Source organism: Vibrio orientalis CIP 102891 = ATCC 33934 (assembly GCF_000176235.1).
GTDB classification, from domain to species: domain Bacteria; phylum Pseudomonadota; class Gammaproteobacteria; order Enterobacterales; family Vibrionaceae; genus Vibrio; species Vibrio orientalis.
Genome location: NZ_ACZV01000002.1, coordinates 1 through 56,526, shown reverse-complemented (window position 1 = coordinate 56,526; position 56,526 = coordinate 1). Strand labels below are relative to the sequence as shown.

Here is a 56,526-nt window from a genome sequence, read left to right as displayed (position 1 = left end):
CGGCTCGTTGCACTTTAGCGACTCTATTGCCATCTAGTTCAGGGATAAATTCACTCTCTAGTAATTGCACCTGCTGGTACAAAGCCAGGAGTTTTTGTCCAACCGGCGTCGGTTTAGGCGGCTGTTCTCTGACTAAAACAGGCTGAGCCAAAAACTTCTCTAACTGCTTCACTCGTTGTGAAACCGCCGATTGAGACACGAATAAAGCTTCAGCTGCACGCTCGAAATTACCATAACTCACCACTGCTTCTAACGCTTCTATCCAACGATAATCTAAGCCTCGCATAACTCCCTCCCCCCTGGGTATTAGAGTTACTTATATAACATAAATAATATTAAATATACTTATATGGCTAGCTTGCTTATCTTTGTCGCCATCAACAAATAATATGGAGACTTAGCCATGAACCTCTGGCTTCTACTGCAAGGTTTCGGCCTTGGCGCGAGTATGATCATTCCTATTGGCGCACAGAACGCCTATGTTTTGAATCAAGGCATCAAACGCCAGCATCACTTAACGACCGCTACTATATGCAGCGTCCTCGACATTGTATTTATCTCACTGGGTATCTTTGGGGGTGGAGCTTTGCTGGCGCAAAATGACACCCTATTATTTCTGGTCACCCTAGGAGGGATCGCTTTCTTGTCCGTCTATGGTTTGCTCTCTCTCAAAAGTGCTTTCTATACACACAAAGACGAAGATGCAATCCAACATACGCAGCGAGGAAAAAGAGCCGTCATCCTTGGGGCACTGGCTGTTACTGTGCTTAACCCACACCTTTATCTTGATACTGTGGTGATTCTCGGCTCGATAGGTGGTCAATTTGAAGGAGAAGATCGCATGGCATTTGCTGTGGGGACGATGTTGGCTTCTCTGGTCTGGTTCTTTGCCCTTTCAATCGGAGCTGCAAAACTTGGCCCAGTGTTGTCACAACCGCGAGTGAAGCAAGGTATTGATATCGCTGTTGCCGTTATGATGTTTGTGATTGCAGCCATTTTGGCAAACGAGCTACTTAATCAATTCATCTAGGTGTCCCATGGATAAACTCGAAACGATTTACCAATTTAACAAAGGGTTACTACAAAGGTTGTCCATTGACTATCAAGAGTGGCAGCACGAACCGATTCTCGACTTTATCACTGACGAAAAAGTTGCCAAGCAGCTAGGTTGGACAGGTACACACAGTAAAAGCCTGTTCTTAAAGCTCAAAGGAGCAGGATACGCCCTGCTATTAACCGATAAAGACAGTCGACTAGACGCTAAGAGTATTAAGGCGATAACGGGCAAGCGACCGTCAATTGTCGATGATAATGAGATGACTAAAGCGATAGGCTGCATGCCGGGAGCGGTATGTCCATTTGGCTTACCAAGTCATATTCCAATCATCGTTGACCGTGGCCTACTTAGCGTAAAGGAGCTGCTATACACTCCAGGTAAGCCCGACGTCACGATTGGCTTACCAAGCTCACGTTTAATGGACATCCTACACGCATTGGAAAACCCTATTATTGAGATGTAAAAAAGCGAGGCTCTAGGGCCTCGCTTTTTAATCGTCAGTATCGCTTAAATTAAGCTTCTACTTTGTTCAAGTGAACATCCATTTGTGGGAATGGAATTTCAATACCAGCTTCATCAAGCGCTTCTTTAATTGCTTGAGTTGAGTCGAAGTATACATCCCAGTAGTCCGCAGTCTTACACCAAGGGCGAACAACAAAGTTCACTGAAGAGTCAGCAAGAGCCAGTACACCGATTTGGATATCTGGATCTTTCAGGATACGCTCATCTTTTTCTAGCGCTTCACGAATCACTTTCTTCGTTTGCTTAAGATCTGCACCGTATGAAACACCAATCACAAGGTCAACACGACGCGTTGCATGACGTGAGTAGTTAGTAATTGGGCTACCGATAACGCCTGAGTTTGGTACTACTACCATTTTGTTATCCGGTGTTTTCAGTACAGTTTGGAAAATCTGAATCGCTTCTACGCTACCTGCTACACCACCGATCTCAACATAGTCACCAGACTTAAATGGACGGAACGCAACAATCAGTACACCCGCTGCAAAGTTAGATAGTGAACCTTGTAGAGCAAGGCCAACAGCAAGACCAGCTGCACCGATTACCGCAACGACAGAAGCCGTTTGAACGCCAACACGACCTAAAGCTGCAATTAGAACGATAACGAACAGTAGGTAACGAACTAGACCATGAACAAACTCAACAACCGCTTTGTCCATGTCTTTCTTTTCTAATACTTTAGAAACACTGTTCGCTACTGCTTTTACGATAATGTTACCGATAAACAGGATCAGAACCGCTGAGATGATATTTACACCGTACTGAACCAGTAAATCAGAATTATTTGTTAGCCATTTTTCTGCGTGGCTTAAGCCATCAACTAGGGGAGTTTCAATTCCCGTAGATTCACCTGCCATATTTATATCCTCTAAAATCTATGAACCAAACTGCTTTCAATTACTAATTAACAACGACATCCCTATACATTCACTAAAGTAATGTCAGTTTTTTGGCACGATATCTCAGTTTTGACCATTCTCAAAGTCAAGTTTTTGCAAAGAGAGCAAAAACAAAGGTTTATCAGAAAACTCTGATATCGGCTTGTTACAGACTACGCAAAGCCATTACATTTCACCAGAGTTTTTGTTCGCATAGTCGCCTTAAAATCATGATGTATCAGATATAAAAAAGCCCGCTCCAATGAGCGGGCTTTTAAACAATCAGTTGAGACGAATTATAGAACGTCTACTGCATTTAGGTCAGCGAATGCTTTCTCAAGACGAGTAACCATAGAAGCTTGACCAGCACGTAGCCATACGCGTGGATCGTAGTACTTCTTGTTTGGCGCAGCTTCGCCAGTTGGGTTACCGATTTGGCCTTGTAGGTAATCAAAGTTTTCAGCAGAGTACTGACGGATACCGTCCCAAGTTGCCCACTGTGTATCAGTATCGATGTTCATTTTGATAACACCGTAGCCGATAGACTCTTGAATTTCTTCTTCAGAAGAACCTGAACCACCGTGGAACACGAAGTTTAGAGCGTTAGGTGCGATACCGAACTTCTCTGCACAGTATGCTTGAGAATCACGTAGGATAGTTGGAGTAAGTACAACGTTACCAGCTTGGTAAACACCGTGCACGTTACCGAAAGATGCCGCGATAGTGAAACGTGGGCTAACAGCCATTAGTTTCTCGTAAGCGTATGCAACGTCTTCTGGAGAAGTGTAAAGCTCAGATGCGTCCATATCAGAGTTATCTACGCCGTCTTCTTCACCACCAGTACAACCAAGTTCGATCTCGATTGTCATGTTCATTTTAGCCATGCGCTCTAGGTACTTAGCACATGTTTCGATGTTCTCTTCTAGAGACTCTTCAGAAAGGTCTAGCATGTGAGAAGAGAATAGAGGCTTACCAGTTTGAGCGAAGAACTCTTCACCAGCGTCTAGTAGACCGTCGATCCATGGAAGAAGTTTCTTAGCAGCGTGGTCAGTGTGTAGGATAACTGGAACACCGTAAGCTTCAGCTACAGCGTGAACGTATTTAGCACCAGCTACAGCACCAAGGATTTGAGCACCTTGACCTTCAAGTTTAACGCCTTTACCAGCGAAGAAAGCTGCACCGCCGTTAGAGAACTGAACAACAACAGGAGATTTAACTTTCGCTGCTGCTTCTAGTACTGCGTTTACAGAGTCAGTACCAACAACGTTTACTGCTGGAAGTGCAAATTTGTTCTCTTTTGCTACTTCAAATACTTTCTGTACGTCGTCGCCAGAGATAACACCTGGTTTTACGAAATCGAAGATCTTAGACATGGATTTAATCCTATTTATCTGTCGTTTTAAAAATAAAACTTGTTAAGTTTAAATTCTTGCAAACGTTTGCTCACAACTCAGGCTATTCTAGCAAAAAAGTGTGATGTGCAGCAAACAAGAAAGCGGGAGATTAACTCTCCCGCTTTCACTTAATTACTTAGCGCGCTCTTCAAGCATTGCTACAGCTGGAAGCACTTTACCTTCAACAAACTCAAGGAATGCACCACCACCAGTAGAGATGTAAGATACGTCAGCTTTAATACCGAACTTGTCGATAGCTGCTAGCGTGTCACCACCACCGGCTACAGAGAAACCTGCAGATTCAGCGATTGCTTTAGAGATACCCGCTGTACCCGCTTCGAAGTTCTTGAATTCGAATACGCCTACAGGGCCGTTCCAAAGGATAGTTTTCGCGTTACCGATGATTTCAGCTAGAGCTGCAGTTGAATCTGGACCTAGGTCGAAGATCATGTCGTCATCTTGAACTTCAGAAACATGTTTGATTTCCGCTTCTGCGTTTTCATCAAATGCTTTTGCACATGCAACGTCAGTTGCTACTGGGATTGAACACTCTTTCATTAGTTTCTGAGCAGTTTCAACTAGGTCTGCTTCGTATAGAGACTTACCTACGTTGTGGCCTTCAGCTGCGATGAACGTGTTAGCGATACCACCACCAACAACAAGTTGGTCAGCGATTTTAGATAGTGACTCTAGAACCGTTAGTTTAGTAGAAACTTTAGAACCACCAACGATAGCAACCAGTGGACGCTGTGGGTTGTCCATTGCTTTACCTAGCGCTTCAAGTTCAGCAGCCAGTAGAGGACCAGCACACGCAACAGGTGCGTTCATACCAACACCATGAGTAGACGCTTGTGCACGGTGAGCTGTACCGAATGCGTCCATTACGAAGATGTCACATAGCGCAGCGTACTTCTTAGAAAGCTCTTCTTCGTTCTTCTTCTCGCCTTTGTTAAAGCGAACGTTTTCAAGAACAACAAGCTCACCAGTGTTTAGCTCTAGGCCATCTAGGTAATCTTTTGCTAGTTTAACTTCGCAATCTAGTGCGTCGTTTAGGTAGTTAACTACAGGTTGTAGAGAGAACTCTTCTGCGTATTCACCTTCAGTCGGGCGACCTAGGTGAGAAGTAACCATAACTTTAGCGCCTGCTTCTAGACAGTGCTTGATCGTTGGTAGAGATGCTAGGATACGTGCATCAGAAGTCACTTTGCCTTCTTTTACTGGTACGTTTAGGTCCGCACGGATAAATACACGTTTACCTGCTAGTTCCAGGTCAGTCATCTTGATTACAGACATGATGTGTCCTCTCAAATATTCAATAAGTAAAGTTTTTCAGTAGCCCGGCAACCCTGCCAGACCTATAAATTCTTCAAACTGGTTTTGATATGGAGTCGTTGATTATTTATTTCAAGTACAAAAATAAATATTTCTCCACCGCTGCATTACGACTTATTTTGCAGCTTGCATTGCGAGCGCCGTATCCAGCATGCGGTTCGCAAAGCCCCATTCGTTGTCACACCAAACAAGCATTTTAACTAAGTGCCCATTACTCACTCGTGTCTGTGTACCATCGACAATCGCGCTATGGGGATCATGATTAAAGTCGATAGAAACGAGCGGCGCTTCAGTATAGTCAACAATGCCCTGTAATGTACACTGAGATGCGTTAACAATGGTTTGATTTACGTCATTAACTTTCACATTTGTATTAATTGTGACACTTAAATCCATCGCAGTGACGTTAACAGTCGGTACTCGTACTGAAATCGCCTCAAATTTGTTAGAAAATTTCGGGAAGATTCTTTCAATACCCTTATGCAACTTAGTGTCCACTGGGATAATGGATTGGCTCGCTGCGCGAGTACGTCTTAAGTCAGAATGGTAAGCGTCAATGACCTGTTGATCATTCATTGATGAGTGGATGGTGGTAATGGTGCCTGATTCGATTTCAAAAGCGTCATCAAGAGCTTTAATGATAGGGACAATACAGTTAGTGGTACACGAACCATTTGAAACCACGTTGTGTTCTGCTTTTAACGTGTCATGGTTAACACCATAGATGATGGTGTTATCTAAATCGCTCGCTCCAGGATGAGAGAACAACACCTTCTTTGCTCCAGCCTTAATATGTTCCTGACCGTCAGCCTGAGAGCCAAAGACCCCCGTACAATCTAGAACTAAGTCGACCTCAAGATCTCGCCATGGCAGAAGTTCGATATCACTCAGGTGCAGAATGCGGATTGAGTCAAACTCCCCCGTCCCCTCATAAGGTGCATCATGGTGAACATAGATATGCTCTTGGTCATTGGAAATCTTCTTACCAAAACGCCCATGACTGGTGTCATACTGAAGTAAATGAGCCATTGCATCTGGCTGGGCCAACTCATTGACCGCGACAACTTTGATCTGTTGGCTTTTGCCACTTTCATATACTGCACGCAGTACATTACGACCGATACGTCCAAATCCATTGATCGCAACTTTTAGCATGATTCCATCGCCCTACATGATTTTCGTGTCACAAATAGTAACCGATAGCCATCCAAAGCGCATTAAATTCGTGATATGTACCGAAGTGTTAATTTTATAAAACTTGATTGATATTCGAATGATATGCATCATGGAAAGATAGATAAGTTATTTTCTGTTGGCTGTTTCTTTTCTAGTTTCATCAACCAAAGGAAATGACTATGTCTGGTTACCCAGCTACCCACTTTTGTAAGCAATGTTCGCAAGAAACGCCTCATAGCGAAATCTTAGTGAGAAAAACGAGCAGCTACGACACTGATCGTTCGTTACTTGGAAGAGTTAAGCTGATGGCTCACACCTTTATCAATGGTGGACATTACTACGACATGGATCGATACGTGACGTGTAAAGTATGTGGTCGCAAAGAAAAAGATAACTGGGGTAATGAGTTTGAATAAACTTTAAACTCACTGAAGCCAATATAAAAAAACCGAGCCAAATGGCTCGGTTTTCTCATTTTATATTCAAAATAATTGAAGTTGCAGCTAGGCAACAAGTAAGTTCATCCCTATGAGCATAGAGGCTCTATGTGATTAGGGGGAACTTACGCTGTTAACAACGCTGCAGCTTCAAGTCTGAAGAATATTAAGCAAGCAATTCTTTCGCTGTGCCTACTACGTTTTCAGTTGTGAAACCAAACATCTTGAATAGCTCACCTGCTGGAGCAGATTCACCGAACGTTGTCATACCGATGATCTTGCCACCAAAGCCAACGTACTTGTACCAGAAGTCAGCGATACCCGCTTCAACTGCGATACGAGCCGTTACGTCAGATGGTAGAACTGCTTCGCGGTATTCTGCATCTTGCTTGTCGAACGCATCAGTTGCAGGCATAGAGACTACGCGCACTTTCTTACCTTCAGCCGTTAGTTCAGCAGCAGCGTTCACCGCTAGTTCAACTTCAGAACCTGTTGCGATAAGGATAAGCTCTGGCTTACCTACACAATCTTTCAGGATGTAACCACCCTTCGCGATGTTAGCTACTTGCTCTTCGCTACGTTCTTGCTGTGCAAGGTTTTGACGAGAGAAGATAAGAGAAGTAGGGCCATCTTTGCGCTCGATTGCTAGTTTCCAAGCCACTGCCGACTCAACTTGGTCACATGGACGCCATGTGCTCATGTTTGGTGTTAGACGTAGAGAAGCGATCTGCTCAACCGGTTGGTGAGTAGGGCCATCTTCGCCAAGACCGATAGAGTCGTGCGTGTAAACCTGAATGTTCTGAACTTTCATCAGTGCAGCCATACGCATTGCGTTACGAGCGTACTCCATGAACATTAGGAAAGTTGCACCGTATGGTACGAAACCACCGTGTAGTGCAATACCGTTCATGATTGCTGTCATACCGAATTCACGTACACCGTAATGGATGTAGTTACCCGATGCATCTTCAGCTGACACTGACTTAGAACCAGACCACATGGTTAGGTTAGAAGGTGCTAGGTCAGCAGAACCGCCTAGGAATTCAGGTAGCATCGCACCGAACGCTTCTAGTGCGTTTTGAGACGCTTTACGTGATGCAATGTTTGCTGGGTTCGCTTGAAGGTCAGCAATGATTGCGCTTGCTTTCTCTTCCCACTGTGCTGGTAGTTCACCGTTTAGACGACGCTTAAGTTCTGCCGCTTCTGCAGGGTAAGCTGCCGCGTATGCGTCAAACTTAGCATTCCACGCTGCTTCTTTTGCTGCGCCAGCTTCTTTTGCATCCCACTGTGCATATACATCAGCAGGAATTTCAAATGGACCGTGTTCCCAACCAAGTTGCTTACGAGTCGCTGCAATTTCTTCAGCGCCTAGTGGAGCACCGTGACAGTCGTGTGAACCAGACTTATTAGGTGAACCAAAACCGATGATAGTTTTAGTACAGATAAGCGTTGGGCGAGGATCTGCTTGCGCCGCGATAATTGCTGCATTAATTGCTTCAGAATCGTGACCGTCTACTGCAGGGATTACGTGCCAACCGTAAGCTTCAAAACGCTTAGGTGTGTCATCCGAGAACCAACCTTCAACTTCACCATCGATAGAGATACCGTTGTCATCCCAGAAAGCGATTAGCTTGCCAAGGCCTAATGTACCCGCTAGAGAACATGCTTCGTGAGAGATACCTTCCATCAGACAGCCATCACCCATAAATGCATAAGTGAAGTGGTCTACGATGTCATGACCTTCTTTATTGAACTGCGCAGCTAGAGTCTTCTCAGCTAACGCCATACCTACAGCGTTAGTGATACCCTGACCTAGAGGACCTGTTGTTGTTTCAACACCTGGTGCATAGCCGTACTCAGGGTGACCTGGAGTTTTAGAGTGAAGCTGACGGAAGTTTTTCAGATCGTCAATCGATAGCTCGTAACCTGCCAAATGCAGTAGAGAGTAAATCAGCATTGAACCATGGCCGTTAGACAAAACAAAACGGTCGCGGTCAGCCCACTCTGGGTTAGCTGGGTTGTGGTTTAGGTGAGAGCGCCAAAGAACTTCAGCGATGTCAGCCATACCCATAGGTGCACCTGGGTGACCAGAGTTAGCTTGTTGTACACCATCCATACTTAGAGCACGGATTGCGTTGGCGAGATGTTGACGAGAAGACATGTCAGCTCCTGAATGCATTAAGCGAATCAAATAAGTGTGTGAATAATAATTCTCTCAAAGCACTTGTGGCACTGCAAACGTTTTCCAAGCCAAAAGTTCACAATTTTCTGAGATTTCATTCCCTTTACCACCAAGTTATCTATATTTAAGCTCAGCCAAGCAAACGTTTAGTTATGATTTATTAGAAAAAAGAGCTTGTAATTCGAGCATTCAAAATTAGAATAGACGTCTAGATGTAGATACACCTACAGTTTTTAATATTATTTAATAGTGATGAGTTAATTAAACTGGTCACTCTCAATCGATAAAGTGGAGCTCACATGGCTAAGCACCTGTTCACTTCTGAGTCAGTATCAGAAGGCCATCCAGATAAAATTGCAGACCAAATTTCTGATGCAGTACTTGATGCGATTCTAGAACAAGACCCAAAGGCACGTGTTGCGTGTGAAACTTACGTAAAAACCGGCATGGTAATGGTTGGTGGTGAAGTCACAACGTCAGCATGGGTTGATATCGAAGAGATCACTCGTGAGACGGTACGTGAAATTGGTTACGTTCACTCTGACATGGGCTTTGATGCTAATTCTTGTGCAGTTCTAAACACTATCGGTAAGCAGTCTCCTGACATCAACCAAGGCGTTGACAAAGCAGACCCTAAAGATCAGGGTGCTGGCGACCAAGGCATCATGTTTGGTTACGCAACTAACGAAACTGAAATTCTAATGCCTGCACCAATTACTTACTCACACCGTCTTGTTGAAAAGCAAGCTGAAGTGCGTAAAAGCGGCAAGTTAGATTTCCTTCGTCCAGATGCTAAATCTCAGGTAACTTTCCAGTACGACCAAGGTAAGATTGTTGGTATCGATGCGGTTGTTCTTTCAACTCAGCACTGTGATTCAATCTCTACTCCAGATCTACGTGAAGCAGTAATGGAAGAGATCATCAAACCAGTACTGCCTTCAGAGTGGATTAACAAAGAGACTAACTTCTTCATCAACCCAACTGGCCGTTTCGTAATCGGTGGTCCAATGGGTGACTGTGGTCTTACAGGCCGTAAAATCATCGTAGATACCTACGGCGGCGCAGCTCGTCACGGCGGCGGCGCTTTCTCTGGTAAAGATCCATCAAAAGTAGACCGCTCTGCTGCATACGCAGCACGTTACGTAGCGAAAAACATCGTAGCAGCTGGTATGGCTGACCGTTGTGAAATCCAACTTTCTTACGCAATCGGTGTAGCTGATCCAACGTCTATCATGGTTGAAACGTTTGGTACTGAAAAAGTATCTCACGACATCATCGTAGAAGCTGTTCGCCAGAACTTCGACCTACGCCCATACGGTCTACAAGAAATGCTCAACCTGCTTCAGCCTATCTATAAGAAGACGGCAGCATACGGTCACTTCGGCCGCGAAGAGTTCCCATGGGAAGCAACAGACAAAGCAGCAATTCTTGCAGAGTTTGCTGGTCTTAAGTAATTAGAATTTAAGAAATAATAGAATTTAAGAGGGCTTTTGGGTAACCAAAGGCCCTTTTTCTTTAGGGATAAATTTATGGCGTAAAGTTGTATTTTTTTGCCATGGGGTCAATAGTTAAAAATATGTTAACGAGCAATTTCAGCGATTGAAACCTCGTTAGCGTTAACTGATGCGCCGCTTACATCCCAGACGTCGCCAAGCCGGGCATCGAGTTTCCAACGCTAAATTTGCCAACGAATTTAGTCTACGTAGAGAATCGATCAAGGAGGATGTATGCCTCGTACGGTGAATCCAGACGACTTTAAAGATAAACAGAAAGAAGTCCCAGACTCGGAATACGCTCGCACGATTCCGTGTAATCAACTCAGTATTTCAGCACCATTCCACTGGCTGTCTCTTGGCCTGCATGACTTTGTCAGAATGCCCTTAATCAGTGCCTTCTATGGGTTATGCTTTATGGCAGCAGCAATCGGTATTGTGCTCCTCGTTCAATGGCAAGGCACTCACCTTGTGGTGATGCCAAGTCTAGTGGTCTATATGCTCATTGGGCCTTTCCTTGCTTTGGGCTTATATGATGCTGCTTGGGAACGAGAAAAAGGCCATAGCGCTAGCTTGCTCCACTCAATGAAAGCCATTAGCCGCAACTCCACCTCCCAGTGGGCGTTTGCTGTGCTGTTAGCGGTGTGTATGATTTTCTGGATGCGTATTGCCGCGCTACTTCACGCCCTCTACCCTTCAGTACAAGGGGCGCCACTGACAGAATTTATGCCTTTCCTCGTCATAGGTTCATTGGTTGGCTTCGTCCTTGCCTGCGTGGTGTTTAGTATTTCGGCTTTCTCTATTCCAGCGATGATGGAACGCCGCGTCGATATGATGACTGCCGTGTTCACCAGCTTTAACGCGGTTAAGTCCAACATCCCTGCAATGATTGTTTGGGCTGCATTGATTTGTGGCGGTATTTTGGTTGGCTTTGCCACTTACGGTATTGGCATGCTATTTACTATGCCAATTCTTGGTTATGGTACTTGGCACGCTTACCACGAAACCATCAAGAAGAAACATCACCCTTAACAAGCTAAGCCATTTCGATCTATGATGCGCCCCAGCCATTTGAGCTGGGGCTTTTATTTAGGAGTGGTTGTGGATTCAGAACTCAATTATCGTGCACATAAAGTGATTGCTGATTGCATCCAGCAGGCTCAGCTCGCGTTCAAACGCACCTTCCCTCAACCAAAACTAAACTACAAGCTACGCGGTAAAGCAGCAGGTAAAGCTTATCTGCAGCTAAACGAAATTCGCTTGAACCCAACGCTATTTCAAGAAAACCAACAAGCTTTCCTTACTGACGTTATTCCTCATGAAGTTGCTCACCTGATTACCTATCAGGTCTATGGCCGTGTTAGGCCACATGGAAAAGAGTGGCAAGGCGTGATGGAAGCGGTCTTTAAGGTAGCCGCAAAAACAACTCATAGCTTTGAAGTTACTTCCGTACAAGGGAAAACGTTTGAATATCTTTGCGCCTGCACAAGCTATCCACTGTCTATTCGTCGCCATAATAAAGTAGTGCGAAACCAAGCCAGTTACCGCTGCCAACAGTGCCAACAGACGTTAAGCTTCACCGGCAAACAGCTTACTTAATTAAGAAAATTCTCAGCAATAATCCCCATAATTGCGTGTTAGACTGTAATTCATACTACTTTTCTAATGCGGAATTCCATGAAAAGAACCCTATTTTTCAGTCTATTATTTACATTTTTCACTATTGCTAGCCATGCTGCCCCGCCTTCCTCTTTCTCCAAAGCAAAAAAAGAAGCAGTAAAGATTTACGCCGATCACCCAACCAGTTTTTACTGCGGCTGCGATATAAAATGGCAAGGGCGCAAAGGAACACCTGACTTAGACTCGTGTGGTTACCAAGTCCGTAAGCAACAAAAACGCGCATCTCGTATTGAATGGGAACATGTCGTCCCAGCATGGCAATTTGGCCACCAGCGCCAATGTTGGCAGACTGGCGGACGCAAGAACTGCACTAAGAAGGATAAGACCTTCCGCCTGATGGAAGCAGATCTGCATAACCTAACCCCTGCAATTGGTGAAGTGAATGGCGATCGCTCTAACTACAACTTCAGCCAGTGGAACGGAGTGGATGGCGTCAGCTACGGACGCTGCGAAATGCAGGTTAACTTTAAGCAGCGCAAGGTTATGCCGCCCGATAGAGCAAAAGGCTCGATTGCGCGAACTTACCTTTACATGAGTCAAGAGTACGGCTTTAAATTGTCCAAGCAGCAAACCCAGTTAATGACAGCATGGAACACGCAGTTCCCAGTGGATAAGTGGGAATGCAAACGTGAAGAGCGTATCTTCAAAATCCAAGGTAATCACAATCCATTTGTTTACCAAGCTTGCCAGGCGCTCTAGCTCTCTCCGTGTAATGAAATTGAGAGTTTCCAGTAATTAATTGGAAACTCTCGCTGCCCCTTGTTTTTTCACCTAAAAGCATCCATGTTAGAGGTTATCTCAAAACCTCTTGCTGGAAATCGAAACACAATGCGAATCCCACGAATTTACCACCCAGAAGCCATTAATCAGTTAGGCTCTCTCATGCTAAGCGATGATGCTGCAGGCCACATTGGCCGTGTATTGCGCATGAAAGAGGGACAAGAAGTACTGCTGTTTGACGGCAGTGGCGCTGAGTTCCCAGCAGAGATCGCTAGCGTTTCAAAAAAGAACGTTGAAGTGAGCATTATCCAACGTGTCGAGCGCAGCTCAGAATCACCACTCGACCTTCACTTAGGCCAAGTTGTTTCTCGTGGCGATAAGATGGAATTTACCATCCAAAAATCGGTAGAACTCGGTGTAAACACCATTACTCCACTGATTTCAGAGCGTTGTGGCGTGAAACTCGATCAAAAACGTTTCGAGAAAAAACTCGCCCAATGGCAAAAAATCGCCATCAGTGCTTGTGAGCAATGTGGCCGTAACACGGTTCCAGAAATCCGCCCTATCATGCAATTAGAAGAGTGGTGTGGTGAGGAGTATGACGGCCTAAAACTCAACCTCCACCCACGCGCAAAATACTCGATCAACACCCTACCAACACCGGTAGAAAAAGTGCGTCTGTTGATTGGCCCTGAAGGTGGCTTATCAGCAGAAGAGATCGGCATGACGGAAAACTACAAATTTGAAGAGACGCTACTCGGCCCACGTGTACTACGTACCGAAACTGCGGCTCTGACTGCAATTACAGCCCTGCAAGTTCGTTTCGGCGATCTTGGTTAAACGGAGAACAATATGATCAAATTAGGTATCGTAATGGACCCTATCGCGTCCATTAACATCAAGAAAGACTCTAGCTTTGCCATGATGCTTGAAGCGCAGCGCCGCGGCTACCAAATCCACTACATGGAAATGGACGACCTTCATCTAGACCAAGGTGTTGCGGTTGCTGACACTAAAGTGGTTGAACTTAAAGAAGACCCAAATGGCTGGTATGAGTTCAAATCTGAGCAAACTATCGAGCTTTCACAGCTAGATGCAGTACTGATGCGTAAAGATCCTCCGTTTGATACTGAGTACATCTATGCAACTTACATCCTAGAGCGTGCTGAAGAACAAGGCACACTGATCGTCAACAAGCCACAAAGCCTACGTGATTGTAACGAGAAGCTGTTCACGGCTTGGTTCCCTGAACTCACACCGACCACGATCGTGACGCGTAAAGCCGAGAAAATTAAACAGTTCCGCGAAAAACATGGTGATGTCATCCTGAAACCTCTCGATGGCATGGGTGGCGCTTCTATTTTCCGCGTAAAAGAAGGCGATCCAAACGTATCTGTGATTATCGAGACCCTGACTAACCATGGTCAGAACTACGCAATGGCACAGACTTTTGTCCCTGATATCAGCAACGGTGACAAGCGTATCTTGGTTGTTGATGGTGAGCCAATGCCATATTGCCTTGCACGTATTCCAGCAAAAGGTGAAACACGTGGCAACCTTGCAGCCGGTGGTACGGGTGAAGCACGTCCACTTAGTGAAACAGATAAAAAGATCGCAGAGGCAGTAGCGCCTACACTTAAAGAAAAAGGGCTTATCTTTGTTGGTCTAGATGTGATTGGCGATAAGCTAACTGAGATCAACGTAACGAGCCCGACTTGTATTCGTGAAATCGAAGCAGCTTTTGATGTCTCTATTACTGGCAAACTTATGGACGCAATTGAGCGTCGCCTAGAAGAATCAAAATAATTTGCCATGCTAATCATAGGGCGGTCATTGATCGCCCAGTTTTGAGTTGGAGTGACTATGAACTTAACCAACCATTTTTTAGTGGCAATGCCGGGGATGAAAGACCCATACTTTCAGCGCAGCGTTATCTATGTCTGTGAGCATAATGAAGATGGTGCAATGGGATTGATGATCAATGCACCGATTGATATCACCATTGGTAAGATGCTTGAAAAAGTCGATGTTCAGGCCTCTCAGCCAAAACTGCAAACAGAGAGCTTAGACAAGCCGGTTCTCAATGGAGGGCCCGTTTCAGAAGATCGTGGCTTTATTCTCCACCAGCCGAAAGATAGCTATGAATCGAGTATAAGAATGAGCGATTACCTTTCGGTGACAACATCGAAAGACATCCTCAGTGTATTAGGTACCGAGGCAGAACCTAATCATTATCTTGTAGCACTGGGTTATTCAGGCTGGGAAGCAGGACAACTTGAGATCGAACTGTCAGAGAACTCCTGGTTAACCGTTGAAGCTGACCCTAACGTGATGTTTGATACCCCAATTAGCGAACGCTGGCAAAAAGCAGTGCAAATGTTGGGTATTGATGTGGCTCAGCTTTCAAGTGACATCGGCCACGCTTAACCTCATTCGTAAAGAGTAATTATGTCTAGAACTATTATGGCCTTTGATTTTGGCACCAAAAGTATCGGTAGTGCTATTGGCCAAGAGATTACTGGCACCGCTTCACCGCTCAAAGCGTTCAAAGCTAATGACGGCATTCCAAACTGGGATGATATCGAGAAACAAATTAAAGAGTGGCAGCCTGACTTAGTGGTGGTTGGACTGCCTACCGACCTGCATGGCCGCGATTTAGAGACCATTACCCCAAGAGCTAAAAAGTTTGCTAACCGACTTCATGGCCGTTTTGGTGTCGCTGTCGAACTGCACGATGAACGTCTGTCGACCACCGAAGCGCGAGCAGACCTATTTGCGATGGGTGGCTATAAAGCACTGAGCAAAGGTAATGTCGATTGCCAATCAGCGGTCGTGATTCTTGAAAGCTGGTTTGAAGCTCAATACGGCGACTAGCGAGCAGTGAAAATAACAAAAGGGTTGATGTGTAAGCATCAACCCTTTTTATTTCAAACCGTTAAACCGTCATCCTCAAGATGAGGAACGAACGAGTTGGGGATCTTTTACAGCAAGTAGAAAATCTTTAGAGATTCCCGACTCTCTCCTTCGTCGTTCTATGGAATGACGCAACACTTCCTGCGTCACTCCATGCAACAATACTGCGGATTTACAAGACATGCTCCGAACATGAAGAGGATATTAGTCCATATCGATCTTAACGTTAGCTAAATTGCCAGAGGAGGAACTGTCGCCTCGCTGCGTTTTCAGCATTAGGCGCAAATCATTAGCTGAATCAGCACTGTGCAATGCATCTTCTTCGTTGATTTTGTCATCCATAACCAACTGATATAGCGCTTGGTCGAAGGTCTGCATCCCCACTTGCTTTGACTTGGCCATCGTTGCTTTGAGCTCATGTAGGTCACCGCGACGAATTAGATCCGATACGCGTGGACTATTAAGCAGCACTTCAAATACCCCATGACGCCCTTGACCATTCTTGTCACGAATCAATTGCTGGGCAATCACACCACGTAAGTTCATCGACAAATCAAACAAGAACTGCTCTTTTTGATCTTTCGGTACTAGGTGCAATATACGTTCTAGCGCTTGGTTGGCGTTATTAGCGTGCAGGGTTGCCATACACAGATGACCTGTCTCTGCAAAGCTCATGGCATATTCCATGGTTTCACGCGAACGAATTTCGCCAATCAAAATCATATCTGGCGCTTGGCGCAATGAGTTCTTTAACGCAACCTCGTAGCTTTCGGTATCAAGCCCAACTTCTCGCTGAGTAACAATGCAGCGTTGATGCTCATGAACAAACTCAATCGGGTCTTCAACCGTCAAGATATGCCCCGTGCGATGGGTATTGCGATAGCCAGTCATCGCCGCCATAGTGGTCGACTTACCAGAGCCTGTCGCCCCCACGACTAGCACTAAGCCGCGTTTCGCAATCGAGAGATCTTGCAGTACATCGGGCAACTTAAGCTCTTCGAAGGTCGGAATCTTAGTTTCAATACGACGAATTACAGCACCAGGCATTTCGCGCTGGTAAAAGGCTGATACCCTAAATCGACCAAAGTGGCGCACAATCGCGAAGTTGGCTTCTTTACTCGCATGAAACTCATGCAGACGATCATGGTCCATCATAGTTTCAAGCAGTGAGGTCACCACCGCACGCGAAAGCTTTTCACCCTGTGCACGTAACTCACCATCAACGCGATAAAGAATCGGTGCACCGACGGTGATATAAAGATCAGAAGACTTCTGGTTAATCATCTCCTGCAAAAAAGCATCAATATCCATTATTCTGCTCCGCCTAATTAGAACATCGACGTTTCAAGTTCAATTTTCTTCGCTACCTCAGCTTGGTCAACCAAGCCTTGAGCAACCAACTGCTTAGCATTTTGCTCCATCGTTTGCATTCCATGAGCCGCACCGGTTTGAATCACCGAGGCCATTTGAGCCACCTTATCTTCACGAATTAGGTTTCGAATCGCTGGAGTCGCCATCATGATCTCATGGCAAGCAACACGGCCGCCTCCAATACGCTTTAACAGCTTTTGTGCGATAACCGAGCGTAATGACTCTGAAAGCATTGAGCGCACCATCTCTTTATCGCTACCTGGGAATACATCTATAATACGGTCGATGGTTTTCGCTGCGCTACTGGTGTGCAAGGTACCAAACACTAAGTGGCCGGTCTCCGCGGCGGTAAGGGCTAAACTTATGGTCTCTTGGTCACGCAACTCACCGACCAAGATCACGTCAGGATCTTCACGTAGTGCGCTGCGCAATGCATTTTTAAAACTATGAGTATCGCGGTGAACCTCACGCTGATTGATCAAGCATTTGTTATTGTCATGGACAAACTCGATCGGGTCCTCAATGGTCAAGATATGTTTGTTATGGTTACGGTTAATATGATCAACCATCGCCGCTAGCGTGGTCGACTTACCCGAACCTGTTGGGCCCGTTACTAGTACCAATCCTTTCTCCATATCGGAGATACTTTCAAAGATCTTCGGCGCGGATAACTGTTCTAAAGTTGGGATCTCAGTTGGGATGGTGCGAAATACCGCCGCGCAGCCACGAGTTTGGTTAAAAGCATTGACACGAAAGCGACCAACGTTGGGCAGTTCAAATGAAAAATCGACTTCTAAGCGCTCTTCGAACTCACTGCGCTGGGCATCATTCATGATTTCAAACACTAATCGATGTACATCAGCATGGCTAAAAGCTGGGACACCAAGCTTTCTTACTTCACCATCAATCCTTACCATTGGAGATACTCCAGCAGAAAGATGTAGATCTGACGCATTATGCTTTACACTAAAATCCAGTAATTCAGCGATATCCATTTAAAATCCTTAAGTAAAATTGGCTATGACTAGTATTCAACAAAATATTGAACAGATCACCTCACAGATTGAGGCTGCACAACAAAAGTGTGGACGCAGTCGAGAGACAGTGCAACTTCTCGCAGTGAGTAAAACCAAGCCTAACGAAGCAATTCTCGAGGCGGCGCGAGCGGGGCAACTCGCCTTCGGGGAAAACTATGTGCAAGAAGGTGCTGACAAAGTAGCACATTTTTCAGAACACCATCCAGAACTCGCTCTAGAGTGGCACTTTATTGGTCCTATTCAATCGAATAAGTCTCGCCACGTCGCGGAGAACTTTGCTTGGGTACACACCATTGACCGCGCCAAGATCGCTCAACGTCTTAACGATCAAAGACCAGCGGGTTCTGCTCCGATTCAAGTGCTGATGCAGGTAAACACCAGTGGCGAACAATCTAAGTCAGGGCTCAATGATGACGAAATCTTTGAGCTTGCAGAGTTGATTTCTTCACTTCCAAACCTCACTTTAAGAGGGTTGATGTCAATTCCTGCTAACGTTACTGACTATGCTTCTCAGCTCGGCGCCTTCACTCAGTTGGCTGAACTAAAAGATAAGTTGGCACAACGTTATCCAGAGCAAAAAATTGACACCCTTTCAATGGGTATGAGTGGTGATATGGAAGCCGCAGTTGAAGCAGGAAGTACCATGGTGCGCATCGGCACCGCCATTTTTGGTGCACGTGATTACAGCAATAAAGCTTAAATCTTTAAAGGATCAAATAACCAATGGAACACAAGAAGATCGCCTTTATTGGCGCAGGCAACATGGTCAAAGCTATCGTATCGGGCTTAATTGCGGATGGGTACCCAGCATCGTTGATTACTGCAACTGCTCCGTCTGAAACTCGTCGTCTGCCTCTAGAACAAGCCTACGGTATTGGTACGACTAGTGATAACACCCAAGCAGCACAAGACGCTGACGTGGTGGTGTTGTCCGTCAAGCCACAGATGATGGAAGAAGTCTGTACGCCTCTGCAAGCGATCGATTGGTCTGGAAAATTGGTTATCTCTATCGCGGCTGGCATTCAAAGTGCTCGATTTGATCAGATGCTAAATAGCGCGCTGAATTTAGTGCGAGTGATGCCAAATACGCCCTCGCAGCTTGGTCTGGGTATGAGCGGCCTTTACGCGCCATCACATGTATCAGAACAAGATAAAACCTTTGCCGCTGAGCTTATGCAGTCGTGCGGTAAGGTATGCTGGGTAGAACAAGAGTCTGGCATTAACAATATCATCGCTGCTGCTGGCAGTGCACCTGCCTACTTCTTCCTATTTATGGAAGCAATGCAAGCGGAAGCCATCGCACAAGGATTTGATAAAGAAACAGCTCGACTGCTTGTTCAGCAATCTGCACTAGGTGCTGCGAGCATGGTCGTTGGCAACCCTGATACAGAACTAGCGACCTTACGTGAGAATGTTACCTCGAAAGGTGGCACGACCGCAGAAGCGCTACGAACATTCAACGAACACCAACTTTCAGATATAGTAGCCAAAGCTATGCAAGCAGCGGTAACGCGCGCTGAAGAGATGGAAAAATTATTTTAATGACTTTGAGCTAACGGCTCTACTATTAAGGGTAACCTATGAATTCAATGAGTTTTCTGATTTCCACCCTGTTTGATCTCTACATCATGGTGGTGATCTTACGTATTTGGTTGCAAGCTGCCCGTGCAGACTTCTACAACCCGTTTTCGCAATTTATTGTTAAAGCGACACAACCAGTAGTTGCGCCTCTGCGCCGCATTGTTCCTTCCGTGGGTGGTTTGGATTTAGCAACGATTCTGTTTGCATACGTGTTATGTGTTTTGAAGTTTGTGGCGCTTATCTTAGTCGCTTCAAATGGTTCAGTGAGCTTTAGTGCTGACTTCTTATTCTTAGGTCTATTATCACTGGTTAAAGCGGCTGGCGGTCTACTATTCTGGGTTCTGCTTATTCGCGCTATCCTTAGCTGGGTCAGCCAAGGCCGTAGCCCTATCGAATATGTATTCCATCAACTGACTGAGCCAATGCTTGCGCCGATTCGCCGTATCATCCCTGCGATGGGTGGCTTTGATTTAAGCGTATTGGTGCTATTTATTGCTCTGCAATTCGCTAATTTCTTAATGGGCGACATCATTGGCCCAATTTGGTATCAACTATAATGTCACAAGCAGCTTGGTTTGATGGAGAGGATCTACTGCTTAGACTCTACATCCAACCGAAAGCCAGCCGTGATAAAATTGTTGGCCAACATGGTGAGGAGCTGAAAATTGCCATTACAGCTCCTCCTGTTGATGGCAAAGCCAATGCGCATTTAAGTAAGTATCTCGCCAAGCAATTTAAAGTGGCGAAGGGATTAATAACCATAGAAAAAGGCGAGCTAGGGCGACATAAACAAGTCCGTATCCAATCGCCAGTACAAATCCCACAAGAAATTAAAGCCATCATTTGATGGCTTTTTGTTTAAATCCAAATAGTAAAAATATCAGGACGCATAATGAAAAAATGGATCACTCTATTACTGGTAAGCCTGTTTGCGGTTCCTAGCTTTGCTGGGCAGTTTAAGAACATCAAAGATGTTGAAGTCCACTACTCTGCTTTCAACTCTACCTTTGTTACTCCACAAGTGGCACGCAGCTATAAACTTAAGCGCAACGGCTACTCGGCAATTTTGAATATTAGTGTGCTAGACAACTCTCAAGCGGGTAAACCTGCCATCACCGCACAGCTTTCAGGTCATAGTAAAAACCTGATTGGCCAAATGCGCGAGCTAACGTTCAAAGAAGTGAAAGAAGGCGATGCAATCTACTACCTTGCAGAGTTTCCAATCTCAGAAGAGGAGCGGTTAACGTTCAATATTGATGTTAACGCTGGAATTAAAGGCACAGGCGCATTAAAGTTCAGCCAGAAATTTTATGTCGAAGAGTGATTGGGTTGTGATGACCTAAATGCTTTTTGACACCCTAAGACCAAAACCTATTCAAAGGGAGAGCGGCTAGCTCTCCTTTGCTGTAACAAAAGAGGCCAAGATGAAAAAGATAGTGCTAGCAACAGGTAACCAAGGCAAAGTTCGTGAAATGGCAGACCTGCTGTCTGATTTTGGCTTCGACGTTGTAGCTCAGAGCGAATTCAACGTATCAGAAGTAGCAGAAACAGGGGCCACTTTTATTGAAAATGCCATCATCAAGGCACGTCACGCCGCAAAAGAAACTGGCCTTGCGGCTATTGCGGACGATTCCGGTCTTGAAGTTGATGCATTGAAAGGCGCTCCTGGTATCTATTCAGCGCGTTACGCTGGCGAAGGCGCTACAGACCAACAGAACCTTGAAAAGCTGCTTGAAGCGATGAAAGAGGTACCAGAAGCAGAGCGTACAGCTCGATTCCATTGCGTGCTTGTTCTTATGCGCCACGAAAACGATCCGACGCCGATTGTATGTCATGGAAAATGGGAAGGTCGCATTCTAACTGAAGCGCATGGTGACAATGGCTTTGGCTACGACCCGATCTTCTTTGTACCTGAAGATAACTGTGCGTCGGCAGAGCTAGAACCTGTACGTAAAAAGCAACTTTCTCACCGTGGTAAAGCGCTAAAGACACTGTTTGCAACGCTTTCTGAGCAACCTTTGTAATTGCAATGAGCCGACTAATTCCACCAGCGTTAAGCCTTTATGTTCACATCCCATGGTGTGTACAAAAGTGCCCTTACTGCGACTTTAACTCTCACGCCTTAAAAGCGGAGATCCCTGAGCAAGAATATATTGCGGCGCTACTGCAAGATCTTGAAGCGGATATAGAGCGTTACCAGCTCAATGATAACCCACGCTTACTGCATTCGATCTTTATTGGTGGCGGCACACCGAGCTTAATCTCAGCCGAAGGGATTGCTAATTTGCTAGCAGGAATTGAAGCAAGGTTGCCGTTTAAGCCAGATATTGAGATCACCATGGAAGCCAACCCTGGCACCATTGAAGCAGAGCGTTTTGCTGGTTATCAAAAAGCAGGAGTAACGCGTATTTCGGTTGGGGTACAAAGCTTTGAGCAGACAAAACTTGAAAGGCTTGGTCGTATCCACGGTCAGGATGAAGCGGTTAAGGCGGCTAAGCTTGCCCACCAAATTGGCCTCAAGAGTTTTAACCTCGATCTAATGCATGGCTTACCGGATCAGTCCGTTGATCAAGCCCTCGCAGATCTTGAAAAAGCGATCGAGCTCGATCCTCCTCATCTTTCGTGGTATCAGCTCACTATTGAGCCTAATACCATGTTCTACTACAAGCAGCCTACCCTACCTGACGACGATGACTTATGGGATATCTTCGAGCTAGGCCATAAGAAACTGGCTGAGGCTGGCTACGTGCAGTATGAGATATCTGGCTACAGTAAACCGGGCTATCAATGCCAACACAACCTCAATTACTGGCGCTTCGGCGATTATTTAGGTATTGGTTGTGGTTCGCACGGCAAGCTCAGTTTTAGTGATGGACGCATTGTCCGAACCACTAAGATCAAGCACCCGAAAGGCTACCTCGCGGCTTACGATAATATGGTCAAACCGTATTTAAACAGTGAAGAACACGTTGCTGATCAAGACCGCCCTTTCGAGTTTTTTATGAACCGCTTCCGTTTGATAGAAGCGTGTCCGAAGCAGGACTTTCTTGATACTACAGGCTTAGGCTTTGAAGCAGTGCAAGAAACAATAGATTGGACGATTGAGATGGGCTATATCGATGAAAGTGATAGCCACTGGCAAATTACCGAAAAAGGTAAGCTGTTCCTCAATGATTTGTTAGAAGCCTTTATGGCCGAAGAGTAGAAACATTTTTTAACGTCATCCCCGAGAATGAGGGACGAGTGAATTGGGGATCTCTTCAAGCAAGTCGAATGCTAATTGAGATTCCCTACTCCTTCCTTCGTCAGTCTATGGAATGACAGTATTTTTAAAAAATCGAACGACCAATACGCTCAGCAAGCAGCTCTAGTGCCTTAGTGCCTGCTAGCGAGTTACCAGAAGGGTCTAGCTCTGGCGACCATACTGCGATCGTCATCTCCCCCGGTACCACTGCAACAATACCACCGCCGACGCCTGATTTTCCCGGCATACCGACACGGTAGGCAAACTCACCGGCACCATCATACAAACCACAAGTCGCCAATAACGCATTTAGCTGCTTGGTCTGAGTCGGTGTAATAACGGTTTTTTCAGTCTGTACTGAAGTCCCTTTATTGGCCAAATAACTGAAGGTTTTCGCCAAATCGACACAGCTCATTTTCAGTGCACAGGCATGGAAGTAATTATTCAATACTGGGATGACATCATTCTCAAAATTACCAAATGAACGCATCAAATAAGCAATGGCCGCATTACGGTCGCTGTGCATCATCTCTGAAGCAGCGACAATTTTGTCATAGCAGATATGCGTGTCTCCAGAAAGCTGACGCACAAACTCCAGCAGACGCTGACGCGGCGCAGATAAACGGCTATTGAGTAAATCGGCCACCACAATCGCTCCAGCATTGATAAATGGATTACGCGGAATACCTTGCTCCATTTCCAACTGAATTAGCGAGTTAAATGCTTGGCCCGATGGCTCTTTGCCAACGCGCGCCCAGATCTCTTCCGGCTTATACAGACACATCGCCAAGGTTAAGCTCAGCGCTTTAGAAATCGACTGAATTGAAAACGGTTCGTCCGCATCACCCGCTCTAATCACTTCCCCTTGGTTAGTAAAAACCGCCAGCCCCAATTTAGACGCAGGTACTTTTGCTAGAGCAGGAATATAATTAGCCACCTTACCTTGACCAATTAATGGGCGAACTTCTTCGAGAATTTCATTTAAAATTTCTTGTGTCGGTTTCATCAGCAACCTTAAAAATCAATCAGTTATTATTATTTTCTTGTAGGGTCAAAAAAGCCAACACATCAATGTTGGCTTTAATATTCAATTTACCTTGCCGCGATTAGTACAACGACAGAGGATCAAGTAATCGCGGTTATTTTACGCGCTTATACTTAATATCCCAAACGCCGTGACCTAAACGGTGACCACGTGCTTCAAATTTTGTTAGCGGACGCTCATCTGGACGAGGAATGTAATCACCATCCTCAGCGATGTTTTCGAAACCAGGTGCTTCGTTCATCACTTCGATCATGTGCTCTGCGTAGTTTTCCCAGTCAGTCGCCATATGGAAAATGCCTTCGCCGTCAATCAGCTTCTCGCGCACCATTTCAGCAAAACCCAACTGAACGATACGACGCTTGTGGTGACGTTTCTTATGCCATGGGTCTGGGAAGAACAGTTGTAGTGTTGCTAGACTGCTATCAGGAATCATGTTCTCGAACACTTCTACCGCATCGTGACACATTACACGTAAGTTAGTAATACCCGCTTCACGAGCATCAGATAGACATGCGCCAACACCAGGACTGTGTACTTCGATACCGATAAAGTTCTTTTCAGGTGCATTTTTCGCCATTTCAACTAAAGATGCGCCCATACCAAAACCAATTTCTAGAACAACAGGGTTGTCGTTACCAAACACTTCTTTCCAATCTAGAAGCTTATCTTGGTAATCAATACCCATCGTTGGCCAACACTCATTCATCGCGTTTTCTTGACCTTTGGTCAAACGACCTTCGCGGCGAACAAAGCTGCGAATTTTGCGTATCAGTTTACCGTCTTCGTTGTACTCGTTAGTGGTCACTTCACTCATGATTTTGCCTGTTTAAAAATTGGTCTCGACTCAAAGGGATTGTGATTATCCAAAGAATTGCCACAGGTGCAAGTTTTTTAGCTAATTCCGCCATCATCTCTGACGGAAACTATACCCTTACTGTTTATCGGTTGTACTTTACCCATAAACTATGGTGCAATTTTGTCAGATTAGATAACTATTATACAGAGCAAGTCGTGACTCCTTTCGCCAGCGCCATCTTAGAGTGGTACGAGAACTATGGCCGTAAAAGCCTACCTTGGCAGCAAAATAAGACCGCCTACAGTGTGTGGCTGTCTGAGATTATGCTGCAACAAACTCAAGTCGCCACAGTGATCCCCTACTACCAGCGCTTTCTTGAACGCTTTCCAACCGTGATTGACTTAGCCAATGCTGAGCAAGATGAAGTATTACACCTATGGACCGGGCTTGGGTACTACGCCCGCGCGCGAAACCTGCATAAAGCGGCTAAAGTCGTTGCTAAGCAATACGATGGAAAGTTTCCGCTCAATATCGAAGAGATGAATGCCCTGCCGGGTATTGGTCGCTCAACCGCAGCCGCCATTTTATCTTCGGTATATAAACAGCCCCATGCAATTCTAGACGGCAACGTTAAACGTACCTTAGCACGCAGCTTTGCTGTAGAGGGTTGGCCTGGGCAGAAAAAAGTTGAAAATCAACTGTGGCAGTTTGCTGAAGAACACACTCCAGCAGTTGATGTCGACAAATACAACCAAGCGATGATGGATATGGGTGCGATGGTATGTACCCGCAGCAAACCCAAATGTACTCTGTGCCCAGTTGAATCGTTTTGTGTGGCCAATAAACAAAACAACCCACTCGACTACCCAGGCAAAAAGCCCAAGAAAGAAAAACCCATCAAAGAAGCTTGGTTCATCATGCTGCACTATCAAGGTCAAGTGTGGCTTGAGCAGCGCCCACAATCTGGCATTTGGGGCGGGCTATTCTGTTTCCCAGAAAATAGCGACGCTGATCTTGCTCACCAAATCGATATCCGTGGCGTGTCTGAGGCTGATATTCGAGCTCAAACGCAATTGATCGCCTTTCGTCATACCTTTAGCCACTATCATCTCGATATCACACCAATTTTGGTAGACCTATCAAAGCAACCTAACGTGATTATGGAAGCGGGCAAAGGTCTTTGGTATAACTTATCGCAACCTGAAGAGATCGGTTTAGCCGCTCCAGTCAAACAACTACTGGAAAGCCTGCCGTTTGAGCTTCAAAACTAATATTTAAAGGAGTCGTTATGAGCCGTACTGTATTTTGTGCTCGACTACAAAAAGATGCTGATGGCCTAGACTTTCAGCTTTACCCTGGAGAACTGGGTAAACGCATTTTTGATAACATTTCAAAAGAAGCGTGGGCGATGTGGCAGCACAAACAGACCATGCTGATCAATGAAAAGAAATTGAATATGATGGATCCTGAACATCGTAAGTTGATCGAAACTGAAATGGTCAACTTCCTGTTTGAAGGTAAAGAAGTTCATATCGAAGGTTACACTCCACCTAGCGAATAATCGCAAGCAGAGTTGAAATTGAAAAGAAATGACATCATTGTCCGCAGTGGTGTCATTTTTTTAGGAGCATTATGAAGAAGTTAGCGTATTTTCTGATCGCATTGTCACTAACGGGCTGTAGCCGTGAGTTTGTCGAAAGTTTCTATGACGTCAACTACGAGCCAACTAACCGCTTTGCTAAAAACCTAGCTCAGCTACCCGGTCAGTTTGAAAAAGATACCGGTGCGTTAGATGCCTTAATCAATAGCTTCTCAGGTAACATCGAAAAACGCTGGGGGCGAAGTGAAATTAAATTCGCTGGTAAGAGCAACTACGTTAAATACATCGATAACTACTTAAGTCGCTCTGAAGTTAACTTTGATAAAGGCTTGATCACGATCGAAACTGTCTCGCCAACCGATCCTAAGCAGCACCTCAAAAATGCCATTATCACCACTCTGCTGACACCCGATGATCCTGCTAATGTCGATCTTTTTTCATCAAAAGAGATCACTCTCGAAGGTCAACCGTTTCTTTATCGTCAGGTCGTTGACCAAGATAAAAAACCAATCCAGTGGTCTTGGCGCGCCAATCGCTTTGCCGATTATTTAATTGCCAATAAGCTTAAAGTCAAAGATGTCGACTTTAAGAAAGCCTACTACGTTGAAATTCCAATGGTTGAAGAGCAATTTGAGATCCGCAGCTACAAGTATGCGGACATTGTTCAACGCGCTTCAAGCAAATATGACATCCCCGAAGACCTGATTTACGCCATCATCAAAACAGAAAGTAGCTTCAACCCTTATGCGGTAAGTTGGGCCAATGCTTATGGCTTGATGCAAGTTGTGCCTAAAACAGCCGGTAAAGATGTCTTTAAGCTAGTGAAGAAGAAATCTGGACAACCTACCCCAGAGTATCTATTCAACCCAGAAAATAATATTGATACTGGCACCGCCTATTTCTACATCTTAAAAAATCGCTATTTGAAAGATGTCCGCCATCCGACCTCGCTTGAGTACAGCATGATTTCTGCGTACAACGGCGGTACTGGCGGCGTTTTGAACACATTCAATCGCAATGACCGAAAGCGCGCGATGCGCGACTTAAACGCTTTGCAGCCAAATCAAGTTTATTGGGCACTCACTAAAAAGCATCCAAATGCAGAAGCTCGTCGTTATCTAGAAAAAGTTACTAAATTCAAAAAAGATTTTAACTCCGGTAAAACATAACTAGTCAAAACGACTAAATAATCGACACTTAAGCACTTTTTTGATTTTTTTTCTAAAAACATGTTGACGGCAAGACCGAAAATCCGTTTAATAGCGCTCCGTTGCCCGGATAGCTCAGTCGGTAGAGCAGAGGATTGAAAATCCTCGTGTCGGTGGTTCGATTCCGCCTCCGGGCACCACAATTTGATTGTTGGTGTCTTAGACCTCAACAGAAATGCAAAGAAATTTGCAGCAAAAAGAATACAGTGTGCCGACTTAGCTCAGTAGGTAGAGCAACTGACTTGTAATCAGTAGGTCACCAGTTCGACTCCGGTAGTCGGCACCATTCTTTTGCCTCGATAGCTCAGTCGGTAGAGCAGAGGATTGAAAATCCTCGTGTCGGTGGTTCGATTCCGCCTCGAGGCACCATATTTGGTGCGCTTGCTTAAAGCAAGACACAAACAGAATAGTTCCTCCTTAGCTCAGTTGGTAGAGCGACGGACTGTTAATCCGCAGGTCGCTGGTTCGAGCCCAGCAGGAGGAGCCACTTTAAGAAGCCAAGTCGAAAGACTTGGCTTTTTTTCATTTCTGCTTTCCCTACTTTCCGATCTCTTTTAGAAAACATCCCTACACTCTTTCCGAGCTTAGTAGCACGTACACTGACTCAAGCGACTAGATAGCTATGCACTACCTTTCTGAAAAACAACTTATTTCACCCTAAAAATTTAATCCTAATCATAGTTTAAAGCCTGTCTCCTATTCGATTTTCTTGAACTACAATAAGATGACATCCAAGTTACATATCGATATGTAACTGCAAAAATATAAGAATGACTTATTTGTGAGCTAATTTTATGAAACTAAAGACACAAGCTTATTTATTATCGGGAATTATCCTCATAGCTTTGCTTGCTTTAACGGCTACTGGTTTGTGGACATTACGCGTAGCTAGTAACTTGGATAATAAGGCTCGAGTAACTGAGCTATTCAATAGTGCGTACAGCATCCTAACCGAAGTTGAAAAAATGTCGGTTGAAGGCTCACTTGAAGAAGGTGAAGCCAAAGCATTGGCAACTCGATTACTGCGTAACAATATCTACAAAGATAATGAGTACGTTTATGTCGCAGATGAGAACATGACCTTCATTGCGACCCCATTAGACCCTCAGCTACATGGCACCAGCTTTAATGACTTTAAAGACGGCGATGGCAACAGTGTCGGTCAACTGATTCTAAATGTGTTAGGTCAGCGTACGGGGCAAATCGTCGAGTACACATGGACACAAGAACAAGCCGATGGTTCGATCGAAGAAAAGCTCTCTATTGCTGAAAGAACTCCTCATTGGGGCTGGGTTGTGGGTACTGGTATCGGCTTCAATGAAGTCAATGCGCGCTTCTGGTCAACGGCTCAATGGCAGCTTGTACTTTGTTTAGCTATTGCAGGCGCGATTCTAGCAGCGCTGATTATCTCTATTCGTCGCATGCTGACACTGCTTGGTGGTGAACCACAAGATGTACGTAACGCGGTGCAAGATGTGGCAAATGGCCATATCCAAACCTCTTTTAATGAGCAAGCTCCTAGCGGCAGTATCTACGAAGCCGTGCAACAAATGAGTCTCTCCCTTGCTCAACTCGTCGGTAACTTAGACAACTCTATGCACGCGCTACGTAACGAGTTAGGCAATGTGGAAGGTCGAGCAGCATCCATCGCTGAGCTAACGGGATCACAACAGCAATCCACGGCAATGATCGCAACCGCAATGACAGAAATGGCCTCTTCAGCAAATAATGTTGCAGACTCAGCTAGCGACACGGCGCGTAATACCGAAGAAGCGGATAAACAAAGTCAGCATACCCAGAAACTAATTCACAATACCGTCGACAATATTCAAGGTCTTGCTTCTCAGCTTGGTACTGCTAGCCAAGCCGTCGCTGACCTTGATAGTGACGTTAACAACATCGTTAAAGTACTCGATGTAATCGGTGATATTGCTGAACAAACCAACTTATTGGCACTAAATGCTGCTATCGAAGCTGCCCGTGCAGGTGAACAAGGCCGTGGTTTTGCTGTGGTTGCAGACGAAGTTCGTAACCTAGCAGGTAGAACTCAAGACAGCACTAAAGAGATCCAACAGATGATCACCAATCTGCAAGAAGGCTCTCGTAATGCCATTCAAACTATGGAAGTGTGTGCCGAAACTAGCCAAAGCACGGTAGAAGAGTCACAGACTGCTTCAGAAGCACTACAACAAATTGTGGTGGCCTTAGAATCAATCACGCAGATGAGTCATCAAATCGCAACTGCTGCAGCTGAACAAACTCAAGTCAGCGATGATATCTCTCAGCGTATTAACATGATTGAAGAGAGTGGTAATCAGTTAAGTGGTGTCGTAACGGAGAGCCATAACAGTACTCAGAGTCTAACTCAGCTTTCAAATGAGCTAGAAAACTGGGTGAGCAAGTTTACTGTTAAACACTAATCGGACCCAGACCAGTAAAAGCACGCCTCTTTGCGTGCTTTTTTCTTGCTTGAACCGGACTATTACGCCTTTTCCATCGCATATCCCCTGTTGCCCACTATACATTTCTTACTCAAAATGGATAAAAACAGCCCATTAAGTATAGAAAAACAACAAACGATATTTTTTTTGCATTTTAATGTTGACCTAAAGAACGAAAAGCCTTTTAATACACCTCGTCGCCCGGATAGCTCAGTCGGTAGAGCAGAGGATTGAAAATCCTCGTGTCGGTGGTTCGATTCCGCCTCCGGGCACCACAATTTATTTGTTGGTGTCTAAACAAGACAACAACATGAAAAGAAATAAAGTGCGCCGACTTAGCTCAGTAGGTAGAGCAACTGACTTGTAATCAGTAGGTCACCAGTTCGATTCCGGTAGTCGGCACCATTTCTTTTCTCAATGGTCAATTCCTCCTTAGCTCAGTTGGTAGAGCGACGGACTGTTAATCCGCAGGTCGCTGGTTCGAGCCCAGCAGGAGGAGCCACATTTAGTGTGCCGACTTAGCTCAGTAGGTAGAGCAACTGACTTGTAATCAGTAGGTCACCAGTTCGATTCCGGTAGTCGGCACCATTCTTTCTTCTTAGAAAGATAATAAAAAGAATAATTCCTCCTTAGCTCAGTTGGTAGAGCGACGGACTGTTAATCCGCAGGTCGCTGGTTCGAGCCCAGCAGGAGGAGCCACTTTTTGAAGCCAAGTCGAAAGACTTGGCTTTTTTTATATCTAAATACTGTTCACCTTCCCTCTCTTAGCTAAGTATCTAGCGTCTTTTTCTATTTGCTAAAAACGCAACCTGTTTCCTATAGTTAATCCATAACTTTAATAAGGATACCTTCATGGCTAGGAAGCAATTGTTCGTCGTGGCGGCCGAAGTTGCGGCTGAACTCAATCGTGGAGTCATTGTTGCTAAGCAACTTAAGTTGGTTGCAAGTAATGCCCGTGCGCTCGCTCTGCGCGCTGGAGGCAGTGCTGCTGGCTTTCATCCCATCACCGACTCGATTGACGAATTAGTTAGCCTCACGTTAGAAGTATCAAACTCCATTAATACCAAAGCGCAACATCTCAGTCATATTGCCACCTCTAGTGTGCGCTCCCACTCGGTCTTAAGGCATTTTGAAGCGGTTTATCATCGCTCGCAGGAGGCCAGATTCATCCATAGCTTAGATGCTGCTCGTAGCCGCTGTCAGCAAGAAACCCTACGTCTAGACCAATCGTTCTCTCAAGGCAGTGATGAGCTCAGTAGCATGCTAAACAGCCTGTATGATGAACTGCGAGTGGCACTCATTATCTCAACCTTACTCAGCGTGGAAGCCTCTCAGGTTGAAGAACAGTTTAAAGGTCAGCTCAACACCATTGCGCAGAATGTTCAGCAGGCCGCAGAAGCTATACGCGAGCACGTGCTCCAATCACTCCAATTGTTTTCGCTCTTTGATAAGGAACGTCATGAAATCAAAAGTGCTATTTAGCCAAGGAGACCACCGCTGGGTCATGTTTGCCCGCGATCCTCTCAAACCAGAAAAAATCATCGATACCAATCAATATATGATCGTCAATCGCCAGCAAGCCATCTTGCTCGATCCTGGCGGTATCGAAATGTTCTCCTCGATGCTGAGTAGTGTGGTCAAAGAGGTCCCTATAGAACATATCAAGTACTTATTTGCCTCTCATCAAGACCCTGACATCATTTCTTCACTTGGATTGTGGGACAAGGCATTGCCGAGCGCTACTCTATACTCTCCGTGGTTGTGGGAGGGCTTTATACGTCACTTTGGCATGGACTCCATCACCTTCTCCCCAATTAAAGATGAGGGTGGAACCCTTTCCCTTGCAGGAGACGATATAGAATTTATTCCGGCCCACTATATGCACTCATCAGGGAATTTTTCAGTCTACGATAGCAAAGCTAAAATCCTAATGTCTGGTGACATCGGTGCGGCCTTAGATGCACCCGACGCACCATTGTTCGTCGATGACTTTGAACAACACATTCCAAAGATGGAATATTTTCATCGGCGTTGGATGCCATCAAATGCGGCCAAGAAAGTTTGGATAGAAAGAGTGAGAAGGTTAGATATCGACATGATATGCCCTCAACATGGTGGCATATTTAAAGGCGAAGACGTGACTCGCTTCTTAGATTGGCTGGATGAGCTAGATGTAGGAATCGCGGTATCCTAATGACGAAACCTTGGTATAAAAAAAGCCAGTAGAGATAACTCTACTGGCCTAGATTTTTCAGACTCAATGTTGAGGCTAAGCTTTAACGCCTTCTTGCTGATTAAGCATTGCGACTTCATGGTCTAACGCTTCTAGCTTGGCTTTCATTTGCTCGCGACACTCGTTTGCTAACTCACGAACGCTTTCTTTACCATAACCTTCTGTACTCACTGCAGGAAGCATTTCAACAATCACATGGCCGTTGTTCCATCGATTGAGTTTAATACCAGCAGTAGAGCTACATACAATTGGAGCGATTGGTAGCTGAGCGGCGATAGCAGCATGGAATGCCCCGGTCTTAAACGGCAGTAAACCACGACCACGTGAACGTGTACCTTCTGGGAACATCCATACCGATACATCACTTTGCTTCATTTGATCAACAACCTGATCAATCGTGCCTTTTGCTTTAGAGCGGTTCGCTCGGTCAATCAGAATATTACCTGTCAGCCAGTAAAGCTGACCAAATAGCGGCATCCAAGCTAAGCTCTTTTTGCCAACCGTCACCACCTTAGGGGTCACTGCAGAAGAAACGGTAAACAGGTCCCAGTTGTTTTGGTGGTTAGCAATATAGATATGCTGACCTCGCTGATATGCGTCCTCTGGCAAACGGAGTTCCAGTTTAATACCAAACACTCGTGACATCTTGCCGAACAAGCGGCCAAAGGTAAAAACATGCTTAGGGTTACGTGGGCTCAGCAAACAATAGCCACAGCCAAACACAAACATTACGACTGCAAAAATAACAACAGCTAATACACGTAATAGTGCAATCATTGTATTCTCCAAGAGTTCTGGGAGTAAAAATAAGTTGACCAGACTCTAACTGATCTATCGTTCATAAAAAAGCCGAAACTTACGTTTCGGCTTACAAATGTTAGCTCAAAACTAAATTAGTCTTGAAAACGCTCGATTTTCGCACCTAGCGCCGATAGCTTGTCTTCAATTTTGTCGTAACCGCGGTCGATATGGTAGATACGATCAACAATGGTTTCACCTTGAGCAATACAGCCCGCGATAACGAGACTTGCTGAGGCACGAAGGTCAGTTGCCATAACTTGTGCGCCGCTCAGTTCGTCAACGTCGCCACAGATAACCGTATTTCCTTCAATCTCTGCTTTAGCGCCCATACGCATCAGCTCAGGCACGTGCATAAAGCGGTTTTCAAAGATAGTTTCGGTAATGACACCGCCACCTTTGGCCATTAGGTTAAGTAGCGTGAATTGAGCCTGCATATCCGTTGGGAAACCAGGGTGTGGCGCAGTACGCACTGTCACCGCTTTGAGCTCACGACCTGTCATATCAAGCGAAATCCAGTCTTCACCCGTTTCTACTTTCGCGCCCGCTTCTTCAAGCTTAGCCAGAACCGCTTCAAGCAAGTGAGCTTTCGTATTACGACATGTCACTTTACCGCCAGATACCGCAGCAGCAACAAGGAAAGTACCTGTTTCAATGCGGTCAGCAACCACAGCGTGAGTACCACCGCTTAGACGCTCAACACCTTCAATAGTGATGGTATCAGTACCAGCACCTGAAATCTTGGCTCCTAATTTGTTTAGGAAGTCTGCAGTATCAACGATCTCTGGTTCACGCGCTGAGTTATCCAGTACCGTTGTGCCTTCCGCTAACGTAGCAGCACACATAATCGTGATGGTTGCGCCGACACTCACTTTGTCCATAACAATGTGAGCGCCCTTTAGACGACCATCAACATTCGCTTTCACGTAACCATCTTCAAGGGTAATTGTTGCACCCAACTGCTCAAGACCGTGAATATGTAAGTCCACTGGACGAGCACCGATAGCACAACCACCAGGTAGTGAGACTTGGCCTTGACCAAAACGAGCAACCAGTGGACCAAGAGCCCAGATAGATGCACGCATCGTCTTCACTAGGTCATATGGCGCGCAGTACTCATTAATACTGCTTGGGTCGACATGAACAGAACCATTACGCTCTACTTTTGCACCTAAGCGCTCTAGTAGCTCCATCGTTGTATCGATGTCGCGTAAACGTGGTACGTTTGTCACCTCTACTGGCTCTTCAGCCAGAATCGATGCAAATAAAATTGGTAGTGCAGCATTCTTTGCACCTGAGATAGTGACTTCACCAACTAATGGCTGATCAGAACCTGTAACTCGAAACTTTTCCATTATTAAACCTTACAGCGACATCAGTTTCTTATCACGCGCCCACTCATCCGGAGTGTAAGCTTTAATTGAAACTGCATGGATGTCATTTCTTTGGATGTATTCCATTAGTGGTGCGTAGATTAGTTGTTGTTTTTTAACGCGACTCATTCCATCGAAACAAGCATCAACAGCTACTACTTCGTAATGGCTACCTTCACCTTTAACGTGTAGTTCTTCTAATTTCAAAGCGTCGTTTAAAATCTGTTGTACTTTTGCGCTATCCACAATTCACCCCTGTATTATTCTTTAAATGTTGAGCAATCAACTCATCGACATTGCTTAACTGAAATAGTGTGCGCAGTTCATCCGGCACGAAACTGAGCATTATATGACAGTTTTGTTTTTTTGCATGCTCTATTAGGTGAATTAACATCACCATTCCTGCTGAGTCGATTTTTTTTAACTGCTGAAGCGAAACCTCAACCTCACTGCCGGGCCATTGTTGCTGTTTTAACGAGCTCCACAATTTAGGCACTGACTCTCGGTTTAGATCGCCACTCAATGCAAACTCAGCTGCGCCGTTAGTACGCCAGTCTGGGTTTATCATTGTGTTTTGCTCTCAAAGCGAATCGGTTGCTGGGCAAGCCCTTCGAGTTCTTTAGCGACCGCCAAAATTCCCTCTTGGCGCAGTTTACCGTTCCACTCAGATTGTTTACTCGACAACAAGCTAATACCTTCAGCACTCATGTCGAATACTTGCCATTCGCCACTTTTCTTATCTTTGCGCAGCTTAAACTCTAACTTGATATTAGGTCTAGGCGCATCAACAATGTCGACTTTAACCCCAGTAATACTTTTCTTAGGGTTAAGTTTTGGCTCTGGGCCAAATTCGATAGTCTGATCGGTATATTGCGTCAGAACCTGCGCGTATGAACTCACCAGATAGGAACGAAACGCTACAATAAATGTGGCGACATCTTCACGCTTAGCACCTTTTAAGTTAGGACCAAGAAGCTTAAGAGCGGCATATTTTTCATTGATGTACGGCATAAGCTCTTCATCAACAATCATTTTTAGATGTTCAGGATCTTGGTGAATTTGTTCCTGTTCAGCCTTTAATCGCGCAAACGCTACTTCAGAGACTTGCTTCATCATCTGGTATGGCTGTGTTTTGTCGATTTCATTCGCTGCAACTTGAAACGTCAACAACAATGAGAACAAAGTAAGTACTAACTTTTTAAACATATTGCTGCTCCTTACTCGCTCTCTGAATCGCCACCAACGCTATACAAGACCTGACCAATCAAATCTTCTAGCACCAGCGCCGACTTGGTATCTTCAATGAAATCACCTTCCACCAGCATTTGCTCATCTTCAAACACAAAGCCTGGAGTTAAACCGATGTACTGCTCGCCGATGAGGCCAGATGTCAGGATCTTTACACTAGAGGTCTCTGGAAACTGATTATAAGTGCTATTAATCGCCATACTAACCACTGGTAGTAAGGACTCACTATCTAAGCCTATATTGGTCACGCGACCAATCACAACACCACCAACTTTCACTGGTGAGCGAACTTTCAAGCTACCGATATTGTCAAATTCCGCTTTGAGCGTATAAGTATCGTTGGAACCCAGTCCTTTCACGTCAGCAACTTGAAAAATCATCACCAGAATTGCGCAAATTCCTGCGATAACAAAGCTACCAACCCATAATTCAATCTTTCGAGTTTGTTGCATGATTAATTCCCAAACATCATTTAATTACCAAACATCAAGGCGGTTAGTACGAAGTCTAGCCCAAGTACAGCCAATGAAGAGTGGACAACTGTACGTGTTGTCGCTCGGCTGATCCCTTCCGAAGTTGGGATAGCATCGTAACCGTTGAATAACGCAATCCAAGTCACCGTAATCGCAAACACTACGCTTTTGATCATACTGTTACCGATGTCTTGCCCTAGTTCCACCGAAGCCTGCATCGCAGACCAAAAGCTGCCGTGATCGATTCCTTTCCAATCCACACCAACCAATTGTCCACCCCAAATACCGACGGCCATAAAAATCATCGCCAGCATCGGCATAGAAATCACACCGGCCCAAAAGCGTGGAGCGATCACCCTTTTAAGTGGATCTACTGCCATCATTTCCATACTAGAAAGCTGCTCTGTCGCTTTCATTAAGCCAATCTCGGCGGTTAATGCTGAACCAGCCCGGCCCGCAAATAACAGCGCCGTGACCACAGGGCCAAGTTCACGAAGTAAAGATAACGCGACCATTTGACCTAAGGCACCTTCAGCGCCAAAATCGACTAAGATGACATAGCCTTGCAGGCTCAGAACCATGCCGATAAATAAGCCCGATAGCACAATAATAATCAGCGATTGGACACCGACGCTGTATAGCTGCTTTATCAGCAATGGCAGATTCTTAATCGGTTGAGGTCGACTAGCGATAGCGCCAAACAACATCAAGCTGGCACGGCCAAATGATTCACAGATAGCCATGCTTCTTTGACCTACAGAAGCAACGAAATTAGCAAAACCTGCCATTATGAGAAAAGCTCCTTGGCTAAAGGTTGAGATGGGTAGCTAAATGGTACTGGGCCATCTGCTTCCCCTTTAAGAAATTGTTGTACTTGAGGATCTGGGTTATCACGTAGCTCCTCTGGTGTGCCGCACGCAACAACTTTGCCATTGGCCAGAATGTAGCACCAATCTGCAATGCTCATCACTTCAGGCACATCATGAGAAACGACAATAGAGGTGACGCCTAATGCTTGATTGAGGTTGCGAATCAGCTCCACTAGGACCCCCATTGTAATCGGGTCCTGACCAACAAAAGGTTCATCAAACATGATTAGGTCAGGATCAAGGGCAATTGCTCTTGCTAGGGCCGCACGCCTTGCCATACCACCAGAGAGCTCGCTTGGCATCAGCTCAGCTGCACCACGTAGACCAACGGCTTCAAGCTTAAGTAACACTAACGTTCGGATTAAAGACTCTTCAAGTTGCGTATGTTCACGCAGGGGGAAAGCAACGTTATCAAATACGGTGAGATCCGTGAACAGTGCTCCAGACTGGAACAACATGCTCATCTTTTTGCGCTCTTGATAGAGCTTGGAGCGACTTAATGCAGGGATATTGTGGCCATCGAACCATATCTCTCCTGAATCAGGGTAAATCTGGCCACCGATAAGGCGCAGCAAGGTCGTTTTACCTATGCCTGACGGGCCCATAATCGCTGTTACCTTACCTTTTGGCACGTGTAGGTTCACATCATCAAAGATCTTACGCTCACCACGAGAGAAGGTTAGCTGTTTTACCGTTACTAAATCTTCGAATTCCATGTTCAACTCTTCGTCACTCCTTAAGGAATGGGCAATCATAAGCACATTCATACATAATTTAAAGCACTGTTCGATTAAATGTGAGTGAGTTTAATATTAGTAACAATGATAGCTGCTCACACTTAAACTCTTCTAATCGTAGTTATAGTTAACAATTAATTTGAAGGTAGCGCTTCCCTTTTATAAACCAAACCGTCAAAATTAACGGTTAAATTCTCTCGTTGTATATTGATTAGGAATCATCATGTTCGAAGCCGTTGCGTTTCTCATTATTGGATTAGTTTTTTTGGTTTGGAGTGCAGATAAGCTGGTATTTGGCGCTGCTGCTCTAGCCCGCAATATCGGTATTTCACCACTAGTTATCGGTATGACTATTCTTGCAATGGGTTCTTCTGCTCCTGAAATGATGGTTTCAGCTACCGCAGCCCTAGATGGCAAAACAGATACAGCGGTCGGTAACGTACTGGGTTCAAACATCGCCAACATTGCTTTAATCCTTGGTATCACCGCAATGATTAAGCCACTGTCAATTAGCTCGGCAGTACTACGCCGCGAATTGCCACTGATGATTGGCGTGACCATTCTTGCAGGTGTCCTACTTTGGGACAGCCACTTAGGTTTCTACGAAGGTGTTCTACTATTTGTCCTGTTTGCTGCCTTTATTCTTGCCATGCTCCGCATTAGCCGCAACGAGAAGAAAAACGGCGATGCATTAATTGAAGAGCAAGAATCCGAAGTTCCAGAAGGTGTGAGCAACGGCAAAGCAGCAATGTGGGTGGTGATTGGTCTTATCGTATTACCTTTAGCTGCTGACGTTTTGGTCGATAATGCAGTGATCATTGCTCAGCATTTCGGCATGAGTGACCTCGTTATTGGCTTAACCATTATCGCGGTGGGTACTAGCCTACCTGAGCTTGCAGCCTCGCTAGCCGGCGTAATGAAAGGTGAAGATGATATGGCAGTGGGTAATATTATCGGCTCCAACGTATTCAACATTCTCGCCGTAATGGGTATCCCAGGCATTCTTAACCCGTCAATCCTAAGTGAATATGCAATGGGCCGTGACTTCTGGGTCATGCTAGGTGTGTCACTACTGCTAGTTGCAATGGCGCTAGGTAAATCCCGTAGCATTAACCGTTACGAAGGTGCAGCCCTATTCTTCTGCTTTATCGGCTACCAAGCTTACCTAATTTTGAACATGACCGCTTAACAGTCTCGGGAGTTCTCTATGTTTGATTATCGTTCTGCTGCGTTAGAAGTTCTAGAAACAGAAATTGAGGCTTTAGAGCAACTAGACCAATACCTAAATCAAGACTTCGTCGCCGCATGTGAGTCAATCATTGCCAACAAAGATGGCAAAGTGGTTGTGATGGGGATGGGTAAATCCGGTCATATCGGCAATAAGATTGCAGCGACTCTAGCCAGCACCGGCACTTCATCTTTTTTCGTTCATCCTGGTGAAGCCGCGCATGGCGATCTCGGAATGATTGATCCTGGCGATATTGTTCTGGCGATTTCTAATTCGGGTGAGTCAGGAGAAATCTTAGCTTTGTTTCCTGTTTTGAAACGCCTCAATATCAAAATCATCAGCATGACAGGTAAGCCAAATTCGAACATGGCAAAACTGTCAGATATTCATCTGCAAATAACGGTGCCGAAAGAAGCATGCCCGATTCAGTTAGCGCCGACATCGAGCACAACTGCAACACTGGTAATGGGTGATGCGCTTGCTATGGCCTTGATGCAAGCGCGCGGTTTTACCTCAGAAGACTTTGCTCTATCGCACCCTGGTGGCGCATTAGGGCGCAAACTGCTGCTTAAACTTGCTGATATCATGCATACAGGTAGTGCACTGCCATTAGTGACACCAACAACTGTGGTGCGTGACGCCTTACTTGAAATTAGTCAAAAAGGGCTCGGTATGACTGCCGTTGTCGATGACCACCAGCAACTTGTTGGTATCTTCACTGATGGTGATTTAAGGCGTATCCTTGATAAGAGAATCGATATTCATAGCGCTCTAATTGGCGATGTAATGACCGTGAATCCCACCGTTGCTGAACCCAATATGCTCGCGGCTGAAGGCCTTAACTTAATGCAAGACAAAAGCATCAACGGTTTGATTCTTTGTGACCAAGGCAAAGTGGTTGGAGCGCTCAACATGCACGATTTATTAAAAGCTGGAGTGATGTAATGTCAGAAATGATTGAAACGCTGTATCAACCAGTGGAACCATCGACCCTCGCGATTGCCAAACAGATTAAACTGCTCATTTGCGATGTTGATGGCGTTTTCTCTGACGGTTTGATCTACATGGGAAATCAAGGCGAAGAGCTAAAGACTTTCCACACCCGTGATGGTTATGGCGTTAAGTCACTCATGAATGCTGGAATTGAGATTGCCATCATCACTGGTCGTCGTTCTCAGATTGTTGAGAATCGCATGAAAGCACTGGGTATTTCGCTGATTTACCAAGGCCAGGACGATAAAATCAAAGCGTACCAAGATATCTGTAGCAAATTAAATATCGCTCCAGAACAAACAGGTTATATTGGCGACGATCTTATCGATTGGCCAGTAATGGAGAAAGTGGCACTAAAAGTCTGCGTTGCCGACGGTCACCCTCTCCTCGCGAAACGAGCAAATTACGTCACCTCCATCCGAGGTGGTCACGGAGCAGTAAGGGAAGTCTGCGACCTCATTCTTCAAGCACGAAACGAACTCGACGTTCATAAAGGTTTAAGTATATGAGTCTTTCTCGTATTGGCTATATCATCGTGAGTTTCATAATATGCTGGTCTGCTTACTATCTTTTAGACAAGCAGCAGAGTTATGATATTCAGGTTGAACCAGATACAGAACTCCCAATGTTTAGTGGCGAAAAACTAGAGAACACCTCTTACACTGAAGACGGTATTCGTAGCTACGTCATTACATCTGTCACACTCGATCACTACGCAAAGAGCGGTGATACCATATTCCAACAGCCTGTCCTTAAAGTGTATAAGGAAGGCACAACCCAAGAGTGGGAAATCACAGCTGTTCGTGGCGTATTGACCCAAGAACATGTTTTGACCTTATATGAGGATGTCCTCGCGACAAACTTATTACCCGACTCAGGGTTTGACACTATGTCCACTGAGGTAATGAACATCCAGTTGGACAGTCGAGATTTTTGGGCAGACAATCAAGTAACCTTGGTTGGTCCACAATTTGAAACGGTAGGGCAAGCAATGAACGGCAACTTTGCTGATAATCACGCCACCCTATACAAACATGTACAAGGTAGATATGAAACTCTCACACCTTAGTCTGATTTCTTGTTTATTTATCTCTAGCCAAGCGCTAGCGCTATCAACAGATCAAGACCAACCGGTCTATATTGACTCTGATAGCCAGCAGCTAGATATGCAAAGCAATAAGGTCACGTTTCTTGGTGACGTTAAGCTAAAGCAAGGCAGTATCAATATTAATGCGGACAAAGTCATCGTAACTCGAGATCCAAAAGATGGATCTATCCAAGAAATTGAAGGTTATGGTGATTTGGCGACGTTCTCTCAGCTAACGGATGATGGAAAGACCCTATATGGTGAAGCGAAAGAGCTTTACTACGTGATGGCTGAAGATCAGTTGACTATGATCGACAAAGCCATGCTGTCGCAAGATGATAGTGTGATCCGCGGTACCAAAATTCGCTACAAAATTTCATCTCAAAAGCTGATTGCAGACGGTAAAGAGAAAGGCGACCGCGTTTCTACCGTTCTTCAACCACAAGCAGTACAAGAATAATTATGGCCATACTCAAAGCTGAGCATTTAGCGAAAACCTACGGTAATCGCACTGTAGTTACCGATGTAAGCCTTCAGGTAGAATCTGGGCAAATCGTTGGCCTCCTAGGCCCTAACGGTGCAGGTAAGACGACCTCTTTCTATATGATAGTCGGCCTTGTCGCTCGTGATCAGGGTTCAATTACCATTGACGATAAAGATATCAGTATCTTACCTATGCACAGCCGCTCTCGTATGGGTATTGGCTACCTGCCTCAAGAGGCGTCGATCTTCCGCAAACTCTCGGTTGAAGACAACATCATGGCAGTACTAGAAACACGCGAAGAAATGACCCGTGAAGAGCGCCAAGATAAGCTGGAAGATTTGTTGGAAGAATTCCACATTCAGCACATTCGCGCTAGTGCGGGTATGGCATTATCAGGTGGTGAAAGGCGTCGTGTTGAAATTGCTCGTGCGTTGGCAGCTAATCCACAGTTCATCCTCCTCGATGAGCCGTTCGCTGGCGTTGACCCTATTTCGGTTATCGACATCAAGAAGATCATCGAACATTTGAGAGACCGAGGTCTTGGTGTTCTTATCACTGACCACAACGTTCGTGAAACACTGGATGTGTGTGAAAAAGCTTACATCGTGAGCCAAGGACACCTGATTGCAGAAGGCACGCCAGACCAAGTGCTAAATAACGAACAAGTAAAACAAGTTTATCTAGGCGAACAATTCCGTCTATGATTAAAGGGAAGAACGGTAAGATTCTCCAGCATTAAGGCAAACAATACTGAATGAAACCCTCATTACAACTCAAGCTAGGACAGCAGTTAGCGATGACTCCTCAATTGCAGCAAGCGATTCGTTTGTTGCAACTGTCAACGCTAGATCTTCAACAAGAAATTCAAGAAGCTTTGGATTCAAACCCTCTGCTAGAGGTTGAAGAAACCAGTGATGAGTCCTCTTCAGAAGACAGCAGCCACAATGAGGAAAAAGAGCCAACCGTTGAAGTTGCTGAACCTGAGGTGAAAGACAGCTCAGAACTGATTGAAAAATCAGAAATCAGTAACGACTTAGAGATCGATACCACCTGGGATGATGTCTACAGTGCCAACACAGGTAGTACTGGCATAGCCCTAGATGATGACACGCCTGTTTATCAAGGTGAAACCACTCAATCTCTATACGATTACTTGATCTGGCAACTTGATCTGACTCCATTTAGTGAGACAGACCGAACGATTGCACTCACTTTGATTGATGCGATTGATGACTACGGTTATCTGACTGTCTCAACTCAAGATATTCTCGAAAGCTTTGATAACGAAGAGATTGAAATCGAAGAGATCGAAGCGGTTCGTAAACGTATTCAACAATTTGACCCACTCGGTGTGGCATCCGTCAACTTGCAAGATTGCTTGCTACTACAACTGGTCACTTACCCTGAAGATACACCATGGTTAGCAGAAGCCAAGTTAGTGCTTTCCAATCATATTGACCAGCTCGGTAATCGCGACTACAAGCTGATTATCAAGGAAACTAAGCTTAAAGAAGCTGAGTTACGCGAAGTTCTAAAACTGATTCAGCAACTTGACCCTAGACCGGGAAGCCGCATAGCTTCAGAGCATGCAGAGTATGTTATTCCTGATGTGTCTGTATTTAAAGATCACGGTAAATGGGTTGTCACAATTAACCCAGATTCCATTCCAAGACTTAAAGTTAACCAGCAGTATGCCGCGCTAGGCAAAGGCAGTAGTCCAGACAGCCAGTACATTCGCAGCAATTTGCAAGAAGCAAAATGGTTAATTAAAAGCTTAGAAAGTAGAAACGAGACACTGCTCAAAGTTGCTAAGTGTATTGTTGAACATCAGCGTGATTTCTTTGAGTATGGTGAAGAAGCGATGAAACCAATGGTGCTCAATGACGTTGCATTAGCCGTCGATATGCATGAGTCGACCATATCAAGGGTTACCACACAGAAGTATATGCACACTCCGCGTGGTATTTTTGAACTGAAGTACTTCTTTTCTAGCCACGTCAGTACTGACAATGGTGGGGAGTGCTCATCCACTGCAATTCGCGCACTGATTAAGAAGCTGGTCGCTGCAGAGAATAGCGCCAAGCCTCTGAGTGATAGCAAAATTGCAGCTCTACTTGCTGACCAAGGAATTCAGGTCGCTAGAAGAACAATAGCGAAGTACCGTGAATCATTAGGTATCGCTCCTTCAAGTCAGCGCAAACGCCTGCTTTAGGCCAACAACCGAGAAGGAAAGTCTATGCAAATCAATCTTACCGGCCATCACGTTGATCTAACCGATTCAATGCAAGACTACGTAAACGAAAAGTTTCAAAAGCTTGAGCGCTTTTTTGACCATATCAACAGTATTCATGTGGTATTAAAAGTTGAAAAACTCCGTCAAATCGCAGAAGCTACCCTTCATGTAAACCAAGCTGAGATTCATGCTTCATCTGATGATGAAAACATGTATGCAGCAATAGATTCTCTGGTCGACAAACTTGTTCGACAACTCAATAAGCACAAAGAAAAGCTAAACGCCCACTAACACCATGCAACTAAGCGAAATCCTAACATTGGACTGCACGAAAAGTGCAGTCCAATGTACTAGTAAAAAACGAGCCCTTGAAATGATCAGTGAACTAGTTGCTGAGCAAACAGGGCAAAATTCTACCGAACTGTTTGAATGTATGCTCAGCCGTGAAAAAATGGGTAGTACTGGCATTGGAAATGGAATTGCCATTCCCCATGCTCGTATGCACTCAAGTGACAAAGCGATAGCAGTTTTGCTTCAATGCGAGTCACCCGTGGAATTTGATGCGATCGATAACCGTCCTGTTGACCTACTTTTTGCTTTGCTAGTGCCAGACGCACAGTGCAAAGAACACTTAAAAACTCTTTCAAGTATGGCAGAACGACTTAACGATAAGCAGGTCTTAAAACAGCTTCGTAAAGCTCAGTCCGATCAAGAACTTTACGACATCATGGTTAGCCAATAATGCGTCTTATCGTCGTAAGCGGTTACTCAGGTGCAGGAAAAAGCGTCGCGCTGCGAGTGCTCGAAGACCTTGGTTACTACTGTGTCGATAACCTTCCTGTCGATATGCTTGAGGCCTTTGTCCAGTCGGTGCAATCAAGTAAGCAGAATGTCGCGGTCAGTATTGATATTCGCAACTTGCCTGCTGAGCCGAACTTAGTCGAAGATGTTCTCACTAAGCTAAAACAGGGCTCTGATGTCAGTGTGCTGTTTTTAGATGCCAATAAAGAGACTCTGCTCAAACGCTATAGTGAAACGCGTCGTATCCACCCACTGACGTTAAGCCTCGAAAATACTTCTCTTGAACAAGCGATTGCTAAAGAACGATGCATCCTCTCCCCCCTAAAAGAGAATGCAGATTTGGTGATTGATAGTAGCCACCAGTCACTGCACGATCTAAGTGAAACGGTTCGCATGCGTATCGAAGGCCGAGAACGTAAAGATTTGGTGATGGTATTCCAATCATTTGGCTTTAAGTATGGCCTGCCGAGTGATGCTGATTACGTCTTTGACGTACGCTTTTTGCCAAATCCTCATTGGGAACCTGATTTGCGTCCATTGACTGGTCTCGATGCGCCTATCAAGTCTTTCTTGGAAAGCCACCAAGAAGTGATGGATCTCAAGCAGCAAATTCAAAAATTCATTGAGAATTGGTTACCTTTACTTGAGAAAAACAATCGCAGCTACCTGACTGTAGCGATTGGCTGTACCGGTGGAAAACACCGCTCAGTCTATCTCACTCAGCAGATTGGCGAATACTTTGCTGAAATGGGCCATCAAGTGCAAATTCGCCATGCATCATTAGAGAAAAATCATAAGGAATAATTTATGCAGCAGCAAAGTCGTACAGTTCTAATCCAAAACCGTTTAGGGCTTCATGCTCGTGCTGCTGTAAAACTTGTTGAGTTAGCTCAATCATTCGATGCGATTCTCACCATTCAGAATCACGAAGGCAAAGAAGCGACCGCCGACAGTGTCATGGGACTCTTGATGCTTGAATCCGCTCAAGGTGAGCACGTTACTATCAGCGCCGAAGGCAGTGATGCTCATCCAGCCTTAGAAGCGGTGTGTCATCTTATTGAAGATAAATTCGACGAAGATGAATAATACTTGCCTATCAACTGATTAAATTGCCTTCCTTAACATTAACTTATTAAATCCATTCTAAAATTAAGTTACTATCCTTAGCATTGTAAGCTTATAGAGTCAGGGGGAACCAATGGCAGAGCAAATAGAATTCGACCAAGCTCACCAAGCCCTCCAAGAAGTCACAGAAGCATTAGAAAATGGCCGTTTTGTCCATGTCCGTCGCCAATTACAGGACATGGAACCAGAAGATATTGCCCATCTGTTAGAAGCCTCGCCACGTAAGAGTCGTGAAGTACTTTGGCAACTTACCGATCCTGAAGATTATGGTGAGATCCTCGATGAATTGAATGAGGATGTGAAAGATGATCTGGTGTCAAAAATGGCACCCGAGATGCTCGCCGAAGCGACTGAAGGCATGGAAACCGATGATGTGGCCTACGTACTACGTAGTCTTCCTGATGACGTTTCCCGCGAAGTTCTATCGCAGATGGATGCGGCAGAACGCTTACTGGTCGAAACTGCCCTCTCTTACCCGGAAGATACCGCCGGTGGCCTAATGAACACCGACGTCATCACCATTCGTGGTGATGTTGATGTTGATGTTGTTCTACGTTACCTACGTATGAAGGGCGAGCTGCCAGAGGCGACTGACGCCCTCTACGTGATTGATGAAGAAAATCGCCTCATCGGTCAGCTGCCAATCACCACACTTATCACCACTCAACCTGACATTGAAGTGAGTGAAGTGATGGAAGATGCTGACGAAGCGATCGAAGTTACGATGATGGACTCCGATATCGCTAGCCTGTTTGAGCGTCGTAACTGGGTATCCGCGCCAGTCATTGATGAAAACCAGCACCTTGTTGGTCGTATCACCATCGACGATGTAGTTGATGTTATCCGTGAAGATGCCGAACACTCAATGATGAGTATGGCGGGTATGGATGATGACGAAGACACTTTCGCACCTGTGGTTAAATCTGCACGTAAACGTAGTATCTGGTTAGGTGCCAACGTACTTGCAGCGCTAGCCGCAGCCTCTGTATCCAATATGTTTGAAGCCACCTTGGATCAAATGGCTGCCATCGCGGTATTAATGACCATAGTTCCATCAATGGGTGGTGTTGCGGGTAACCAGACCGTTGCACTTGTCATTCGTGGCCTAGCGCTGGGGCATATCGGTGACTCCAACAAGCGCGAACTACTAATGAAAGAAGCAGCAATCGGCTTACTCAACGGCATCATGTGGGCATTGATCATTGGCGGTATTGTCGTGGCTTGGAAAGGCAATTGGATGCTAGGTGGGATTATTTCTGCAGCCATGCTAACCAACCTACTCGTCGCGGGCATCGCAGGGGTAACTATCCCAATTCTGTTAAAGAAGATGAATATCGACCCTGCCCTTGCTGGCGGTATGGCGCTAACCACCGTGACCGATGTGATTGGTCTATCGGTGTTCTTAGGTTTAGCAACCATTCTAATCTAACGCTAATTAGCTGATACAAAAAAGCGCAGTCGTGATAACTGCGCTTTTATTTTATCCATAAGTTAGTAACTAGCCGTTAATGTTTGGCCCCAACCACTTCTCAGCTTCAAGCATATCCCAACCTTTACGATCAGCGTAACTCTTGACTTGATCCTGCTGGATCTGAGCGATCGCGAAGTAACGCGAGTCAGGGTGTGAGAAATACCAACCCGATACAGACGCACCTGGATACATTGCGTAGCTTGATGTGAGTGTCATGCCAATGGTTTCTTCAACCTTCATTAGCTCCCACAAAGGACCTTTCTCAGTGTGCTCTGGACAGGCTGGATAACCTGGAGCTGGACGAATACCTTGGTACTTTTCTCGAATCAGCTCATCGTTCGACAAGTTCTCATCGGCGGCATAGCCCCAGATTTCTTTGCGCACACGCTCATGCAAACACTCAGCAAATGCTTCCGCTAATCGATCGGCAACTGCCTGAATCATAATCGCGTTGTAGTCATCACCTTGGGCTTTGTACTCATCCGCTAACTCACGCTCGTTAATACCACCAGTCACGGCAAAAGCACCAATCCAATCCTTCTTACCCGACTCTTTCGGTGCAATGTAATCAGATAAGCAATAGTTGAATCCTTTCGGCTTTTCAGTTTGCTGACGTAGATTACACAATAGTTTAGCCACTTCAGTGCGAGACTCATCAGTGTAGACTTCAATATCATCGCCAACACTTGCTGCTGGGAAGAGTGCACACATGCCTCGCGCTTGCATTAAGCCTTCTTTCTCAACTCGGTCTAGCAACTCATTAGCATCATTAAACAGGCGCTTAGCTTCTTCACCCACTTCCTCATGCTCAAAGATCTTCGGATATTTGCCCACCAGCGACCAAGTCATAAAGAATGGAGTCCAGTCGATATAGTTACGCAGTGTCGCGATATCAAAATCATCAAACACATGTACACCCGGCTTAACCGGTACTGGGGGAGTGTAGTTATCCCAGTCAATATCGACCTTGTTGGCACGGGCTTGCTCTAACGTCACTGGCTTAGTACGAGGCTTCTTACGGTTATGCTGATCACGTACACGTTCATAATCTACATCGAGCTTCTCAACAAATGCAGGGCGCAACTCATCAGATAACAACGAAGTACACACACCTACGGCACGCGAAGCATTGTTTACATACACAACGGGTTTACTGTAGTTCTGTTCAATTTTTACTGCAGTATGCGCTTTCGATGTCGTTGCACCACCAATCAACAAGGGCAAATCAAAATCAAGGCGCTCCATCTCTTTGGCAACATGCACCATTTCATCCAGTGATGGGGTAATCAAACCAGATAAGCCAATGATATCGACGTTCTCTTCTTTGGCGACCTTAAGGATCTTCTCACATGGCACCATCACACCAAGGTCGATAATCTCGTAGTTGTTACATTGCAGAACAACACCAACGATATTTTTACCAATATCGTGCACATCACCTTTTACTGTCGCTAATAAGATTTTGCCGTTTGAAGATCCAGCTTGTTTTTCTTTGTTGATATAAGGTTCTAAGTGAGCAACCGCCTGCTTCATTACCCGCGCAGATTTCACAACTTGCGGTAAGAACATCTTACCTTCACCAAACAGGTCACCAACAACGTTCATACCATCCATTAGAGGCCCTTCAATCACCTCTAGTGGCTTAGATGCATTAACACGCGCCTCTTCCGTGTCATCAACAATGAACTCGGTGATGCCTTTCACAAGAGCATGTTCAAGACGTTTCTCTACTGGCCATGTACGCCACTCAAGTGCAGAGGCGTCTTCTTCTTTACCGACGCCTTTGCCTGCATACTCCGCAGCGATATCAAGCAGTCGTTCTGTCGAATCATCACGACGGTTTAGAACCACATCCTCTACCGCTTCGCGCAGCTTATCTGGCACGTTATCGTAGATTTCAAGCTGACCAGCGTTAACAATACCCATGTCCATGCCATTCTTGAAACAGTGATACAAGAACACAGCATGAATCGCCTCACGCACGTAGTTGTTGCCGCGGAATGAGAACGAAACGTTAGAAACACCACCGGAAATCATCGCATGTGGCAAATCACGTTTGATATCAGCGACTGCCTCAATGAAATCCACTGCGTAGTTATTGTGCTCTTCAATACCCGTCGCAACGGCAAAGATATTTGGGTCAAAAATGACGTCTTCTGGCGGAAAACCAACTTCATCAACCAAAATGTTATAGGCGTTAGTACAAATTTGTAGCTTACGTTCACGAGTTTCAGCCTGCCCAACTTCATCGAAGGCCATCACGATAACCGCAGCGCCATAACGACGAATCAACTTAGCTTGCTCAACGAATTTCTCTTTACCTTCCTTTAAGGAGATTGAGTTAACGATGCCTTTACCTTGGATACATTTTAAGCCCGCTTCAATCACTTCCCATTTAGAAGAGTCAACCATGATTGGCACTTTGGATATCTCAGGCTCTGAAGCACAAAGATTAAGGAAGCGCACCATACACGCTTCTGCATCAAGCATGCCTTCATCCATGTTGATATCGATGATCTGGGCACCATTTTCAACTTGCTGACGAGCGACATCTAACGCTTCATCATATAACTCTTCTTTAATTAATCGCTTAAAGCGCGCTGAGCCTGTCACGTTGGTACGTTCACCTACGTTAATGAACAAGCTTTCTTTTTCAATGGTAAGTGGTTCTAGGCCCGATAGGCGACAAGCGACGGTCAATTCAGGCAAAACACGAGGGATAACATCTTTAACAGCTTCGGCCATGTGGCGAATATGTTCTGGGGTGGTACCACAACAACCACCAATAAGGTTTAAGAAACCACTTTCAGCCCACTCTTTAACGTGAATAGCCATGTCTTGAGGAGATAAGTCATATTCGCCAAACGCATTTGGTAAACCGGCATTAGGGTGCGCGGAGACAAATGATTCAGAAATACGAGATAGTTCTTCGACATAAGGACGAAGCTCATCTGGGCCAAGAGCACAGTTAAGACCAAATGAAATTGGCTGCACGTGGCGTAGAGAGTTATAGAATGCTTCTGTCGTTTGACCAGAGAGAGTACGACCCGATGCGTCAGTAATCGTACCTGAAATCATAACCGGAAGAGCAATGCCTAACTCTTCGAATACCGAGTCAACAGCAAAGGCACATGCCTTAGCGTTAAGCGTATCAAAGATAGTCTCGATAAGAATAAGGTCTGAGCCACCTTTGATCAGTGCTCGTGTCGACTCAGAATAAGCCGTCACAAGCTCATCAAAGCTAACATTACGATAGCCCGGATCGTTAACATCAGGAGAGATCGAACATGTGCGGTTAGTAGGGCCAAGCACGCCAGCAACGTAACGAGGCTTATCTGGTGTTTTCGCAGTCCACTCATCAGCGGCTTGACGAGCTAACTTAGCGGCTGCAAAGTTAATCTCTTCACTGAGGCTTTCCATGTCATAGTCAGCCATCGCGATAGTGGTCGCGTTAAATGTGTTGGTTTCAAGAATATCTGCGCCAGCTTCTAGATACTCAAGATGGATATCTTTAATCAGCTTTGGTTGAGAAAGCACTAAAAGGTCATTGTTACCTTTCAAGTCGCAATGCCAATCAGCAAAACGCTCACTACGATAATCATGCTCTTCCAGTTTGTAATCTTGAATCATGGTGCCCATACCACCATCAATCAAAAGAATACGTTGCTTTAGTTGAGCTTCAATCTGTTGCCTTACATTACTTCCCACAGTACAGCCTCATTCCTTTAGTTATCGTTCCATCCTATCACACATTAAAAAGGAGTCTAGACGTCTAAATAAGGAAATTGATGACTTTAAACTGACAAATAATGTTTGCTATTTGAGCGAACTAGGCAGAAAATTCCTATTCACATTTTGTTACATGGTAAGAGTTTAATGTCAGTCTATTACACGCTTTGCTTTCTATCTGCAGCGGCTATGTTGATTGCGTTTGTAAACAGTAAGATAGGTAAAATGCAAACCACCATTGCAATTACTGCTGGGTCGATGATGCTTTCCCTATTAATTCTAATTGCAGGCCAGAACGACTGGTTTCAGTTAACGGAGATTGCCTCTAATACTGTTGCAAGCATCAATTTTGAAGACTTTTTGCTCAAAGGCATTTTAGGCTTCTTACTATTTGCTGGTGGTTTAGGTATCAAACTGCCGAACCTGAAAGATCAAAAATGGGAAATCACCGTTTTGGCATTAGCCGCAACGCTATTTTCTACTTTCTTTATTGGCTTCGTACTCTACTGGTTCTGCCAACTTATCGGCATTCAGTTTGACTTAGTCTACTGCTTACTGTTTGGTGCATTGATTTCACCAACTGACCCAATTGCAGTTTTAGCCATTGTTAAAAAGCTCGATGCGCCAAAACGCATTTCTACTCAAATTGAAGGCGAATCTTTATTCAATGATGGCTTTGGTTTAGTTATCTTTGTCACTATCTTCACCATCGCATTTGGCACCGAGGCTCCAACAGTTGGCAGTGTTACCATGTTGTTCGCCCAAGAAGCCCTTGGTGGCATTGCCTATGGTTTTGTCTTAGGTCTTGTATTCCACTATTTAATTAGTGCCACCGATGACCACTCAATGGAACTGCTACTCACTATTGGTATTCCTACCGCAGGTTATGCATTCGCAGAAGTGCTGCACGTATCAGGCCCACTCGCTATGGTGGTATCGGGCATTATGATCGGTAACTGGACTCGCTTCATCGGTTTCTCGAAAGAGAGTGAAGACCATCTAGATCACTTCTGGGAGCTCGTCGATGAATTCCTTAATGGCGTACTATTCCTGCTTATCGGTATGTCGATGCTACTGTTCGAATTCCACAAAGAAGACTGGATTTTGATGGCGTTCTCTATTCCACTGGTACTCGCGTCCCGTTATCTGAGTGTTTTCTTATCCTACATCGGGTTTAAGCGCTACCGTAAGTATAACCCTTGGTCTGTTAAGATCTTAACTTGGGGCGGGCTACGTGGTGGTCTTGCATTAGCAATGGCGCTCTCAATTCCTTCTGGTATTTGGGTCATCCAGGATAAGCTCATCGACGTAAAAGAAATCATTTTGGTAATGACCTACTCTGTTGTCGTATTCTCCATCCTCGTTCAAGGGTCAACCATTACCCCAATGATCGAAAAAGCTAAGCTCGCGCAAAAAGAGATGGATTCAGAAAGTAGCACCGCAGAGCAAGAGTCATAACTCTCAGAACATGTAAGAAAGGTAGCTTAGATTGGCTACCTTTCTTATATCGTAAAAACGCTAAACCAGCTTAGTCTGTCATTACTTTTGTACCACTTCGACTTTAACGACCTGCTTAGTATTCGCCTTTCTAATTTTAATAATCACAAAGCTAGTAATGGCTAGGCATAGCGTAATAACAGGCGCCGCCATAAGCCCTGCCGTAATATATTTACTCATGGTTTCAGGTAGTAAAGGCAGTAACATCCCAAAAGAACACAACAGTAATGTCCAGAGAATCGCACTTAGCCAAGAGAAGTAATGGAACTTATTCACCTTACTTGCACGCATACCCATCATCAACGGAAGCAATGAACGAACAACAGGAATAAAGCGCGCGCTAAAGAGAGCAACAAGCCCATGCTTAGCAAGAAGAGTGTCCACTTGAGCCATTCGATTTGCAGGAACGGCCTTCACCCACCCTTGAACTCTGGGTAAACGATTCAACCACGTCCCTTGTAAATATCCCGCCCAACTACCTAGAGCTGCACATACACAGATTAAGAGTAATATTGCAATAGGGTTAAGGATCCCTACCGCAGCCAATGTACCGGATAGTACAACCACGCTATCGCAAGGGAATGGGGCTGCAGGTATAAAGCCACTTTCGAGGAAAATCAGTACTGCAACAATACTATAGATTAGCGCTGCACTTCCGGGGCTTTGTAAAATCGAAAAGTCTTGGTTCCATAAAGCGAAAAGCACCGAGAACATAGAGTCCAACATACGCCTATCCTTATCATTTTGGTCGTCAGTATCCCTTTGTTGTAGCGTCGTTAATTCGGAAGTACAAATTCAATACGCTATCGTTAAGATTGATAAAAATAAAACGTACTCAATAGTTTGAAAAGTTGAAATTTCCACACCTCGATTTACTTTCTGACAATGCAATTTCGACCTTGATGCTTGGCCTCATAAAGATAACTATCAACACGTGCCAACACTTCATCGAAAGGTGTTGAGAGTTGAGTGTGAGGTAAAGTCGCCATGCCTAAACTAACGGTGATTTTTAGCGCCTGAATGTCATAGTAGATTTCCATAGCTTCAACTTCCTGGCGTAAACGTTCAGCAATTTCGAAACCTAAAACACTATCAGTATTAGGCAGAACCAAACCAAACTCTTCTCCGCCTAAGCGACCAACCACATCCATATTTCGTGTGGATTGCTGAATATGTTTGACCAAGGCAATAAGGACTTCATCACCAGCTGCATGTCCATACTGATCATTGACCTGCTTAAAGTGGTCGATATCGAGCAAAATAACCGTAAGAGGTGCTTTCCAGCGCGAGCAAGTACTTATCGCGCGCTCAGTTTGCTCGTAAAAGCTACGACGATTAAATGCTCCAGTCAGAGCATCAGTGGCGGCTAATTCGCGCAGTTTATGTTCTAAGTTTTTACGCTCTTCAATATCTGTAATAGACATGATAACCAGTGGCTGATCATCAAAAGATAGCAGACTAAATGCAAACTCTACCTGTCTGAATCGCCCATCTGGAAGTAACAACATCAAATCACATGACGCGGTTGAACTACCCTCGATTTGCGAAGTCGTTTGGCATAATCGAGACCTGAATAATTCATGACTATGCGAAGCTATAAACTCACTAGGGTGTCGATTGACCACTTCTGCTTTAGATCGGTTCAGTAACTGACAGCTAAACTCATTAACCATGATAATATCAAGTTGAGGGTTACAGATAATTATCCCAATAGGAGCGGCATTAACTAGCCCTTGTAGTTGCTTAGTCGTGCGCTTCGAGTTCTCTAGCCGCTGAGATTGTAGCTCTTCAAGTTTCTTACGTAGGTAGATATCCCTAAAAACCAGCAACCAGCTATTTACGGTGATATTCGTCAGCCGAACACGCATAATATAGTCCGTCCCTGAACAATTGATGTTGAGGTCAGCACTTTTATTACCACTATGTTGGTAGTCATTGATAAACGAGCGTAACTCTGGCGAATTTCGTACAATTTCTAACTCAAATATCTTTGAGAAATTCGCAGCAGAAGTGAGCAGTGGTGGCTCAAAATTGCCACTTCTAATATCTTTGACATTTCCTTGTGTATCGACCCACAAACTCATATCCGGCAATGAATCTAGAATAAGATTGAGCGTTTGATTCCGCTGAGTTAATTCATTGCAACTTATATCCAACGAGCGTTCTGTTATCATCAACTGCTCATCAAAGTTCTGGTAGCCTTCATTAACTAGCTCGATGAGCTTTGCGAATTCTGGATCATTGGGGATCCCTTCCGGATAAATTCGCCTTAACTGCCTTTGAAGTAACCTATGCATACTACTTTTCCGAGAATGCAGTGATAGTCATGGTCTGATTATGTAATTCTGAGTTATGACGATTATCTAAAGGAGCAATTTCTCCATAAGAGTAGAAGCCACACAGGATAGTCTCATCACCTAACTCCTCTCGCACCGCGTCTACTTCATCATCAGCTAGTTGCTTCAACAGTAATTTACGCCCAACACAACTAATCAGAATAGCTACTTGAGGTGAATCGTCTATATAGTCACGACACACTTTCGCCGCCTCTTGAGCACCATCAATCAGAGAGTCAACATTAGCTCGCATCAATTTGGCGGAAACTCCCGGTGGAATATTGCCTGCAAATGTAATCGCTCCCAATTTTTCATCCGTTGCTAGTAAAGTTCTCACCAACTTCGTCCCTTTATCAGGATCTGATATCTCTAAAGGAAACCTCAACCCACTTGAAGGCAGCTCATTTGAAAGATCACCCAAATAGCTGTGATAAATCTCTAACGCATTCTGATCATCGAGCTCATAGAGTACATTTCCTTCAGAGCGAGTTACTTTACGTTCAACACCAAAAGCACACCACCCTCCTCTAGAGCCATAACTCACTTGTAGTGCATCTCCGTATAAGCCAATAGCAACGACTAAACCTGATGCTTGTATGTTCTCGGTATATACTTTAGTTTCAATAAAATTAACGCAATCGCCCGCCAGCCCACCGGTGACTTTAACGTGTTGAGGCAACACACTACGAAGCCCTTCTACAAGATAAGTGCCATCTACCTGAAGTCCATCGCTAAGGACAAATACATGCCTAAGATCGGGCTGTAGCAAATCGGTGGCTAAGGCACTCCCCAACGCTTTACAAGCGCCTTGGTATTCAGACAAATACCGCACTGATTTTCGGATAGCGGTTTTTTCGAACTGAACAAAGGTGATCACCAGCGAGTCATTTAATACGCCATCATTACAGATCTCCCCCGCTGTTGTGCAACCAATGATGTGTGATTTAGAAAAGTCATTTTTTAGAGTTTGAGATGCGTCTTTAGTTAATGGTCCATAGACAATAAGCAAAGTATTTGAGCTATCTGATATCGAAATTGACGAGAGATCTAATGGCTTGTCACTATCCCAAACTAACTGCTCTGTATTCATATTAGCCTCCCTCTCATAAACTAAAGTTAGCTGTTTTTGCCTAACTTGCCACCTTAGATTATGCGGTTGAGGCTATTTACAAATAAATGCAAAAAGCCCGTTGCGTCAGCAACGGGCTTCTAAAATATGCATTCATAAACGACGAAAGCCTAGTCGTAAGACTAGGCTTTCTAAATAAGTGGCAGATGGCTGGGCTTGCAGGCAAGCGGGACTCGTTGGTCGCAGACCAAATTAACCCTATACAGACGAAAAAGCCCTAGCATTTCTGCTAGGGCTTTGTCTGAATAAGTGGCGGAGCGGACGGGACTCGAACCCGCGACCCCCGGCGTGACAGGCCGGTATTCTAACCAACTGAACTACCGCTCCGCACTGGTTAGACTCTAGAGTCTAAATTTAAAGCCTGGCGATGTCCTACTCTCACATGGGGAAACCCCACACTACCATCGGCGCTAATTCGTTTCACTTCTGAGTTCGGCATGGAAATCAGGTGGGTCCAAATCGCTATGGTCGCCAAGCAAATTCTTAAAATTCGGAAAGCTGTTAAGTTCTTAACACATTCAATATTCTTGTATTGAGTCCATCAAAACCCTTTGGGTGTTGTATGGTTAAGCCTC

At 45.0% G+C, this 56,526-nt stretch carries 59 protein-coding genes, 10 tRNA genes and 1 rRNA gene (1 of these 70 only partly in view); 46 read left to right on the top strand and 24 right to left on the bottom strand.

Features of this window, described 5'->3' with window-relative positions:
- Window positions 1–286, bottom strand: partial view of a LysR family transcriptional regulator ArgP gene (locus VIA_RS01150; protein ID WP_004409903.1) — the 5' end (the start) only. 611 nt of this gene lie to the left of the window's left edge; 286 of the gene's 897 nt are visible here — the first part of the coding sequence; it begins with the start codon at window positions 284–286; its stop codon lies beyond the left edge, outside the window.
- Window positions 287–403: 117 nt separating this feature from the next.
- Between VIA_RS01150 and VIA_RS01145 the strand changes: the two genes are divergently transcribed.
- Together VIA_RS01145 and VIA_RS01140 are read left to right on the top strand one after the other, a co-directional pair.
- A complete protein-coding gene (locus tag VIA_RS01145; RefSeq protein ID WP_004409902.1) occupies window positions 404–1,030 on the top strand; it encodes a LysE/ArgO family amino acid transporter in 627 nt (208 codons plus the stop codon).
- Window positions 1,031–1,037: 7 nt separating this feature from the next.
- On the top strand, window positions 1,038–1,520 hold the full coding sequence (locus VIA_RS01140) for a YbaK/EbsC family protein (RefSeq protein ID WP_004409899.1): 483 nt from the start codon (window positions 1,038–1,040) through the stop codon (window positions 1,518–1,520).
- A gap of 49 nt (window positions 1,521–1,569) precedes the next feature.
- On the opposite strand, the gene mscS is transcribed toward VIA_RS01140, so the two are convergent.
- The 4 genes from mscS to epd form a co-directional block, all read right to left on the bottom strand.
- Window positions 1,570–2,436 carry a small-conductance mechanosensitive channel MscS gene (mscS, locus tag VIA_RS01135; protein WP_004409893.1) on the bottom strand — a complete coding sequence of 289 codons (867 nt, stop codon included), beginning with the start codon at window positions 2,434–2,436 and terminating at the stop codon, window positions 1,570–1,572.
- A gap of 317 nt (window positions 2,437–2,753) precedes the next feature.
- Complete coding sequence (gene fbaA, locus VIA_RS01130) at window positions 2,754–3,830, bottom strand: class II fructose-bisphosphate aldolase (protein WP_004409892.1); 1,077 nt, start codon at window positions 3,828–3,830, stop codon at window positions 2,754–2,756.
- Window positions 3,831–3,983: 153 nt separating this feature from the next.
- Window positions 3,984–5,144: a phosphoglycerate kinase gene (locus tag VIA_RS01125; protein WP_004409891.1), complete on the bottom strand. Its 1,161-nt coding sequence runs from the start codon at window positions 5,142–5,144 to the stop codon at window positions 3,984–3,986.
- 153 nt (window positions 5,145–5,297) lie between these two features.
- Complete coding sequence (gene epd / locus VIA_RS01120; RefSeq protein ID WP_004409890.1) at window positions 5,298–6,338, bottom strand: erythrose-4-phosphate dehydrogenase; 1,041 nt, start codon at window positions 6,336–6,338, stop codon at window positions 5,298–5,300.
- Between the two features lie 200 nt (window positions 6,339–6,538).
- Between epd and VIA_RS01115 the strand changes: the two genes are divergently transcribed.
- Complete coding sequence (locus VIA_RS01115; RefSeq protein WP_004409886.1) at window positions 6,539–6,775, top strand: hypothetical protein; 237 nt, start codon at window positions 6,539–6,541, stop codon at window positions 6,773–6,775.
- 187 nt (window positions 6,776–6,962) lie between these two features.
- On the opposite strand, the gene tkt is transcribed toward VIA_RS01115, so the two are convergent.
- Window positions 6,963–8,957, bottom strand: coding sequence for a transketolase (gene tkt / locus VIA_RS01110; protein WP_004409884.1), 1,995 nt, complete (start codon window positions 8,955–8,957; stop codon window positions 6,963–6,965).
- Window positions 8,958–9,277: 320 nt separating this feature from the next.
- Between tkt and metK the strand changes: the two genes are divergently transcribed.
- The 8 genes from metK (at window position 9,278) to ruvX (ending at window position 15,745) form a co-directional block, all read left to right on the top strand.
- Window positions 9,278–10,432, top strand: coding sequence for a methionine adenosyltransferase (gene metK, locus VIA_RS01105; RefSeq protein WP_004409883.1), 1,155 nt, complete (start codon window positions 9,278–9,280; stop codon window positions 10,430–10,432).
- A gap of 273 nt (window positions 10,433–10,705) precedes the next feature.
- Window positions 10,706–11,503 carry a DUF2189 domain-containing protein gene (locus VIA_RS01100; RefSeq protein ID WP_004409882.1) on the top strand — a complete coding sequence of 266 codons (798 nt, stop codon included), beginning with the start codon at window positions 10,706–10,708 and terminating at the stop codon, window positions 11,501–11,503.
- 69 nt (window positions 11,504–11,572) lie between these two features.
- Window positions 11,573–12,070 carry a SprT family zinc-dependent metalloprotease gene (locus tag VIA_RS01095; protein WP_004409880.1) on the top strand — a complete coding sequence of 166 codons (498 nt, stop codon included), beginning with the start codon at window positions 11,573–11,575 and terminating at the stop codon, window positions 12,068–12,070.
- 78 nt (window positions 12,071–12,148) lie between these two features.
- The gene (locus tag VIA_RS01090; RefSeq protein WP_004409879.1) at window positions 12,149–12,850 is read left to right on the top strand and encodes an endonuclease; all 702 of its coding nucleotides are present in this window, start codon (window positions 12,149–12,151) and stop codon (window positions 12,848–12,850) included.
- Window positions 12,851–12,979: 129 nt separating this feature from the next.
- A complete protein-coding gene (gene rsmE / locus VIA_RS01085; protein ID WP_004416716.1) occupies window positions 12,980–13,711 on the top strand; it encodes a 16S rRNA (uracil(1498)-N(3))-methyltransferase in 732 nt (243 codons plus the stop codon).
- A 12-nt stretch (window positions 13,712–13,723) separates the two neighbouring features.
- Window positions 13,724–14,677, top strand: a complete 954-nt coding sequence (gene gshB / locus VIA_RS01080) for a glutathione synthase (protein ID WP_004409871.1) — start codon at window positions 13,724–13,726, stop codon at window positions 14,675–14,677.
- Between the two features lie 57 nt (window positions 14,678–14,734).
- Window positions 14,735–15,298, top strand: coding sequence for a YqgE/AlgH family protein (locus VIA_RS01075; RefSeq protein WP_004409870.1), 564 nt, complete (start codon window positions 14,735–14,737; stop codon window positions 15,296–15,298).
- 21 nt (window positions 15,299–15,319) lie between these two features.
- A complete protein-coding gene (gene ruvX / locus VIA_RS01070; RefSeq protein WP_004409869.1) occupies window positions 15,320–15,745 on the top strand; it encodes a Holliday junction resolvase RuvX in 426 nt (141 codons plus the stop codon).
- Window positions 15,746–15,988: 243 nt separating this feature from the next.
- On the opposite strand, the gene VIA_RS01065 is transcribed toward ruvX, so the two are convergent.
- Window positions 15,989–17,095: a PilT/PilU family type 4a pilus ATPase gene (locus VIA_RS01065; RefSeq protein ID WP_004409868.1), complete on the bottom strand. Its 1,107-nt coding sequence runs from the start codon at window positions 17,093–17,095 to the stop codon at window positions 15,989–15,991.
- Between the two features lie 17 nt (window positions 17,096–17,112).
- Window positions 17,113–18,150 (bottom strand): type IV pilus twitching motility protein PilT, encoded by a 1,038-nt coding sequence (locus VIA_RS01060; RefSeq protein WP_004409866.1) that lies wholly within the window; start codon window positions 18,148–18,150, stop codon window positions 17,113–17,115.
- 25 nt (window positions 18,151–18,175) lie between these two features.
- On the opposite strand from VIA_RS01060, the gene VIA_RS01055 reads away from it, so the two are divergent.
- The 7 genes from VIA_RS01055 (at window position 18,176) to hemW (ending at window position 22,978) form a co-directional block, all read left to right on the top strand.
- Complete coding sequence (locus tag VIA_RS01055) at window positions 18,176–18,892, top strand: YggS family pyridoxal phosphate-dependent enzyme (protein ID WP_004409864.1); 717 nt, start codon at window positions 18,176–18,178, stop codon at window positions 18,890–18,892.
- A gap of 23 nt (window positions 18,893–18,915) precedes the next feature.
- Window positions 18,916–19,734: a pyrroline-5-carboxylate reductase gene (proC, locus tag VIA_RS01050; protein WP_004409862.1), complete on the top strand. Its 819-nt coding sequence runs from the start codon at window positions 18,916–18,918 to the stop codon at window positions 19,732–19,734.
- Between the two features lie 38 nt (window positions 19,735–19,772).
- Window positions 19,773–20,330, top strand: a complete 558-nt coding sequence (locus VIA_RS01045) for a YggT family protein (protein WP_004409860.1) — start codon at window positions 19,773–19,775, stop codon at window positions 20,328–20,330.
- Window positions 20,330–20,620 carry a DUF167 family protein YggU gene (gene yggU, locus VIA_RS01040; RefSeq protein WP_004409859.1) on the top strand — a complete coding sequence of 97 codons (291 nt, stop codon included), beginning with the start codon at window positions 20,330–20,332 and terminating at the stop codon, window positions 20,618–20,620. Before VIA_RS01045 ends, yggU begins: the two co-directional genes overlap by 1 nt.
- Window positions 20,621–20,665: 45 nt before the next feature.
- Window positions 20,666–21,097: a DUF4426 domain-containing protein gene (locus VIA_RS01035; RefSeq protein ID WP_004409858.1), complete on the top strand. Its 432-nt coding sequence runs from the start codon at window positions 20,666–20,668 to the stop codon at window positions 21,095–21,097.
- 100 nt (window positions 21,098–21,197) lie between these two features.
- On the top strand, window positions 21,198–21,797 hold the full coding sequence (locus tag VIA_RS01030; protein ID WP_004409856.1) for an XTP/dITP diphosphatase: 600 nt from the start codon (window positions 21,198–21,200) through the stop codon (window positions 21,795–21,797).
- Window positions 21,798–21,802: 5 nt separating this feature from the next.
- Entirely contained in the window at window positions 21,803–22,978 is a 1,176-nt protein-coding gene (hemW, locus tag VIA_RS01025; RefSeq protein WP_004409855.1) for a radical SAM family heme chaperone HemW, read from the top strand.
- A gap of 124 nt (window positions 22,979–23,102) precedes the next feature.
- Here hemW and glsB read toward each other — a convergent pair whose 3' ends face one another.
- Both glsB and trmB read right to left on the bottom strand, forming a co-directional pair.
- Window positions 23,103–24,023, bottom strand: coding sequence for a glutaminase B (gene glsB, locus VIA_RS01020; RefSeq protein ID WP_004409853.1), 921 nt, complete (start codon window positions 24,021–24,023; stop codon window positions 23,103–23,105).
- Between the two features lie 133 nt (window positions 24,024–24,156).
- Entirely contained in the window at window positions 24,157–24,876 is a 720-nt protein-coding gene (gene trmB / locus VIA_RS01015; RefSeq protein ID WP_004409852.1) for a tRNA (guanosine(46)-N7)-methyltransferase TrmB, read from the bottom strand.
- A 197-nt stretch (window positions 24,877–25,073) separates the two neighbouring features.
- Between trmB and mutY the strand changes: the two genes are divergently transcribed.
- The 15 genes from mutY to VIA_RS00940 all read left to right on the top strand — a co-directional run bounded on the left by mutY (window position 25,074) and on the right by VIA_RS00940 (window position 32,301).
- Window positions 25,074–26,129 (top strand): A/G-specific adenine glycosylase, encoded by a 1,056-nt coding sequence (gene mutY / locus VIA_RS01010; RefSeq protein WP_004409851.1) that lies wholly within the window; start codon window positions 25,074–25,076, stop codon window positions 26,127–26,129.
- A 17-nt stretch (window positions 26,130–26,146) separates the two neighbouring features.
- Window positions 26,147–26,419 (top strand): oxidative damage protection protein, encoded by a 273-nt coding sequence (locus VIA_RS01005; RefSeq protein ID WP_004409850.1) that lies wholly within the window; start codon window positions 26,147–26,149, stop codon window positions 26,417–26,419.
- Window positions 26,420–26,490: 71 nt separating this feature from the next.
- Window positions 26,491–27,627, top strand: coding sequence for a membrane-bound lytic murein transglycosylase MltC (mltC, locus tag VIA_RS01000; RefSeq protein ID WP_004409849.1), 1,137 nt, complete (start codon window positions 26,491–26,493; stop codon window positions 27,625–27,627).
- A gap of 103 nt (window positions 27,628–27,730) precedes the next feature.
- Window positions 27,731–27,806, top strand: a tRNA-Phe gene (locus VIA_RS00995).
- Window positions 27,807–27,876: 70 nt separating this feature from the next.
- A tRNA-Thr gene (locus VIA_RS00990) sits at window positions 27,877–27,952 on the top strand.
- A gap of 7 nt (window positions 27,953–27,959) precedes the next feature.
- Window positions 27,960–28,035 (top strand) — tRNA-Phe (locus VIA_RS00985).
- A 42-nt stretch (window positions 28,036–28,077) separates the two neighbouring features.
- Window positions 28,078–28,153 (top strand) — tRNA-Asn (locus tag VIA_RS00980).
- A gap of 307 nt (window positions 28,154–28,460) precedes the next feature.
- On the top strand, window positions 28,461–30,086 hold the full coding sequence (locus VIA_RS00975; protein WP_004416714.1) for a methyl-accepting chemotaxis protein: 1,626 nt from the start codon (window positions 28,461–28,463) through the stop codon (window positions 30,084–30,086).
- A 220-nt stretch (window positions 30,087–30,306) separates the two neighbouring features.
- Window positions 30,307–30,382 (top strand) — tRNA-Phe (locus VIA_RS00970).
- Between the two features lie 54 nt (window positions 30,383–30,436).
- Window positions 30,437–30,512 (top strand) — tRNA-Thr (locus tag VIA_RS00965).
- Between the two features lie 21 nt (window positions 30,513–30,533).
- Window positions 30,534–30,609, top strand: a tRNA-Asn gene (locus VIA_RS00960).
- Window positions 30,610–30,619: 10 nt separating this feature from the next.
- A tRNA-Thr gene (locus tag VIA_RS00955) sits at window positions 30,620–30,695 on the top strand.
- Window positions 30,696–30,730: 35 nt separating this feature from the next.
- A tRNA-Asn gene (locus tag VIA_RS00950) sits at window positions 30,731–30,806 on the top strand.
- Between the two features lie 153 nt (window positions 30,807–30,959).
- Window positions 30,960–31,589, top strand: a complete 630-nt coding sequence (locus tag VIA_RS00945) for a hypothetical protein (RefSeq protein ID WP_004409847.1) — start codon at window positions 30,960–30,962, stop codon at window positions 31,587–31,589.
- Window positions 31,567–32,301, top strand: coding sequence for an oxygen-binding di-iron domain-containing protein (locus VIA_RS00940; protein WP_004409846.1), 735 nt, complete (start codon window positions 31,567–31,569; stop codon window positions 32,299–32,301). Before VIA_RS00945 ends, VIA_RS00940 begins: the two co-directional genes overlap by 23 nt.
- Before the next feature lie 75 nt (window positions 32,302–32,376).
- Here the strand turns inward: VIA_RS00940 and VIA_RS00935 are convergent, their stop codons facing one another.
- From VIA_RS00935 to mlaF, 8 genes are all read right to left on the bottom strand, one after another.
- The gene (locus VIA_RS00935) at window positions 32,377–33,117 is read right to left on the bottom strand and encodes a 1-acylglycerol-3-phosphate O-acyltransferase (RefSeq protein WP_004409845.1); all 741 of its coding nucleotides are present in this window, start codon (window positions 33,115–33,117) and stop codon (window positions 32,377–32,379) included.
- 116 nt (window positions 33,118–33,233) lie between these two features.
- Window positions 33,234–34,493 carry a UDP-N-acetylglucosamine 1-carboxyvinyltransferase gene (murA, locus tag VIA_RS00930; RefSeq protein ID WP_004409844.1) on the bottom strand — a complete coding sequence of 420 codons (1,260 nt, stop codon included), beginning with the start codon at window positions 34,491–34,493 and terminating at the stop codon, window positions 33,234–33,236.
- Between the two features lie 9 nt (window positions 34,494–34,502).
- On the bottom strand, window positions 34,503–34,757 hold the full coding sequence (ibaG, locus tag VIA_RS00925) for a BolA family iron metabolism protein IbaG (RefSeq protein WP_004409843.1): 255 nt from the start codon (window positions 34,755–34,757) through the stop codon (window positions 34,503–34,505).
- The gene (locus VIA_RS00920; RefSeq protein WP_004409841.1) at window positions 34,750–35,079 is read right to left on the bottom strand and encodes an STAS domain-containing protein; all 330 of its coding nucleotides are present in this window, start codon (window positions 35,077–35,079) and stop codon (window positions 34,750–34,752) included. Before VIA_RS00920 ends, ibaG begins: the two co-directional genes overlap by 8 nt.
- A complete protein-coding gene (locus tag VIA_RS00915) occupies window positions 35,076–35,717 on the bottom strand; it encodes an MlaC/ttg2D family ABC transporter substrate-binding protein (protein ID WP_004409838.1) in 642 nt (213 codons plus the stop codon). Before VIA_RS00915 ends, VIA_RS00920 begins: the two co-directional genes overlap by 4 nt.
- A gap of 11 nt (window positions 35,718–35,728) precedes the next feature.
- Window positions 35,729–36,211 (bottom strand): outer membrane lipid asymmetry maintenance protein MlaD, encoded by a 483-nt coding sequence (gene mlaD / locus VIA_RS00910; protein WP_004409837.1) that lies wholly within the window; start codon window positions 36,209–36,211, stop codon window positions 35,729–35,731.
- A gap of 20 nt (window positions 36,212–36,231) precedes the next feature.
- Window positions 36,232–37,020, bottom strand: coding sequence for a lipid asymmetry maintenance ABC transporter permease subunit MlaE (gene mlaE, locus VIA_RS00905; RefSeq protein ID WP_004409835.1), 789 nt, complete (start codon window positions 37,018–37,020; stop codon window positions 36,232–36,234).
- Window positions 37,020–37,817 carry a phospholipid ABC transporter ATP-binding protein MlaF gene (mlaF, locus tag VIA_RS00900; protein WP_004409833.1) on the bottom strand — a complete coding sequence of 266 codons (798 nt, stop codon included), beginning with the start codon at window positions 37,815–37,817 and terminating at the stop codon, window positions 37,020–37,022. The genes mlaE and mlaF overlap by 1 nt, the downstream gene beginning before the upstream one ends.
- Window positions 37,818–38,061: 244 nt before the next feature.
- Between mlaF and VIA_RS00895 the strand changes: the two genes are divergently transcribed.
- The 12 genes from VIA_RS00895 to mgtE all read left to right on the top strand — a co-directional run bounded on the left by VIA_RS00895 (window position 38,062) and on the right by mgtE (window position 47,218).
- A complete protein-coding gene (locus VIA_RS00895; RefSeq protein WP_004409829.1) occupies window positions 38,062–39,027 on the top strand; it encodes a calcium/sodium antiporter in 966 nt (321 codons plus the stop codon).
- Between the two features lie 18 nt (window positions 39,028–39,045).
- On the top strand, window positions 39,046–40,011 hold the full coding sequence (locus VIA_RS00890; RefSeq protein ID WP_004409827.1) for a KpsF/GutQ family sugar-phosphate isomerase: 966 nt from the start codon (window positions 39,046–39,048) through the stop codon (window positions 40,009–40,011).
- Complete coding sequence (gene kdsC / locus VIA_RS00885) at window positions 40,011–40,568, top strand: 3-deoxy-manno-octulosonate-8-phosphatase KdsC (protein ID WP_004409824.1); 558 nt, start codon at window positions 40,011–40,013, stop codon at window positions 40,566–40,568. Before VIA_RS00890 ends, kdsC begins: the two co-directional genes overlap by 1 nt.
- Window positions 40,565–41,128: an LPS export ABC transporter periplasmic protein LptC gene (gene lptC, locus VIA_RS00880; RefSeq protein WP_004409821.1), complete on the top strand. Its 564-nt coding sequence runs from the start codon at window positions 40,565–40,567 to the stop codon at window positions 41,126–41,128. Before kdsC ends, lptC begins: the two co-directional genes overlap by 4 nt.
- Window positions 41,109–41,606 (top strand): lipopolysaccharide transport periplasmic protein LptA, encoded by a 498-nt coding sequence (lptA, locus tag VIA_RS00875; protein ID WP_004409818.1) that lies wholly within the window; start codon window positions 41,109–41,111, stop codon window positions 41,604–41,606. Before lptC ends, lptA begins: the two co-directional genes overlap by 20 nt.
- A 2-nt stretch (window positions 41,607–41,608) precedes the next feature.
- Complete coding sequence (lptB, locus tag VIA_RS00870) at window positions 41,609–42,334, top strand: LPS export ABC transporter ATP-binding protein (RefSeq protein ID WP_004409816.1); 726 nt, start codon at window positions 41,609–41,611, stop codon at window positions 42,332–42,334.
- A gap of 50 nt (window positions 42,335–42,384) precedes the next feature.
- Window positions 42,385–43,842 (top strand): RNA polymerase factor sigma-54, encoded by a 1,458-nt coding sequence (locus tag VIA_RS00865; RefSeq protein WP_004409814.1) that lies wholly within the window; start codon window positions 42,385–42,387, stop codon window positions 43,840–43,842.
- A gap of 24 nt (window positions 43,843–43,866) precedes the next feature.
- Entirely contained in the window at window positions 43,867–44,154 is a 288-nt protein-coding gene (gene hpf, locus VIA_RS00860; RefSeq protein ID WP_004409812.1) for a ribosome hibernation promoting factor, read from the top strand.
- Between the two features lie 4 nt (window positions 44,155–44,158).
- Entirely contained in the window at window positions 44,159–44,605 is a 447-nt protein-coding gene (gene ptsN, locus VIA_RS00855; RefSeq protein WP_004416712.1) for a PTS IIA-like nitrogen regulatory protein PtsN, read from the top strand.
- Window positions 44,605–45,468, top strand: coding sequence for an RNase adapter RapZ (gene rapZ, locus VIA_RS00850; protein ID WP_004409807.1), 864 nt, complete (start codon window positions 44,605–44,607; stop codon window positions 45,466–45,468). Before ptsN ends, rapZ begins: the two co-directional genes overlap by 1 nt.
- Window positions 45,469–45,471: 3 nt before the next feature.
- Window positions 45,472–45,750, top strand: coding sequence for an HPr family phosphocarrier protein (locus tag VIA_RS00845; RefSeq protein ID WP_004409805.1), 279 nt, complete (start codon window positions 45,472–45,474; stop codon window positions 45,748–45,750).
- 112 nt (window positions 45,751–45,862) lie between these two features.
- Window positions 45,863–47,218: a magnesium transporter gene (gene mgtE, locus VIA_RS00840; RefSeq protein ID WP_004409804.1), complete on the top strand. Its 1,356-nt coding sequence runs from the start codon at window positions 45,863–45,865 to the stop codon at window positions 47,216–47,218.
- A gap of 69 nt (window positions 47,219–47,287) precedes the next feature.
- On the opposite strand, the gene metH is transcribed toward mgtE, so the two are convergent.
- Window positions 47,288–50,968 (bottom strand): methionine synthase, encoded by a 3,681-nt coding sequence (gene metH, locus VIA_RS00835; protein WP_004409802.1) that lies wholly within the window; start codon window positions 50,966–50,968, stop codon window positions 47,288–47,290.
- A gap of 168 nt (window positions 50,969–51,136) precedes the next feature.
- On the opposite strand from metH, the gene VIA_RS00830 reads away from it, so the two are divergent.
- Window positions 51,137–52,447, top strand: coding sequence for a cation:proton antiporter (locus VIA_RS00830; protein WP_004409801.1), 1,311 nt, complete (start codon window positions 51,137–51,139; stop codon window positions 52,445–52,447).
- Window positions 52,448–52,528: 81 nt separating this feature from the next.
- Here VIA_RS00830 and VIA_RS00825 read toward each other — a convergent pair whose 3' ends face one another.
- The 5 genes from VIA_RS00825 to rrf all read right to left on the bottom strand — a co-directional run bounded on the left by VIA_RS00825 (window position 52,529) and on the right by rrf (window position 56,427).
- On the bottom strand, window positions 52,529–53,212 hold the full coding sequence (locus VIA_RS00825) for a DedA family protein (RefSeq protein ID WP_004409800.1): 684 nt from the start codon (window positions 53,210–53,212) through the stop codon (window positions 52,529–52,531).
- A 146-nt stretch (window positions 53,213–53,358) separates the two neighbouring features.
- A complete protein-coding gene (locus VIA_RS00820; RefSeq protein WP_004409799.1) occupies window positions 53,359–54,783 on the bottom strand; it encodes a GGDEF domain-containing protein in 1,425 nt (474 codons plus the stop codon).
- A gap of 1 nt (window position 54,784) precedes the next feature.
- Entirely contained in the window at window positions 54,785–55,912 is a 1,128-nt protein-coding gene (locus VIA_RS00815; RefSeq protein ID WP_004409798.1) for an FIST signal transduction protein, read from the bottom strand.
- Window positions 55,913–56,201: 289 nt separating this feature from the next.
- Window positions 56,202–56,278: transfer RNA gene (locus tag VIA_RS00810), tRNA-Asp, on the bottom strand.
- 32 nt (window positions 56,279–56,310) lie between these two features.
- Window positions 56,311–56,427, bottom strand: a 5S ribosomal RNA gene (rrf, locus tag VIA_RS00805).
- Window positions 56,428–56,526 lie beyond the last annotated feature (99 nt).

Bases quoted from the DNA above. Each gene is read 5' to 3' on its own strand.
- lptB (WP_004409816.1), top strand. From the start codon at position 41,609: ATGGCCATACTCAAAGCTGAGCATTTAGCGAAAACCTACGGTAATCGC.
- kdsC (WP_004409824.1), top strand. From the start codon at position 40,011: ATGTCAGAAATGATTGAAACGCTGTATCAACCAGTGGAACCATCGACC.
- epd (WP_004409890.1), bottom strand. From the start codon at position 6,338: ATGCTAAAAGTTGCGATCAATGGATTTGGACGTATCGGTCGTAATGTA.
- VIA_RS00975 (WP_004416714.1), top strand. From the start codon at position 28,461: ATGAAACTAAAGACACAAGCTTATTTATTATCGGGAATTATCCTCATA.
- VIA_RS01100 (WP_004409882.1), top strand. From the start codon at position 10,706: ATGCCTCGTACGGTGAATCCAGACGACTTTAAAGATAAACAGAAAGAA.
- glsB (WP_004409853.1), bottom strand. From the start codon at position 24,023: ATGAAACCGACACAAGAAATTTTAAATGAAATTCTCGAAGAAGTTCGC.
- VIA_RS00815 (WP_004409798.1), bottom strand. From the start codon at position 55,912: ATGAATACAGAGCAGTTAGTTTGGGATAGTGACAAGCCATTAGATCTC.
- lptC (WP_004409821.1), top strand. From the start codon at position 40,565: ATGAGTCTTTCTCGTATTGGCTATATCATCGTGAGTTTCATAATATGC.
- VIA_RS01140 (WP_004409899.1), top strand. From the start codon at position 1,038: ATGGATAAACTCGAAACGATTTACCAATTTAACAAAGGGTTACTACAA.
- rapZ (WP_004409807.1), top strand. From the start codon at position 44,605: ATGCGTCTTATCGTCGTAAGCGGTTACTCAGGTGCAGGAAAAAGCGTC.
- VIA_RS01055 (WP_004409864.1), top strand. From the start codon at position 18,176: ATGACTAGTATTCAACAAAATATTGAACAGATCACCTCACAGATTGAG.
- VIA_RS01145 (WP_004409902.1), top strand. From the start codon at position 404: ATGAACCTCTGGCTTCTACTGCAAGGTTTCGGCCTTGGCGCGAGTATG.
- VIA_RS00935 (WP_004409845.1), bottom strand. From the start codon at position 33,117: ATGATTGCACTATTACGTGTATTAGCTGTTGTTATTTTTGCAGTCGTA.
- mlaF (WP_004409833.1), bottom strand. From the start codon at position 37,817: ATGGAATTCGAAGATTTAGTAACGGTAAAACAGCTAACCTTCTCTCGT.
- hemW (WP_004409855.1), top strand. From the start codon at position 21,803: ATGAGCCGACTAATTCCACCAGCGTTAAGCCTTTATGTTCACATCCCA.
- VIA_RS01075 (WP_004409870.1), top strand. From the start codon at position 14,735: ATGAACTTAACCAACCATTTTTTAGTGGCAATGCCGGGGATGAAAGAC.
- VIA_RS00845 (WP_004409805.1), top strand. From the start codon at position 45,472: ATGCAGCAGCAAAGTCGTACAGTTCTAATCCAAAACCGTTTAGGGCTT.
- VIA_RS01115 (WP_004409886.1), top strand. From the start codon at position 6,539: ATGTCTGGTTACCCAGCTACCCACTTTTGTAAGCAATGTTCGCAAGAA.
- hpf (WP_004409812.1), top strand. From the start codon at position 43,867: ATGCAAATCAATCTTACCGGCCATCACGTTGATCTAACCGATTCAATG.
- VIA_RS00895 (WP_004409829.1), top strand. From the start codon at position 38,062: ATGTTCGAAGCCGTTGCGTTTCTCATTATTGGATTAGTTTTTTTGGTT.
- rsmE (WP_004416716.1), top strand. From the start codon at position 12,980: ATGCGAATCCCACGAATTTACCACCCAGAAGCCATTAATCAGTTAGGC.
- VIA_RS01125 (WP_004409891.1), bottom strand. From the start codon at position 5,144: ATGTCTGTAATCAAGATGACTGACCTGGAACTAGCAGGTAAACGTGTA.
- mlaE (WP_004409835.1), bottom strand. From the start codon at position 37,020: ATGGCAGGTTTTGCTAATTTCGTTGCTTCTGTAGGTCAAAGAAGCATG.
- VIA_RS00920 (WP_004409841.1), bottom strand. From the start codon at position 35,079: ATGATAAACCCAGACTGGCGTACTAACGGCGCAGCTGAGTTTGCATTG.
- VIA_RS00825 (WP_004409800.1), bottom strand. From the start codon at position 53,212: ATGTTGGACTCTATGTTCTCGGTGCTTTTCGCTTTATGGAACCAAGAC.
- VIA_RS00940 (WP_004409846.1), top strand. From the start codon at position 31,567: ATGAAATCAAAAGTGCTATTTAGCCAAGGAGACCACCGCTGGGTCATG.
- VIA_RS00830 (WP_004409801.1), top strand. From the start codon at position 51,137: ATGTCAGTCTATTACACGCTTTGCTTTCTATCTGCAGCGGCTATGTTG.
- mlaD (WP_004409837.1), bottom strand. From the start codon at position 36,211: ATGCAACAAACTCGAAAGATTGAATTATGGGTTGGTAGCTTTGTTATC.
- mgtE (WP_004409804.1), top strand. From the start codon at position 45,863: ATGGCAGAGCAAATAGAATTCGACCAAGCTCACCAAGCCCTCCAAGAA.
- trmB (WP_004409852.1), bottom strand. From the start codon at position 24,876: ATGAGTGAAGTGACCACTAACGAGTACAACGAAGACGGTAAACTGATA.
- metK (WP_004409883.1), top strand. From the start codon at position 9,278: ATGGCTAAGCACCTGTTCACTTCTGAGTCAGTATCAGAAGGCCATCCA.
- VIA_RS00890 (WP_004409827.1), top strand. From the start codon at position 39,046: ATGTTTGATTATCGTTCTGCTGCGTTAGAAGTTCTAGAAACAGAAATT.
- ptsN (WP_004416712.1), top strand. From the start codon at position 44,159: ATGCAACTAAGCGAAATCCTAACATTGGACTGCACGAAAAGTGCAGTC.
- ruvX (WP_004409869.1), top strand. From the start codon at position 15,320: ATGTCTAGAACTATTATGGCCTTTGATTTTGGCACCAAAAGTATCGGT.
- murA (WP_004409844.1), bottom strand. From the start codon at position 34,493: ATGGAAAAGTTTCGAGTTACAGGTTCTGATCAGCCATTAGTTGGTGAA.
- VIA_RS00865 (WP_004409814.1), top strand. From the start codon at position 42,385: ATGAAACCCTCATTACAACTCAAGCTAGGACAGCAGTTAGCGATGACT.
- proC (WP_004409862.1), top strand. From the start codon at position 18,916: ATGGAACACAAGAAGATCGCCTTTATTGGCGCAGGCAACATGGTCAAA.
- VIA_RS00915 (WP_004409838.1), bottom strand. From the start codon at position 35,717: ATGTTTAAAAAGTTAGTACTTACTTTGTTCTCATTGTTGTTGACGTTT.
- VIA_RS00820 (WP_004409799.1), bottom strand. From the start codon at position 54,783: ATGCATAGGTTACTTCAAAGGCAGTTAAGGCGAATTTATCCGGAAGGG.
- VIA_RS01030 (WP_004409856.1), top strand. From the start codon at position 21,198: ATGAAAAAGATAGTGCTAGCAACAGGTAACCAAGGCAAAGTTCGTGAA.
- fbaA (WP_004409892.1), bottom strand. From the start codon at position 3,830: ATGTCTAAGATCTTCGATTTCGTAAAACCAGGTGTTATCTCTGGCGAC.
- gshB (WP_004409871.1), top strand. From the start codon at position 13,724: ATGATCAAATTAGGTATCGTAATGGACCCTATCGCGTCCATTAACATC.
- tkt (WP_004409884.1), bottom strand. From the start codon at position 8,957: ATGTCTTCTCGTCAACATCTCGCCAACGCAATCCGTGCTCTAAGTATG.
- VIA_RS00945 (WP_004409847.1), top strand. From the start codon at position 30,960: ATGGCTAGGAAGCAATTGTTCGTCGTGGCGGCCGAAGTTGCGGCTGAA.
- VIA_RS01065 (WP_004409868.1), bottom strand. From the start codon at position 17,095: ATGGATATTGATGCTTTTTTGCAGGAGATGATTAACCAGAAGTCTTCT.
- VIA_RS01090 (WP_004409879.1), top strand. From the start codon at position 12,149: ATGAAAAGAACCCTATTTTTCAGTCTATTATTTACATTTTTCACTATT.
- VIA_RS01060 (WP_004409866.1), bottom strand. From the start codon at position 18,150: ATGGATATCGCTGAATTACTGGATTTTAGTGTAAAGCATAATGCGTCA.
- VIA_RS01005 (WP_004409850.1), top strand. From the start codon at position 26,147: ATGAGCCGTACTGTATTTTGTGCTCGACTACAAAAAGATGCTGATGGC.
- mltC (WP_004409849.1), top strand. From the start codon at position 26,491: ATGAAGAAGTTAGCGTATTTTCTGATCGCATTGTCACTAACGGGCTGT.
- lptA (WP_004409818.1), top strand. From the start codon at position 41,109: ATGAAACTCTCACACCTTAGTCTGATTTCTTGTTTATTTATCTCTAGC.
- VIA_RS01035 (WP_004409858.1), top strand. From the start codon at position 20,666: ATGAAAAAATGGATCACTCTATTACTGGTAAGCCTGTTTGCGGTTCCT.
- yggU (WP_004409859.1), top strand. From the start codon at position 20,330: ATGTCACAAGCAGCTTGGTTTGATGGAGAGGATCTACTGCTTAGACTC.
- VIA_RS01045 (WP_004409860.1), top strand. From the start codon at position 19,773: ATGAATTCAATGAGTTTTCTGATTTCCACCCTGTTTGATCTCTACATC.
- mscS (WP_004409893.1), bottom strand. From the start codon at position 2,436: ATGGCAGGTGAATCTACGGGAATTGAAACTCCCCTAGTTGATGGCTTA.